This window comes from Chungangia koreensis, assembly GCF_042651785.1.
Taxonomy (GTDB): domain Bacteria; phylum Bacillota; class Bacilli; order Bacillales_A; family Planococcaceae; genus Chungangia; species Chungangia koreensis.
On sequence record NZ_JBHSEC010000006.1, the window covers coordinates 1 to 57,671 of the forward strand.

The 57,671-nt window shown below is 39.9% G+C and carries 44 protein-coding genes and 1 riboswitch (1 of these 45 running past the window's edge); of the genes, 3 read left to right on the forward strand and 41 right to left on the reverse strand.

What is annotated here, in order from left to right; all coding sequences use genetic code 11:
- Positions 1-114 precede the first annotated feature (114 nt).
- The 7 genes from ACFOZY_RS05675 to ACFOZY_RS05705 form a co-directional block, all read right to left on the reverse strand.
- The gene (locus tag ACFOZY_RS05675) at positions 115-423 is read right to left on the reverse strand and encodes a hypothetical protein (protein WP_378153211.1); all 309 of its coding nucleotides are present in this window, start codon (positions 421-423) and stop codon (positions 115-117) included.
- 121 nt (positions 424-544) lie between these two features.
- Positions 545-2,080 carry a sensor domain-containing diguanylate cyclase gene (locus ACFOZY_RS05680; RefSeq protein WP_378153390.1) on the reverse strand — a complete coding sequence of 512 codons (1,536 nt, stop codon included), beginning with the start codon at positions 2,078-2,080 and terminating at the stop codon, positions 545-547.
- 67 nt (positions 2,081-2,147) lie between these two features.
- Positions 2,148-2,897 carry an EAL domain-containing protein gene (locus ACFOZY_RS05685; protein ID WP_378153213.1) on the reverse strand — a complete coding sequence of 250 codons (750 nt, stop codon included), beginning with the start codon at positions 2,895-2,897 and terminating at the stop codon, positions 2,148-2,150.
- A gap of 84 nt (positions 2,898-2,981) precedes the next feature.
- On the reverse strand, positions 2,982-5,054 hold the full coding sequence (locus tag ACFOZY_RS05690; RefSeq protein ID WP_378153215.1) for a methyl-accepting chemotaxis protein: 2,073 nt from the start codon (positions 5,052-5,054) through the stop codon (positions 2,982-2,984).
- A 102-nt stretch (positions 5,055-5,156) separates the two neighbouring features.
- Complete coding sequence (locus ACFOZY_RS05695; protein WP_378153217.1) at positions 5,157-5,621, reverse strand: chemotaxis protein CheW; 465 nt, start codon at positions 5,619-5,621, stop codon at positions 5,157-5,159.
- A gap of 516 nt (positions 5,622-6,137) precedes the next feature.
- Complete coding sequence (locus ACFOZY_RS05700) at positions 6,138-6,416, reverse strand: group II intron maturase-specific domain-containing protein (RefSeq protein WP_378153219.1); 279 nt, start codon at positions 6,414-6,416, stop codon at positions 6,138-6,140.
- An 827-nt stretch (positions 6,417-7,243) separates the two neighbouring features.
- The gene (locus ACFOZY_RS05705; RefSeq protein WP_378153221.1) at positions 7,244-7,417 is read right to left on the reverse strand and encodes a methyl-accepting chemotaxis protein; all 174 of its coding nucleotides are present in this window, start codon (positions 7,415-7,417) and stop codon (positions 7,244-7,246) included.
- An 86-nt stretch (positions 7,418-7,503) separates the two neighbouring features.
- On the opposite strand from ACFOZY_RS05705, the gene ACFOZY_RS05710 reads away from it, so the two are divergent.
- Both ACFOZY_RS05710 and ACFOZY_RS05715 read left to right on the forward strand, forming a co-directional pair.
- Positions 7,504-7,875, forward strand: coding sequence for a hypothetical protein (locus tag ACFOZY_RS05710; RefSeq protein WP_378153223.1), 372 nt, complete (start codon positions 7,504-7,506; stop codon positions 7,873-7,875).
- Positions 7,876-7,937: 62 nt separating this feature from the next.
- Entirely contained in the window at positions 7,938-8,261 is a 324-nt protein-coding gene (locus ACFOZY_RS05715) for a DUF5658 family protein (RefSeq protein WP_378153225.1), read from the forward strand.
- 215 nt (positions 8,262-8,476) lie between these two features.
- On the opposite strand, the gene ACFOZY_RS05720 is transcribed toward ACFOZY_RS05715, so the two are convergent.
- The 24 genes from ACFOZY_RS05720 to ACFOZY_RS05835 form a co-directional block, all read right to left on the reverse strand.
- Positions 8,477-9,283, reverse strand: coding sequence for an enoyl-CoA hydratase/isomerase family protein (locus tag ACFOZY_RS05720; RefSeq protein ID WP_378153227.1), 807 nt, complete (start codon positions 9,281-9,283; stop codon positions 8,477-8,479).
- 62 nt (positions 9,284-9,345) lie between these two features.
- Positions 9,346-10,503 (reverse strand): CaiB/BaiF CoA transferase family protein, encoded by a 1,158-nt coding sequence (locus tag ACFOZY_RS05725; protein WP_378153229.1) that lies wholly within the window; start codon positions 10,501-10,503, stop codon positions 9,346-9,348.
- A 23-nt stretch (positions 10,504-10,526) separates the two neighbouring features.
- Positions 10,527-10,997: a MaoC family dehydratase gene (locus ACFOZY_RS05730; protein WP_378153231.1), complete on the reverse strand. Its 471-nt coding sequence runs from the start codon at positions 10,995-10,997 to the stop codon at positions 10,527-10,529.
- A gap of 16 nt (positions 10,998-11,013) precedes the next feature.
- Positions 11,014-11,892, reverse strand: a complete 879-nt coding sequence (locus ACFOZY_RS05735) for an HpcH/HpaI aldolase/citrate lyase family protein (protein WP_378153233.1) — start codon at positions 11,890-11,892, stop codon at positions 11,014-11,016.
- Position 11,893: 1 nt separating this feature from the next.
- Entirely contained in the window at positions 11,894-12,649 is a 756-nt protein-coding gene (locus ACFOZY_RS05740; protein ID WP_378153235.1) for an IclR family transcriptional regulator, read from the reverse strand.
- Between the two features lie 19 nt (positions 12,650-12,668).
- The gene (locus ACFOZY_RS05745; RefSeq protein WP_378153237.1) at positions 12,669-13,961 is read right to left on the reverse strand and encodes a TRAP transporter large permease; all 1,293 of its coding nucleotides are present in this window, start codon (positions 13,959-13,961) and stop codon (positions 12,669-12,671) included.
- On the reverse strand, positions 13,958-14,491 hold the full coding sequence (locus ACFOZY_RS05750) for a TRAP transporter small permease (RefSeq protein WP_378153239.1): 534 nt from the start codon (positions 14,489-14,491) through the stop codon (positions 13,958-13,960). The genes ACFOZY_RS05745 and ACFOZY_RS05750 overlap by 4 nt, the downstream gene beginning before the upstream one ends.
- Positions 14,492-14,556: 65 nt before the next feature.
- Positions 14,557-15,585 (reverse strand): TRAP transporter substrate-binding protein, encoded by a 1,029-nt coding sequence (locus tag ACFOZY_RS05755; RefSeq protein WP_378153241.1) that lies wholly within the window; start codon positions 15,583-15,585, stop codon positions 14,557-14,559.
- Positions 15,585-15,965, reverse strand: coding sequence for a cupin domain-containing protein (locus ACFOZY_RS05760; RefSeq protein ID WP_378153243.1), 381 nt, complete (start codon positions 15,963-15,965; stop codon positions 15,585-15,587). The genes ACFOZY_RS05755 and ACFOZY_RS05760 overlap by 1 nt, the downstream gene beginning before the upstream one ends.
- Before the next feature lie 264 nt (positions 15,966-16,229).
- Positions 16,230-17,204, reverse strand: coding sequence for a bile acid:sodium symporter family protein (locus tag ACFOZY_RS05765; protein WP_378153245.1), 975 nt, complete (start codon positions 17,202-17,204; stop codon positions 16,230-16,232).
- Positions 17,205-17,324: 120 nt separating this feature from the next.
- Positions 17,325-18,602, reverse strand: coding sequence for a TRAP transporter large permease (locus tag ACFOZY_RS05770; RefSeq protein ID WP_378153246.1), 1,278 nt, complete (start codon positions 18,600-18,602; stop codon positions 17,325-17,327).
- Positions 18,590-19,057: a TRAP transporter small permease gene (locus tag ACFOZY_RS05775; RefSeq protein WP_378153248.1), complete on the reverse strand. Its 468-nt coding sequence runs from the start codon at positions 19,055-19,057 to the stop codon at positions 18,590-18,592. Before ACFOZY_RS05775 ends, ACFOZY_RS05770 begins: the two co-directional genes overlap by 13 nt.
- A 22-nt stretch (positions 19,058-19,079) precedes the next feature.
- The gene (locus tag ACFOZY_RS05780; protein ID WP_378153250.1) at positions 19,080-20,075 is read right to left on the reverse strand and encodes a TRAP transporter substrate-binding protein; all 996 of its coding nucleotides are present in this window, start codon (positions 20,073-20,075) and stop codon (positions 19,080-19,082) included.
- Positions 20,076-20,087: 12 nt separating this feature from the next.
- Positions 20,088-20,882 carry a carbon-nitrogen family hydrolase gene (locus tag ACFOZY_RS05785; RefSeq protein ID WP_378153252.1) on the reverse strand — a complete coding sequence of 265 codons (795 nt, stop codon included), beginning with the start codon at positions 20,880-20,882 and terminating at the stop codon, positions 20,088-20,090.
- A gap of 5 nt (positions 20,883-20,887) precedes the next feature.
- Entirely contained in the window at positions 20,888-21,574 is a 687-nt protein-coding gene (locus ACFOZY_RS05790; protein WP_378153254.1) for a DUF2848 family protein, read from the reverse strand.
- 37 nt (positions 21,575-21,611) lie between these two features.
- Positions 21,612-22,286 (reverse strand): GntR family transcriptional regulator, encoded by a 675-nt coding sequence (locus ACFOZY_RS05795; RefSeq protein ID WP_378153256.1) that lies wholly within the window; start codon positions 22,284-22,286, stop codon positions 21,612-21,614.
- A gap of 229 nt (positions 22,287-22,515) precedes the next feature.
- Positions 22,516-23,445: a polysaccharide deacetylase family protein gene (locus tag ACFOZY_RS05800; protein WP_378153258.1), complete on the reverse strand. Its 930-nt coding sequence runs from the start codon at positions 23,443-23,445 to the stop codon at positions 22,516-22,518.
- A 4-nt stretch (positions 23,446-23,449) separates the two neighbouring features.
- Positions 23,450-24,820 (reverse strand): glycosyltransferase family 2 protein, encoded by a 1,371-nt coding sequence (locus ACFOZY_RS05805; protein WP_378153261.1) that lies wholly within the window; start codon positions 24,818-24,820, stop codon positions 23,450-23,452.
- Positions 24,821-24,880: 60 nt separating this feature from the next.
- Positions 24,881-25,759, reverse strand: coding sequence for a glycoside hydrolase family 16 protein (locus tag ACFOZY_RS05810; RefSeq protein WP_378153263.1), 879 nt, complete (start codon positions 25,757-25,759; stop codon positions 24,881-24,883).
- 311 nt (positions 25,760-26,070) lie between these two features.
- Positions 26,071-26,703, reverse strand: a complete 633-nt coding sequence (locus ACFOZY_RS05815; RefSeq protein ID WP_378153265.1) for a response regulator — start codon at positions 26,701-26,703, stop codon at positions 26,071-26,073.
- Positions 26,700-27,980, reverse strand: a complete 1,281-nt coding sequence (locus ACFOZY_RS05820; protein ID WP_378153267.1) for a sensor histidine kinase — start codon at positions 27,978-27,980, stop codon at positions 26,700-26,702. The genes ACFOZY_RS05815 and ACFOZY_RS05820 overlap by 4 nt, the downstream gene beginning before the upstream one ends.
- A gap of 102 nt (positions 27,981-28,082) precedes the next feature.
- A riboswitch (cyclic di-GMP riboswitch) is annotated at positions 28,083-28,165 on the reverse strand.
- Between the two features lie 204 nt (positions 28,166-28,369).
- The gene (locus ACFOZY_RS05825) at positions 28,370-32,059 is read right to left on the reverse strand and encodes a S8 family serine peptidase (RefSeq protein ID WP_378153392.1); all 3,690 of its coding nucleotides are present in this window, start codon (positions 32,057-32,059) and stop codon (positions 28,370-28,372) included.
- 248 nt (positions 32,060-32,307) lie between these two features.
- Entirely contained in the window at positions 32,308-36,183 is a 3,876-nt protein-coding gene (locus tag ACFOZY_RS05830) for a S8 family serine peptidase (RefSeq protein ID WP_378153394.1), read from the reverse strand.
- A gap of 148 nt (positions 36,184-36,331) precedes the next feature.
- Entirely contained in the window at positions 36,332-41,638 is a 5,307-nt protein-coding gene (locus tag ACFOZY_RS05835; protein WP_378153269.1) for a S8 family serine peptidase, read from the reverse strand.
- A gap of 429 nt (positions 41,639-42,067) precedes the next feature.
- Between ACFOZY_RS05835 and ACFOZY_RS05840 the strand changes: the two genes are divergently transcribed.
- Positions 42,068-42,550, forward strand: coding sequence for a sigma-70 family RNA polymerase sigma factor (locus ACFOZY_RS05840; protein ID WP_378153271.1), 483 nt, complete (start codon positions 42,068-42,070; stop codon positions 42,548-42,550).
- A 57-nt stretch (positions 42,551-42,607) separates the two neighbouring features.
- On the opposite strand, the gene ACFOZY_RS05845 is transcribed toward ACFOZY_RS05840, so the two are convergent.
- The 10 genes from ACFOZY_RS05845 to ACFOZY_RS05890 all read right to left on the reverse strand — a co-directional run.
- Complete coding sequence (locus ACFOZY_RS05845; RefSeq protein WP_378153273.1) at positions 42,608-45,139, reverse strand: EAL domain-containing protein; 2,532 nt, start codon at positions 45,137-45,139, stop codon at positions 42,608-42,610.
- A 224-nt stretch (positions 45,140-45,363) separates the two neighbouring features.
- Positions 45,364-45,948, reverse strand: coding sequence for a competence protein ComK (locus ACFOZY_RS05850; protein WP_378153275.1), 585 nt, complete (start codon positions 45,946-45,948; stop codon positions 45,364-45,366).
- 183 nt (positions 45,949-46,131) lie between these two features.
- The gene (locus ACFOZY_RS05855; protein WP_378153277.1) at positions 46,132-48,336 is read right to left on the reverse strand and encodes a hypothetical protein; all 2,205 of its coding nucleotides are present in this window, start codon (positions 48,334-48,336) and stop codon (positions 46,132-46,134) included.
- A gap of 299 nt (positions 48,337-48,635) precedes the next feature.
- Entirely contained in the window at positions 48,636-50,063 is a 1,428-nt protein-coding gene (locus tag ACFOZY_RS05860) for an S-layer homology domain-containing protein (RefSeq protein WP_378153279.1), read from the reverse strand.
- A gap of 27 nt (positions 50,064-50,090) precedes the next feature.
- Positions 50,091-51,704, reverse strand: a complete 1,614-nt coding sequence (locus ACFOZY_RS05865) for a hypothetical protein (protein ID WP_378153282.1) — start codon at positions 51,702-51,704, stop codon at positions 50,091-50,093.
- A gap of 277 nt (positions 51,705-51,981) precedes the next feature.
- On the reverse strand, positions 51,982-54,336 hold the full coding sequence (locus tag ACFOZY_RS05870; RefSeq protein ID WP_378153285.1) for a bifunctional 2',3'-cyclic-nucleotide 2'-phosphodiesterase/3'-nucleotidase: 2,355 nt from the start codon (positions 54,334-54,336) through the stop codon (positions 51,982-51,984).
- Positions 54,337-54,498: 162 nt separating this feature from the next.
- Entirely contained in the window at positions 54,499-55,137 is a 639-nt protein-coding gene (locus ACFOZY_RS05875; RefSeq protein ID WP_378153287.1) for an S-layer homology domain-containing protein, read from the reverse strand.
- 154 nt (positions 55,138-55,291) lie between these two features.
- On the reverse strand, positions 55,292-56,224 hold the full coding sequence (locus ACFOZY_RS05880) for an AEC family transporter (protein WP_378153289.1): 933 nt from the start codon (positions 56,222-56,224) through the stop codon (positions 55,292-55,294).
- 119 nt (positions 56,225-56,343) lie between these two features.
- Positions 56,344-56,979, reverse strand: a complete 636-nt coding sequence (locus tag ACFOZY_RS05885; protein WP_378153291.1) for a GntR family transcriptional regulator — start codon at positions 56,977-56,979, stop codon at positions 56,344-56,346.
- Between the two features lie 16 nt (positions 56,980-56,995).
- Positions 56,996-57,671, reverse strand: the 3' portion of a protein-coding gene (locus ACFOZY_RS05890; protein WP_378153293.1) for a carbon-nitrogen hydrolase family protein. It continues 131 nt past the right edge of the window; the window shows 676 of its 807 coding nt (coding positions 132-807); the start codon falls outside the window, past its right edge — the gene reads right to left on this strand; it ends in the stop codon at positions 56,996-56,998.

The window sequence follows — 57,671 nt, forward strand, 5'->3', positions numbered from 1 at the left end:
TTAAAAAAGATGACTCCGGTACAATACCGAAGCCATCTTTTGGCTGCCTAATTGGCAGGTTGCTTTTATTTAATTGTCCATTTTACAGGGCGCAGTTCAACTTTAGAGAATAGCTTAATTTTCTATGAATGGCTTCTTTATCCACATTACTTTAACGAATAAAGAGAAACTGTGTAAATATCCACCATTTTCTGTACGAATCATCTCTTCTCCAAGGAATTCACTTTCCGTATTTCTTTCAATTCGATAAATCTTTCCCGGTATTAGGTTGCATTTTTCATAATGCTTATGTTGATCGCGTATAATTTTGACGTGAGTTGCCTCTATTTCCGGACATTCATTGAAACTAAAATTTGATTTCTTATGAGTAATTGGTTTCTTTGCGTTACTCTCTAAGAACAAGATATTACTTGTTAGTGCCATCTGTTTCACCCAATCTTAACCTAATCCCAGTATTATTGTCTTAGGCATCTCAACTATAATTACCCGATGCTTTCAAATTTACATTTTACAAAGGTCAATAAAGATATTTGAGGTAGATCATTTAATTCTGTATTACCTTATTTCTTCCACTAGTTTTTGCTCGATAAAGAGCTGTGTCTACTCTACTGTAGAGGTCATCTATTGAGTCGCCTTTATGGTATTCTGTAGCACCTGCTGATATCGTAATCGTCGCATTAGTTGGCCCTACTACTGATGCAACGTTTTCACGAAGACGTTCAGCAATATTCATCGCAGATTGCAGTTCTGTTTGGAATAACAACACGATAAATTCTTCACCTCCCAACCGAATACATAGATCCCTCTCTCGAACAACATCCTGCATTATATTAGAGATAAATTTTAAGACTTCATCTCCTTTTTGATGACCATATGTGTCATTCACTTCTTTGAAGTGGTCAATATCAATCATAATCACGGAAAACGATTGCTCATTTCGTACCCATTTCTTTGTAACCTCTTCAAAATATCTTCTGTTCTTCAGTTGAGTAAGTGTGTCGGTATAGGACTGGTTTTTATAACCTTCAACGCGTTTTTGCTGTTTTTCAGAGTAAGTTTGTATCGTCTTTTTAAGTTGCCTTGCCTCAAAATACCACATTGGCAACTCATCAAGTTTTTTTCGATCCCAATTATTATCTTCCAAGTACTTAGAAAACAGGGCTAATTTTTGTAAAGGTGCTGATAGTTTTTGGGCTAAATACAACGTCAATATAAAAAGGAGTACAATAAATGGAAGTGCAGTGAGAAACATATTTAACACAATGCCACTTAATGGGTGAATACTTACTTCATAAGGTGTTTGGGAAACAACTCCCCATTTTCTTTCAGGCATAAACGAATATCCAGCAATGAATTCTTCTCCTTCTATATTCATTACCTTTCCAGTCCCACTTTTATGTTTTATTATTTTTTTCGCTATGTCAGATTCTTTTGAATTCTCCCCGATTTTTTGTTTATCAGGGTGATAAATCGTATTTCCTTGATCATCTACAACAAATACATACGAGCCATTATTCGCGAAATGATCCCCTAATATTTCTTCCAAAAAATTCTCTTCCTCTAAATAGATGGCACCGCTTAAGTACCCTTGATATCTATTGTCTGCATCCCAAATTGGAGTAGAAATAAGGATAATAGTACGTCCTGTAGCAGACGTAAATGGGCGTGAAATTATAGTTTTCCTCTTTGTTAGCGCTTCTTGCGCCCCCGGTGTATCTAACTTCTTGCCCACTATTGTCGAGTAGGGTGCTGAATCAAGAACAAATCCTTCCTTCGTTACGACAGAAATAGAGTCAAAGCTCTCTTTTAATAAGATATTATTCAGTTTCTCTTTCAACAACACTTTGTTCTCTTTCAGGGCGCTTACCTCAACCGACATTAATTCTAAATCACTTTGTATGGAATTAAGTCTGACTCCTAATTCTTTTGAAAGACTTTCGGCATAATTCTTGTTGATAGTTAATGAATCATTGATTAAGTTTTTTTTCGTAATGAAATAACTTGAAAGAAATGTGATGCTGAAAATTCCAACAATTGCGGTTGATAGTAGAAGTATTATCCAAAAGCGTAAGGTCTTGATGTGTTTATCCTCCTAATTATTTTTGTCATATTAGTCAAAGGTTTAGATTCAAAAAGTCCTACTACCTCTAATATAATTCAAAGAGTTTCTCCGACAAGCGCTTGGGCTTCGAAATATAGTAGCCCTGAAACAAAGGAACACCTAATTCCTTTGCCGTTTTCAAATCTGCTTCTGTTTCTATTCCCTCTAATATTAATTCAGCATTCTCTTTTGTATAATCCAAAACAATTGAAATTAGTTGTTGTTTATCTGAAGATACTGCTAAGTCCTTCGATCTTGTATGGTCTAATTTCACAAAGTTCGGTAGGAACTTCTCCATTCGTTCAAAGGAAGTCTTTGAAATTGCAATATCATCTAAAGCAATTTGAAACCCGGTGATTTTTAGAATAGATAATTTCTCAACAAAAATCGGAAGACTTATTAAGTCGTCCTCAGCCCGATCTTCATTGATTTCCAAAACTACTCGATGTCTTATCCATGGATATTTACTAAATAAACTACTAATAAATTGTCTAAAGTCTGGATGAAGTATCGTTGATGGAAATACATTAATAAATAAATAGTATTTACCAAAAAACGAGTTAGGAAATTCCGAAATCGCATTAATTATACATTGTGTATCTAATTCATATAAGAGCCCTGTCGTTCTTGCCTCTTTAATAACCGTAAGCGGGTTAATTCTTGGAGTGCTTCTCATAAGTGCTTCAAACGCAAAAGTCATATCTTCTAAATTGGTCAGTGGTTGATATTCACAGTATAGTAATCTTTCTTCTATTAACCTTGATACGTTTAGCGACATCCGATCCTCTACTTTCAAATAATAAACTAATAATGACAGGCACTTCATAACGTTTTTGTGTAAGTACTTACTTTGAAACCGCATCATTTTTGTTTATTACTTCTATAATTTAAATTGTTTAACCACATCATTAAGTTCTTCCGCTAATACAGAAAGTTGGTCAGCACTTCCTGCTACTTCTTCCATTGAACTACTTACTTGTTGAACAGTTGCGGCTGTTTCTTCTACGCCTGCTGCGGATTCTTCGGAAATCGAAGCGATTTCTTCAATCGATGCATTCATTTGTTGACTGTTGGCTGCAATCTCAGACAAGTTATTTGTAATGAACTGTACGTTTTGTACCATATGCGAAACCGATTCTGTGATTTTGTTTATTACTTCTCCAGTTGCAGCGATTTGTTCAGTACCATCTTCCATTTCACGGAACCCATTTTGTAATGAATTTTTTACAAGAACGAATTCTTTTTGGGTGTTATCGACAATCACAGTAATATCCTTAACTGACAAATTAACTTGCTCTGCCAATTTTCTTACTTCATCCGCAACTACAGCAAAACCTTTTCCATGTTCCCCTGCTCTTGCCGCTTCGATGGAAGCATTCAAGGCTAATAAATTGGTTTGGCCAGCAATACCGCTTATAACTGAAACCAAATTAGCGATTTCATTTGTACGTTCCTCAAACCCTTCAAATTGTTGAACAGAGTCACGAATGATCCGGTTAACGTTTTCTATTTGTCTATTGGATAATTCCATGGATTGTTTTCCTTCTTTAGTCATAACCATAACGTCTTGCGTTGAATGCTGTACTTGTTCGCCGTTTTCACTTGCTTCCATTACACGAGCAACAAATGTATCCATAATCGCGGAGAGTTCACCCGCACCGTTAGCTTGAGTTTCTGCGCCAGAAGCGATTTCAGACATGGTAGTAGCCACTTGCGTAGTACCTTCTTTTACCTCATTTGCAGATTGAGTCAATTCTTCACTTTGACTACTAACGGTGCCAGAAACTATATTAATTTTACTTATTATATCTCGTAAATTCTGATTCAATCGGTTTGTAGATGTTATTAATTGTCCTATTTCATCTTTTGATTTTGTTTTTAATTCTTCCTGACTTAAATCACCTAACGCTATCTTCGCCATGACATTCGTAACATGAGGAATTTCCCTTAACATACGTTTTAACAGGAGGAATACTATCGCAATAAGGATGAAACATGCTATAACAAAATATAAACTCAACTTGAAGGTAAAAGTATTAAGACTGCTTAATGCTTCCTTTTGAGTTATTGATGTTCCAACTGACCAATTCGTTGTTGGAACTGACGAATACCCGATATATTCTAAACGATCATTTACATGCGTTAACTCAAGACCTTTTTCTCCCTTAACCATTTTTCTACCCACATTTCCGATGTCACCAGAAAGTGATTGAAGTTTTTGATCCAGAATCAAATCGCTATTTGGATGATATAGTATGGTTCCATCGTTAGAAAGTAAAAATGAATATCCACTTTCACCCATTTTATAAGATTCCATTAATTGCGGTAATTGATCTAAAAATATGTCTATCGCAACGATACCTACAGTATTATTGCCCTCTTTAATTGGTTTCATAGCACTTAAAATCATTTTCCCAAACACTTCATCCATATATGGCTCAGTGAAATATACATCCTCTTCCTCTACTGCTTGTTTGTACCAAGGTCTACTATATATATCGAAGTCTGAATCCGAAACTACGTTATTACTTCCAACTAAAAAATTGGATTTATTGCTGGCAACCCAAGCCATTGCAATCGCATCATCTGTTTTAACAATCGCATCAAGTGATCTTAAAACACCATCGTAATATGAATTTGTCGTTGCTTCATCCTTTGAATTGGCTGTATTCAAGTATTTTAGTATCTCCTGGTTTGTAGCAATTTGCCTAACGACTGTGCCTTTCTCTGCAAACATACCATTAACTTGATCAGCAACTGCCTTACTATTCGTCGACACATTTACTTCTACACTTTGAACTAATATTGATTTTGTATATGAGTAAATCAGAAACCCTGTAAATGAAAATACAATGATGATAGCTATAAAAAGAACAAGAGCAACTTTTGTTGAAATACTATTTTTTACCCATGAAAACAAACCAGACTTCTTATCATTTTTTCTTTTTGTCATTATTTACTTACTTCCTTCCAATTATATGTGGATTATTATTTTCGCCATTATGAAGTTTAAAAATCAATAGCATCAATAGAAAATGCAAAAATTTGTAGAAAATTAATTTGCAAGTTCAGATAAGTCTTTTGCTTTCATAATTTCATCCCGTTCAAGGATGGCTGGGAGGTTCAACATGACGATCATTTTGTCTTCCAAATTCAAAATGCCTTCTATGTATTTTTCAGTGATGATGGATGGGGTTTCATTTATTAAAGATGAATCAATATCTAAAACGTCTGTCGCGACATCCACCATCAGCCCAACTACCAAGTCATCATGTTGGGTAATTATTACGAAGTTCTCCTCCGAGAAAGATATTTTCCCTAAATTGAAATACTCGGCTAAATCAATAATTGAGATAATCTCACCTCTCATATTGATGATACCCCTGAAAAAAACAGGTGTTTGCGGTAGTTCTCTGATTTCCCTGACCTTTTCGATGGAGCGAATATATTGAAGTTCAACTCCATAATTTTTTCCTTTCAGTTGAAACACAACAATCTTCATCGTTACTTCCTCTCCCACGTTTTACATTTTAATTAAAACTTTTTTCCTATATCCATCATTTAAAATTAGGCATTTTGTATGACTTAACAAGAATACACTCTATTTAGCAGGGAGTGGTAAAAAAAAACATTTATTTTATGTCGAAATTGTGTCTATTTGGAATTGAAAGCACTTTCAAATTTTTGAAAATATAAATACTTTTTTCAACACAAATGATATAATATTAGTCTTTTACCTTCCTCATAACCGTTCACAAATAAAAAGAGTACTACTCTTGAAGCATTCTTCAGGTGTTTTATCAAAGTTAAAACCTTTAAATGATAGAATCCTAAGTTTTTGATTCTCTGTTTTCTCCAGGTATTGTACCTTACAGCATTACAATCGAGTAGAGGGAGTGATTAACTCCCGTCCTCTTACACCTCCGTACGTACCATTGGTATGCGGTGGTTCGAAAGTTTTTTGAAATCAATTAGTAGGCTTTTGATTCTTGTTTTCCCAGTACTGATTGTTTAGTGTCTGGTCTATAATTGTTTGTTAGGACAGTCGCCAGTAACCCTTTCGGGGTTTCGCACATCTCCATGCGTCAACTGGCTTAATTCCACACTTCTTAAGCTCTCGGTATTTCGTCGAGGGCTTTTTCCATTCTTTCCACTTACACGCTCTTGATCTTCGTCTTACGTGACTATCTATCTTTAATGCATATTTCTTGATGTTACCAATCTTAAAATAGTTAAAACCATCCCCTGAACCTATTGGTTCAGTTTGTGGATTCGATACTCCATACTGATTCTCCAGCTGCAGTTGGTTAACCATCTAAGCTTGGCCTAAAACTTCGCCTTGCTCTTCTTTTACACGTACACTAGTGTCTGTTTCCTGTCTAGATCGAAAGTTACGCCTAAGAATGTAAGTGCGCTCGGCTTTCCCAGCGCACTTTTCTCTCGTTTACTTTTTTAGTTTCAGCTTTTACTCGCTGAAGTCGGTAATCCCTTGTTTGATACGTTTTTCAAGTAGATGTTACTGTCATGCGCTTATCGGACAAACATATGTCCCCGTTTACTCTAACTCCCAATCCAGCTCGGTTATAGAAACGGATTTAACGGTCCGCCTTGCGAAGTCACTTCCCGAGTGATTGGAGACAATACCGTTTTCCATCACATCGGCTAGAAGGAAAAGAAAGCTTAAAATCGACTAGTATTTTGGTTGTAAGGAAATAAGCACTCCCTTTCTTATTTACACTATAAAATATGTATTTGCTTCTCTAAAAAAAGATTTCTAAGAAGCTCCTCTCGCCTCTTAGAAATCCTATTAATTCAATATTTTTAGACAAAATCTATATTTTAAACTTTCTCACCAATCCACTCAACGTCTCAGACAATCTTGTCAATTCTCCAGAACGTCCAGCAACTTTTCCATCCAACTCAGAATTAGTTGGGTGGATGCAGAAGTCTCTTCGATTCCAGCTGATTATTTCTTCCGTGACAGAAGCGATTTATGAAATGGAAGTATTAAACTTCTCACTGTTTTCGGATATCAACGCCAGGTTTTCTGAGATGTGTTTAATGTTCTGTACCATTTGCGAAACTGACTCATCAATCTGCCTAAAGGTCTCAGATGTTGTCCGGATTTCTTCCGTGCCTTTTCTACTCGTCGTAGCTGCCTTTTAATGATTCTGCAACAGAAGAACTTTCACTTTGTATGCTTTCAACGATATGCATGATGTCTTGTATAGAATGATCCACTTTCTCAGCAAGTTTCTTCACTTCATCCGCTACAACCGCAAAACCGTTAACTTTTGTGAAATAAAGTGCTTCCATATATCTTGAATTAATTAATTTCTATAAACATAAGAACGAACAATCCGATAAGTATATTATATATATAATTTGTAGAGGTGCTTACTTTGGACATAGCTGAAATAATTGATAAAATTAATCATTCAATAGATGAAGTGGATTTTGTAACTGCAAGAAAGCTTATCGAGAATAACTTTGAATTAATTAGCAAAAAGAGACAACTTTTAAATCGAAATGCGAGAGAGTTGTTTGAAATACTCAAAAACAATCTAAATGCCGGTATTAAAACTTTGAGTCGTAGTGAAATGACCACAATTTACGCGATCAACTCTTACGCAACTAATTTCGATATAAATGGCTTGAAATTATCTGTTAAAAATAATCTCGATCTATTAATGAGACAAGATATTACACACTATTTAAATCAGGATGCAAAAGCTATACTTACAGGAATGAAAATGATTAGTGGAGAAAATTAAGGTATAAATTCAATCCCCTTCCCCAAGAATAATGATAACTCCAACGGAAGGGAGAGTTATCATTGGAAAACGGTCAAATAAGCTACAAAGCTGTCTATGCTGTTTTTCTTCTATTCTTATTGTCCATTTTAGATGCTTTTTACACCGATCTTGGAATCCGCCATCAATTCATTACAGAAGCAAATCCACTTATGAATATGATTTACGAGAAAACAGTCATCGGATTCTATGGGATCAAACTGATTCTACCTTTGCTCATGCTGTTCATTGTTCTGAACATAAAAGTGAAGAGACATCTATGGTTCCTCATCAATGGATCACTCATCTTATACGGTGTCATTTTATATCTGCACCTTCAGTGGATTACAAAAGTCTCAATAGGATAGCTCCTGGTGCTGCCAGAAGCTATTTTTTTATGAAGTGAGGTGCAAATGTCGACTATCGATTGGTTCTTTATCTTTTATACTACTTTTATTTGTCGTCTATCAACCTATCCCTTGTCATGTATCATTTCTAAAAACGAATCAGAACCCTTCTTGTTCGATCCATCCCATCCCAAAATGAAAAAGAGCAAGCCCTTACAGCTCGCTCTCATTCGTACCTATTTTACAAACTTACTCTTTAACTCGGTAAGTGCATCCTCGTGCCCTTGATGAAATACACTAATAGCCATTTGACTCGACACATAATCTAAAGATTGGCGCAACGTCATCGTTTGCGATTCTTTAACAATTCGTTTCATCATTTGCACAACTTCCTGAGGCTTCTTAAGAATTTCCTTGCAGTACTTAGTAACAAAGTTATCTAACTCGTCATGTGGCACTACATGACTTACTATTTTCATATCCAATGCTTCGTGAGCATTCAACACTTTGCCTGTCCAAAACATTTCAAGAGCCGCATCAAGGCCAATGATTCTTGGTAAGTAATAACCGCCACCATCTCCAGGCACAATTCCTGCATTTATATATGTTTCACCCATTTTCGCTCGTTCCGACGCAATCCTGATGTCACACATCAATGCCATGTCGAGACCAGCACCCATTGCATGACCATTTACCACAGCAATCATTGGCTTATCGATTTCATCCATTAATAAAGGAATTCGTTGAATCATTTTCCATAAACTATTTTTTACCGCCAATGGTGTACTACGGAGATCCGTATCATCTGAATTCTTCGAAAGGAAACCTTCTCTATTTATCATTGCCTTCACATCTCCGCCGGCGCAGAACGCCCGCCCATTACCTGTCACGATTCCCATATGGATTTCAGGATTGTCTCGAATTTCCACCAACGCTTCAATCCACAAATCCATCATTTCTTTACTGAATGCATTCATCTGATCAGGTCGGTTCAACACAATTTTAGCGACATGCCCTTCCACCGTGAAAAGTAAATCTCCCATTTCTCCCTCTCCTTTATAGGAAAAGCCGGCATTCAAATCTGAATCCGAATCACCCAAAATAATTATTCCTTCTCTACAGGAAAATTTAATTCACTTAAAATCTCTTGATTATGCTCCCCTAAATTGGGAGCCAATCGGCTAACCGAGACAGGGGTCTCCGAAAATGAAATAGGGAACTTAATATTTCGGATCTCCCCTTCGGTAGGATGCACAACCTTTTCAAAAAATCCAATTTCATTTAAATGAGGGTCTTCAAATAAATCCTCTGGTGTATTGATGTTCGTACAAGGAATGTCAGCAGCTTCCAAAACTTCAAGCCACTCTCCCGTTGTTTTCTCAGCCATAACCTCCTCGACTGTACGATAGACAAAATCGATGTGTTCAGTCCGTGAGGCCATATCCAAAAATCTTTCATCCACTGCTAAGTCTTTGCGTCCTGCTACTTCAAAAAACGCCTTCCAGTGTTTGTCATTATAAATCATGACACCGATATATCCATCTTTCGTTTTATACGGTTTACGATAAGGCGAAGTGACGCGGGAGTAATACATCGGACCAATTGGAGGAGTAAATGTCTCGCCATACATATGCTCCATCATCATGTACGACACCATCGTTTCAAACATCGGCACTTCAATTTCCTGTCCGGCTCCGCTCCGTTCACGTTGGTACAGAGCAGAAAGAATTGCACTCAAACCGACTAATCCAGCTGTCTTATCAGCCAAAACGGTTGCTAAATATTGAGGCGTTCCTGTAATTTGTCCCTGTGCAGCCGCTACTCCGGATGCTGCTTGAATAATATCGTCATATGCAGGCTTATCTCCATAAGGCCCATCCTTGCTGAATCCATACATTCCACAATAGATCAGCCGGGAATTCAATGGCTTCAAGTCTTCATATGATAAACCTAATTTCGCCATTGTCTTCGGCCTCATCGTATGGACAAAGACGTCTGCTTCTTTCACTAACGCAAGCATCGCCTCTTTACCTTCCTCACTTTTCAAATCCAAGGCGATACTGCGTTTATTCCTATTCAAATGAAGGAAGAGGCTTCCCATTCCATGATGCTTTGACGGACCCAAATAACGGGTCGTATCACCCGATGGATTTTCAATTTTTATGACGTCTGCTCCCATATCCGCTAACATGACCGTACAATACGGCCCCATTACGACGGAAGTCAGATCGAGTACTCGGATTCCATCCAACGGTCCACTCATCCTGATCTCCTCCTCCCATTTCTTTAATTATTAATAATAGCCGCCGACTTCTTCAACATCATGCCTGCACGTTTGGACTTGCAAACCAAATCCCCATGCTGGTTATATACACGGTGTTCAAACCACACTACCCCTCGGTCTGAGCGGGACTTCGATTCTCGTTTATCTACAATTTCTGTTTCCGCGCGTAATGTATCACCGATTCTTACCGAGTGCGGAAAGGTTGTTTCATCGAACCCTAAGTTCCCTAATGTTGTTCCCTCCGTCAACTCTCCAACGCCTACTCCAACGGCATAAGAAAGAGTGAACAAGCTGTTGACAATCCTGCCACCATGTACTGTGCCCTTTGAGTATTCTTCATCCAGATGAAGCGACTGCGTGTTATGCGTTAATGTTGTAAATAACAGATTGTCAGTTTCAGTCACAGTTCTTCCCGGTCGATGCTGATACACATCACCAACATTCAATTCTTCATAATATTTACCAATAGCCATGTTTCGCACTCCTCACTTACTTTTTCACTATATAGTGTTCAGCAACAGCTAAGATTTCCCTCGCTGTCTTCACATGTGCATAATCGATATGTTCGCCCCGATACAAAATCGCTGATTCACCGTTTTGCTCGGCTGCCTCAAACGCTTGAACCATGCCCGAGTAGTATTCAATATCTTCATCTGAAGGCGCATAGATTTCATTTACTACCGGAGCATTAGAAGGATGAAGAATTAGTTCCCCTACAAATCCTAATTGACGATTGAATGATGCACTTCTCCGCAACCCTTCAATGTTATGCACATCCTGCCAGAGACCGCCGATCGGCTGTACTCCTGCTGCTCTTGCTGCCATAACAACCTTCGACCGCATAAATAATGTTTCTAATCCTTCCATCGTCCATTGGTAGCCGAGAGCACGTGCTACATCGCCGTTTTTTGCACTTAAGCCGGCAATACCCATCACGCGATCACAGCACGCAATTTCATAAGATAACTGCATCGACTTGGCCGTCTCCAGTATCGGGAGCAGCTTTACGACTCCTCGGTCAAGCCCCTTCTCCACTTCCAAGCTGTCTAAAATACAAGACAACTCTTCAATCTCTTCTGGTCCATCCAACTTCGGCAGTACAATTCCAGTTAACCCCGGTTGAACTACCGCCTTCAGATCCTCATGGTCGAATTCTTCCAATCTATTGATTCGGACAAATACATGGACCCCTTCAACAGCCAAATCAGGTATGGCTTTTTCCACATTTCTTCGTGCTTCCTCTTTCAGCTGAAGTGGTACACTATCTTCTAAATCTAGTATCACACCATCTGTTCCATAAGCCGGGATTTTTTTAAACCAGTCTCTCTTAATAGCTGGGACGAATAGTAAAGTACGATAATTTCTCATGTCATTTCCCCCCCTTTTCTAAATAGCCTAATGTATAGGAAATATCTTGTGCTGCTTCTTTTACTTTTTTGATATACAATGATTCATTCTCTTCTTTATAATCAGCGATTGGGACTACACAGATGATACTTCCTATCACTCGCTTCCTTGCATCAAAGATCGGGGCACCTACACTTAAAGCACCCTGTTTCCTCTCATTGGATGTGATCGCATATCCCAATTGAATAATCCGTTTTATTTCTTCCTTTGTTTTTTTCTTTTCGGAATTTGAAAGCCCTTCTGCGTCTAATATTTCTTCCACCTCTGATTCGGGTAGATATGCCAAAATGGTTTTTCCACTAGCAGCAATTGATACTGGTTCCAAAACCCCGATGTCCAGTACATATTGCAATGCAAAACTACTCTTTACACTATCAACAAATGAAAGCTTCTTATGTTGTGGATAGTAAAGTGCAAAGTAGACGGAATGATGGAGTACGGAAGCCAAATTCTCTAAATACGGCCTTGCTACTTTCTTCACATCTACATTGGTCGATATGATTGATGCCATCCGTATAAAATCTGTTCCCACCCTGTATTTGTTCGTTACTTCCGAGTACTCTAAAATGTGCTCTTCCTTTAGCATAGATAACATACGGTGTGTACTGCTTACCGGCATCTTTAAATATCTTGATAATTCATTTACGCCCCATTCGCTTTTTGAATCTGTAAAAGCTCGTAAGATTGTAAATGTCTTAGAAATGACATTAGAATTCATTCGTAAAATATCCCTTCGATTATTTAATCATCATACCTGGCAACCATAGGGTCAGGAATGGCAGTAAAATGAGCAATAGAAGAATTAGTAGATCCATGATGACAAACCATGTAACCCCCTTAAAGCCTTCCGAAGTCTTGACACCAGCAGCACCGGTGGCCACGAAAACATTCATGCCGACTGGTGGTGTTACAAGTCCGATTTCTACTGTTTTAGTGATGATAATACCGAACCAAACCGGATTGAATCCAAGTGCCATGATAATCGGAAAAGTGAGTGGCAATGTCAAAATTAGAATTGCAATCTGGTCCATAAAGAATCCTAAGATTAGGTAAACCAAAATAATGATTGCTAAGATCCAATACCGGGAAATATCTAATTCATTAATCATCATTACAACTTTTTGGGTCGATTGTGTCATTGTTAAAAAGTAACTGAAAATATGTGCACCTACAATAATTGTCATAATCATCGTAGTTGATTTGATCGTATCATTTAAAGCTACTCCGAATTTCTTCATATTCATTCGGCCCATTAGAAGGACAACGACTAATGTAATGAAAGCGCCCATTGCACCAGCTTCAGTAGCTGTAACAATACCACTGTAAATTCCACCGATTACAGCAATAATGATGACAAGCATTGGCCATACATTCTTCAGTGATGCAAAACGTTCACTTAGCGTAGGCTTAATTTCTATTTTCGGTGCTATTTCAGGCTTTAGTTTAACCCAGATAAAAATAGTAATTATGTATCCGAGAGCAGTTAAGATTCCCGGCACAACTCCTGCTATAAGTAAGGAACCAACACCTGTTTCAGTGAGAATCCCGTACAGGATCAAAATAATACTTGGTGGAATCATGACAGCAAGTGTGCCTGCCATACTAATTACACCCATTGTAAATGCAGTGTTGTACTTGAATTTCCTCATTTGTGGAGCAACAGCTTTTGACATCGCCGCAGCGGAAGCTTGACTTGAACCTGATACAGCAGCCATCATTGCTCCGGCAAAGATCGTTGCAATCCCTAATCCACCCGGGAGTCTTCCGAGCCACTTGTAGGCTGCTTCAAACAAGTCCTTCATGATGCCACTGACAGTCATAAAAGCAGCCATTAAAATAAACATTGGAATCGCACTCAATAGGAAACTTTTCACACTATCATAAGGTGCAGTTGATAAAATACCTAAAAATGAATCCCAACCACTGAACAGTAATAATCCGATTGAACCTGAAATTCCTAATGCAAAAGCAATTGGCATACCAATCGCCAAGAAGAGAGCAAGCAGTATTAATGGAATCGCGACAGTCATTCAAAATCATCCTCCTCGATTAAAATTTCCTTTACGGGATGCGCTTCCCTTCCAATTAGTAGAAGGATGACTTGAATTACTAAGCGAACCATAATCAGAAAAGCTCCGATTGGTATCCAAATATAAGAAATCCACAAGGGCAAGTTAATTAGTCCTGAAGCGACCAAATTATTTTGTAATGCGTTAATAGTCATCTCTAATCCTTTCAAACCAATGAAGAACATCATTCCTGCCGCAAGCACGTAGAATACTGAATTAACAATTGCTTGAACTCTTTTAGGGAACCGTTCGAACAGTATATCTAATCGGATATGTCCGTCTACTTTTTGAACGTAACTCATACTTAAGAAGACCAGGGCAACCATTAAGTACATCTCCGTCACTTCATATGCGCCGACAATAGAATTACTAAATAAGTACCTACTAAACGCATCAAATGTTGTTAAAATCATCATTATGACAAGTGCAACCTGTGACAGAATTAAAAAGATATTCTCCAACTTTGAAAACAATTTTTCCAACTTTTCCATTTCTCTCACCTTCCTTGAATTGGATAACGGCCGTTTTTTCTTACAAACGGCCGTTTCCAAAAGAATTATTGTAAACTTTCCTGTATCTCACGGTATTTTTGAACCGTTTCTTTTGCTTTGAATCCTCGCTTTTCTAAATCCTCTGCCCAACGATCCCAAACTGGTTCAAGCGCCTGATCCCACTCAGCCGATTCTTCATCATTTAACTCGTAAATTTCGATTTCGCTTGCAAATTTTTCTGCAAGTTCCTCATTCTTCTTATCTAAGAATTTTGATAGGTGTTCAACAGTTTCATCACCAGCTTGCGCAAGTGCTTCTTTTACATCCTCAGGGAGTGACTTATATACATCCTCATTGATTGAGTACACAACTGTAAAACTTCCAAGATTCGCACCTTTTGTTGAGTAGTTTGCAATCGATTCAATTTGATAGGCTTCGAAACTTGTGAACGGGAATGTAACGCCGTCTACTGTTCCACGTTCCATAGCAGTATAAGCCTCAGTTGCCGGCATAAATACCGGTGATGCACCAAGTGCATCGAATCCTAACTCCATAGTTCCTGTAACACGGGCTTTTGTACCTTTAATATCTTTCATGCTCTTTATTGGTTTTTTAGCTGTTACATATTGATATTGTGGTAATGCGACTGCATAAAGAGGACGAACTCCATTTTTTAAATATTCTTCTTCAGTCAAGTAATCTTTCATCAATTGCCAGATGATTTTGGAACCCTCTTCTGCTGAACTATAAGCACCTGGTAAAGTAGCTACCTCTGTAAGAGGAAGACGATCGGTTGAATATGATGTATAACCGATATCAATTGTTTTCGATAATGTGAGATCCAAATAACTATTTGCTTTCCCGATTTGTTCAGCCGGATAGTGTTCAAATTCTACTTTTCCATCTGTCAATTCCTCCACACGTTCCATAAAGAACACTGTGCCTTCAGAAGATAAATAGTTTGTTGTTGGAAGAGAGTCCGCAATTTTCAACTTTATTGTTTCACTCTTTCCATTTGCATTATCCGAATCTCCGCAACCAGACACAATAAGAAGTATAGCTGCAAGAAATATAAATAAATTCACCTTTTTCATTATTTCATTTCCTCCATTTCTTTTAATCCCTCATTGGATACCTTTTGAGGAGAATACATAAGTACAAAACGTAAATTTTCGTCCCCTGCATTTCGTATATCGTGCATCGACTTTTTTGGAATCCAGACAATATCTCCTACGGTTAGTACAGACTCTTCTCCATTAATGATAGCGTGCATTTTTCCAGATAATATGTACATAATCTGTTCCATGTCATCGTGGAGATGAGGATCAGCTAATCCACCTGGCTCCATTTCACCAATAATTACTTCCATATTTTCTATTCCCTCCGCAGGCCCTACAAGCCTACGATTGAATGTCCCCTCATGTCCTGGTGGTGAATAAACTTCTACGTCATTCTCGTTTTTCCAATAAGCCATCTTCACAAAACCCCTTCCACTGTATCCGCTTACATTACTTTTTTAATAATTTGCTATTCCATTATCCGGAATAGCATTCCATTAGATGAATTGAATTTATCACATAATTATTATTAATTCAATAACTTTAATCTAAATATTTCTCATTTACACAATCTTTTTAATAGGTTTAGGCAGAAATCTTCTGTCTTAGAAAGTAGAGTTTGCATTTACTGCATTTCTAAACGAAAAACCCCCTCCAGCCAAAGCCAAAGAGGGAATCCATCATCCTGAATATTTTTCTGTTCCAATTACAACCTCTTCTTTACCATAAAACCTATCGATAAACGCGCCAAACACGGATGCCAAAACTTGCTGGAAGAGCATGGCCAATACAACAGGGATTGCAACTGGCGCCGGGAAGTACGCTGTTGCGATAACTACCCCAGTGCTGATATTCCGCATGCCGCCGGTAAAAATCATAGCCACGGTATTTTCTTGATCGAATTTGAACCATCGGGCAGCCAAAAATGAAATGACGTAACCTAAGAATGCGATGAATAAAACCGTTATGCCAATACCAATAAGCTTCCAACTTACGTCCACTAAGTAAGGTGCAACAACCGCTCCGTTTAAAGCTACCACGACTCCCATGAAAATCTTCGAAACGGGTGCGAGCTGTTTACTCAACTTTACGGCTTTCTCCTTTGAAAATTGATTGAACACCATACCGAGTACCGATGGCAACACAATCATCAAAAGAAGTCCTTTCATGATACCGACCGCATCAATTTCAATATTTCCTCCAACGAAGAATGACATCGTCGCCGGGACAATAATCGGCGATAACAATGTACAGATCAAAATGATCGCTAACACGAGTGCCGAGTTTCCCCGGTACATGGAAACCCATACAAAACTCGTAATGCCTGTCGGAATGGCCATCCCTAAAATCAGCCCGGTAATTGTGTAGATATCCCCTGGGAATAAAATATGACCTACTCCCCATGCAAATATAGGCATAACAATATGTAAAATCACTAAAATGAGAACTAATGGCAGCGGGTGTGTCACTGCATGCTTCAGCGAAATGAAATTCGAATTCAAACTTCCGACCAACGTCATAACAGCAAATAACCACGGCACTAAATACTCATAACCCTTAATATAATCCGATAACAAAATCCCGACAATGACACTTGCAGGAATGAAGAACGGCATTGCTTTCTCTAAAATCCGATTAATCTTGGCTGTAGTCAATCCAGACATCTCCTCATACTTTATCCATTTAATAGTATAAAGCAGTGGTGAATATTTTCAATGGCTTCATACAAAAATGCCCAGCCCCCGAAGGAACCGGACATTCTACAAATCTACTCATCACCCATTAAAGAACTCTACCGGGAACATAATGACATCCGGTAAATAAGTAACAATTAGAAGCACAACTATCAATATAATAATCTGTGGCACTAAGTACTTGAACATCTTCGGTACGCTGATCTTTCCGATACCCGCTGTGACAAACAGGCAGACTCCAAGAGGCGGAGTGACCATACCGACTGTCAAGTTGACTGCCATGACAATCCCAAAGTGTACAGGGTCAATGCCAGCAGCCAAGATTAAAGGTAAGAACAACGGTGTGAAGATGGATACGGCACTGATCGTGTCAATGAATGTACCCGCGATTAACAACACGATATTGATCACCAATAACAATAGGAACTGATTTTCCGCTACAGGACCCATCAGTTCAACTAACTGGTTCGGAATGCTGTTGAACGATAGGAACCAAATGAAGAGCGAGGCGCTTCCGATTAAGAACACAATCGTCGCTGTCGTCTTTGCTGTGTTCAACACAATTTGCCATAGGTCCTTGAATTTCAATTCTCTATAAACAAACATACCGATAATGAAGGCATACAGTACTGCGATTACCCCGGATTCGGTAGCTGTAAAATAACCGGACACAATTCCGCCGATGATGATGAGAGGCATGAGCAACGCCAGTACGGCATCCTTTGCACCAACGATAATTTCTTTAAATGACGCACGCTCAGCACGCGAACGATAGTTATTTTTCTTCCCTACGTAGTAGCTGTAAATCATCAGGGCTGCACCCATCAAAATACCTGGTATAACCCCCGCTATAAAGAGGTCTCCAATCGATTCACTCGCAATGACTCCGTACAGGATCAGGACGATACTCGGCGGAATGATCGGACCGATTGTAGAAGAGGATGCGACTAAACTGGTCGAGAACCGGATGTCATATCCTTCCTTCGTCATGGCCGGGATCATCATCCCACCGATTGCTGCAGCTGCGGCAATCGCAGTTCCCGTAAGTGCCGAGAAGAACATGCTGGCCAATACAACTACGAGTGCAAGACCCCCATACATATGTCCGACAAGCGTTTGCGAGAAACTGATTAATCGTTTGGAAATCCCGCCTTGCGTCATCAATTCCCCAGCCAGGATGAACAACGGTACGGCAATGAGCGTAAAGCTATCGATCCCGTTGAAAATCCGACGTGGAACATTTATCAATAACCCCGGATCCGTCATCATAATCCCTAAGAACGAAACAAAACTCAACCCGAAAGCGATCGGCACCCTTAGCAAAATTAAGACAAATAGTAATAAAATCAGCCACGCCATGGAATCACCCTCTTCACATGGTAATAGAGCATGAATATGGCGCTTAATGGCAATGCCAAATACACATAACCCTTTTTGATAGGCAAGAATCCGACGATTTGTCCGGATGCCAAGTTATCCGCAACTAACTGAAACCCATAAACGATCAGTACAACAATCATGATGGCCACTGCAGTAAACGAAATGACATTAAATATCTTTTGTACAATCGGCTTGGCGTTTTCAAATATATCGACCGTTAAATGCTCACTATTTTTAAAGGCAAGTGCCGCTCCGAAGAGAACACTGTACACGAAGCTGATCATGACGACTTCCTGTGACCAGCTTAGTGACATCTTCAAAACAAAGCGGAAAATGACTTGCACAAGCGTCAAAATGACGGTAACGGATAGGCAGACTGTAATAATGAACTCTAATAGTTTGGTAATCCAATGGTCAGCTTTTTCTAAGATCATACCCGATCCCCCTTCAGCAGAATTACTTCGCTTGCATCTCCTCAATCAATTCTGCTGGCACTTGTTCTTTCAATGCTTCTTTTACATCCTTTGTCGCTTCTTTGAATGCTTCACGATCAGGCTCAGTAAATTCAACGCCTTCACCTTTCAGCTCATTAATGATTTCTTCTTCTTTCCCAGCTAAGTAATCACGTTGATAAGTTGCAGTTTCTTTTACTGCTTCTTCAATGATCGATTTCTGTTCATCAGTCAGCTTGTCCCAAGCATTTTGACTCGCAATGACGACAGCCGGTGTATACGTATGGCCAGTCAACGCAATATATTTTTGAACTTCATAGAATTTCATCGAATAGATAGAAGAAATCGGGTTTTCTTGTCCATCAACCAATCCTTGATCCAAAGCAGAATACAATTCATTGAATGCTACCGGTGTCGCACTTGCACCCAATGCATTCATATGTGCTTCCCAAACTGGTGCAGGCTGCACACGGATCTTCATTCCTTTTACATCTTCCGGAACGTTGATCGGTTTCTTATTGTTCGTCAAATGACGGAAGCCGACTTCCCAGAATCCAAGACCTTTCATGTTGGCATCATCGACTAACCCCAACAACTCTTGACCAGGCTCGCCATCTAATTTGCTATATACGTGCTCGCGGTCTTCAAATATATACGGAAGTCCAAATAGGTTCATTTCAGGAACTGTATTAGCCAATGAACTATCAGCCGCAACAACTGTCATATCCAATGTACCGTCGATCACTTGCTCGATTGCTTCCGCTTCACTGCCAAGTGTTGCGTTACCATGGATTTCGATCTTGATATCCCCATCAGACTTCTCTTCTACTAATTTAGCAAACTCAGCTGCACCGATTTGATATTGGTGCGTGTCTGAACCAGTGTGGGCCAACTTCAATGTAACGGCTCCACCGTCAGCATTTCCTCCATCTCCGGAACATCCTGCTAAAACCATTGCCAAACCTGCTGCTGCAGCCATTGCTTTAATCGTTTTCTTCATTTTCCATTCCCCCTAAGAATGTGATTTGTATAAATGAGGTACCCGGCTTGTAAAGACAGGTACTTTTTCCCGTACTTCCATTGTTAATTTCACATCGAACTCAGCTTCCAGTACGCCTTCGTCCATTCCACCTTCAGCCAGCACTTCTCCCCAAGGATCGATGATCAGCGAAGTGCCGCCATAAGTGACGCCGTCATATGTTCCGACACTATTGGCGGATACGACGAACATTTGGTTCTCGATCGCCCGAGCGATTTGCAGTGTCTTCCAATGATTAATCCTCGCCTCTGGCCATTCAGCTACGATGAATAAAACCTCCGCATCTTCTAAAGCAAGCGGACGGATTAATTCCGGGAAGCGCAAATCGTAACAAATAATGACTCCCGCTTTCACTCCATCCAGCTCAAACACTTCCGGCACTGCTTGTCCGCCTTCTAAGAAATCCGGCTCCTGAAGCATCGGCACTAAGTGGACCTTATCGTATTTATAGACGACTGTCCCTTTACGGTCGACGACCACAGCTGTGTTATACACCTTGCCTCCAACCTTATTTGCAAATGAGCCTCCGACAATGTTGACATCATAAGACTTTGCAAGCGTTTGCAAGAAAGGGACAACCTGCTTCCCGTCCTCATCCGCATGGAGATGAATCTCCTTCAGCGTATAGGATGTTGTCCACATTTCGGGAAGAACCACGACATCCGGCTTATCCGACTCGCAAGCCAAACGGACAAATTCACTGATCTTCAGCATATTCTCTTCCGGTTTCCCCGGAACGACTTGCATCTGATAGATTGCTGTTTTCAACACCCTCACTCCCTTTCAAGGTTACGAACTTTGTAGTAGCCATGGATCTCATCTTTTCGAACTGGATCCACGAATGTCATTCTGAAGCCTGTCCCATATTTGAACCCTTCAAGCAATGGCACGGTTCCAGAGAACACGACACTGTTTGTTAAAGGAACACCTTTTTTCTTTAAATAAGCTTTAATGTCTTCAAGTGAAATGATTGAACTGATTGGCGCGTTTTGATAGTTAACCCACTCGCCACCTTCTGTTATTTCAACCTCTGCTTTTAAAACCAGCTCATCCCAATGACCGATGACGTCTTGCAGTTTCCAAGCTTTTTTTCCAATCGGCTTATCACATACTTGCTTTGATTTGTTTATATCAACCGTCTCAAGTCCACGGTCTGTATGATCACTACCGATTGTAATGTACGCTTCATCCTCACTGTCACCGAATACCAAAACGATTTCGGCTTCTCCACTCGTTTCATTGCCTAAAACCTCAATCTCTTCGATCTGGTTCAAGCTATTCGTACGAACCGGGTAGAGCATCGGGATTTCCGGTGGTCTTGGAACTCCGATTTCTTCAAGCTCGATGACATGCTCCATCGTCTTTTCAACATCTCGGCCAGCATATCCGATGCAGTAAACGCCACCTACATGTACACTCTTTTTCTCGTCATTCACGATTATTTCCAATAAATTCTTCATAGCTTCCTCCACTCTGACAACGCTTACAAATCATCCATTAAGAATTCCCTTGTGCCTTTGTAATTGACTCTTTCGTCTTCAGGAGATGATCCTCCAACTTTTGAAGAACAAACGCTTCATCTTTACTTTCCAAAGCATCCACGATTTCCGTATGTTCCTCGATGACCTCTTCCATCCGACCTGTCTTACCTAAAGCTGCATGTCCTACAAGACGTGTTAAATTATAAATATCGGATAGGACGCTCCCTAAAATGTTCTGGCCAGAGAATGTGATGAACAATCTGTGGAACTTCTGATCCAATTCGATGTTGGCAATCCGATCGTTCTTCTGAATCGTCTCCCTCATCTCATCGATGATGTCCCGCATCTCCTGGATTTGATCCGGGGTGACTTGATGAACCAGTCTTCTCAAAACCTCTTTTTCAATTGAAATCCGTAAATAGAAAATCTGCTCCTTTTCTTCATCACTGATCTCACGCACTTTCAACCCTTTGCGTGGTACAGCCTCGAGCAACCCATCCTTCACCAAATCACTGACCGCTTCACGAACCGGGGTACGAGAAGTATTCAATGACTGGGCTAAAATTGTCTCCGTCAAATACTCATCAGGTCTGAGATCGCCTCTGAAAATAGCAGTTTTCAATTCTTCGTACACAATCTCTTTCGCTGTTTTTGCCTTTTCGATAGGGGTGATCTTTAAAACGTTTTTCAATCCTTATCCCCTCCATTTTTTGTTATGTATACATTACACAGAGTACAGGATTCATTTTGAATAGTCAAATAGTTTTGTAGAATTAAATAAAAAAATGTTGAAATAATAACACCTTGAGCTTGTTAGCCCAAGGCGTTCGCATTTTGTATTCGTAAATCCACCATCGATGCGGATGACTTCCCCATTAATATATTCAGCCTTTGAAGTCAGCAAGAACGTTACCCAAATTTCAATCCTTTAAAGATTGTTCAAGAATATATTTAAAATCCTCCATCGTATAAAATGGGTAAACACCATATCTGGGAATTTCTAAAATGTGATTAGATGGTTCAGCGTAACCGGGTGAGACAGTAAATGCCATTTTCATACCCAGATCTCTTAAGATATCCAAAGTAGCGGGGCTATATTCTCCGTATGGTGCGGCAAACAGTTCCGAATGCCCTAACCACTCAATTGCTTTTTCCAAATCCTCTTTTACAATTTCCTCCCCTAATGTCGTGAGAAACGCTGAACCTTCCTCTGTTTTTCGATGGAATGAGTGTGTATGGTTTCCGTAATCGAAGACATCCGATGATTCTATTAATTCTTCAATGCTGGCATACTGAAGTTTGGATGCAGTAAATGGATGTGTCCGCTCTGTAATTAAACCCGTAATGAGAAAATGAACTGCGTGAAAGCCACGCTCTTTCAAGACAGGATAGGCAAATTCAAATACATTTTTATAACCATCATCGAATGTAATTAACACACTTTTTTCCGGTACCTTTTTATGCTTGATCATAAACTCTTCAAATTCCTTAAGGCTTAAGACCGTATAGTCTTGATTCGTTAAATAATCCATCTGCTCCGTAAATTGTTCGAGCGTTACAATCGAGTCAATCAATTCATTTGCTTCTGTAAAATGGTGTTCCATTAGCTTTTTCTCAGGAATAATTTGATGGTACATCAATACTGTTACCCGTTCTGCATAATCCTTCGCTTCGGAAAAATCCCGGTTAGTGGAATTCTGAGCAATACCAGCTTGACTAAGCGGTTCACTTGCTGCGACAGGACCAGTTATAGAACTAAATACATAATGTAGGAGCAAATAAGAAAGTGGTACGATCACAACTAAAAAAATGAGGGTGAACAATAGGTTTGATGCAAAATACTTTCTCATCTCATTACCCTCCAAAAGGATCGCGTATGTGCACATTTATTTGGTTTTGAATCATAATAGGTTTCCCAATTCGTTCCGATCGGCTCCAACCATGTCTATTGAAGAAGTAAATAATGGTTCCGAAAGTGACGAAAATCACTTCTGTAATCCTAAAAAACATCACTTCCATAGGAAGAAAGAGGAGCAATAAAAATGAGTCTTTTACACCGTACACATGGCCGTATCTTTTTGAGACAATTACCGTTGCAAAATTCAACAGCATAGCTAAACTTCCGGATATCGCAAATAATAATATAAATAGTTTGATATGATTCAAAGAAAGTAGAAGAATCATGGGGATGAAAAGGATAGGATAGGCAGATAAAGTACCGAGGAGGAGAGAGTCTATCAGTATAAATGTAGATACGCTAAAATTCATTTTTCGATAGAAAGATTTCCGATACGTAATGATACAGTCGACAAATGCTTTTTGCCAACGAATCCGCTGTTTAAAGAGGTTTTTTAATGTTGTGGGGCATTCTGTATAGCAAATTGCTTCAGGAACAAATGTTACTCGTTTTCCTTTTAGTACGGTACCGATCAATTCTTGGATCCTTAGTGTAATGTCCATATCTTCACCGACAGTTTGCCGGTAGCCACTTGCCAGGATCAGTATTTCTCTTCGAAAAGTACCGAAAGCTCCGGATATAACGGTTAATGATCCGAGCTTGGCTTGGGTGATCTTATTCATATAAAAGCCGGTCAAGTATCGAACTACTTGAAAGCTGATTAAATTAGGAGTCTTAAAGTGCGGGATAAATTTGGAACCGTCATAAGTAAAACCTTGTACGATATTGACTAAACCGCCTGCTGCAATAATATTTTCGTCTGAAAATGTCCGATTCATCTCATTTATTGAGTTAGGTTCAAGTATACAGTCTGCATCTAACGTGACGATCAGCTCATTTTGCGCATAATCGATTCCTACATTAAGCGAATCTGCCTTACCTCCATTTTCTTTATTGATCACCCAAATGTTCGGGTATATTTCCGATCGATATATATCGGCTATCCTTGCTTGTGTAAGTGTCCCATTTATGGGTCGGTCAGATTTAACAAGATTAAGGTGATTACAAAGAGTTTCAAACGTATCATCGGTCGATCCGTCATTAATAAACAGGACTTCAACGTTTTTGTATTGGAGATTGAATATCCCTTTCAAACAATTTTCAACTACAAGCATTTCATTAAACATCGGTATTAATATGCTAAACCCTTTCTCTTTTCTTGGATATAACTTCACTTTCTTTTTACTTGTATAAAGAGGGACAAAGATGTATAACGTTTGAAAGAAAGCGAAAACAGTAAAGAGAAACAGAGTAATGAATAACACCATTGATTCTTACCTCCGTATTTCTAAAACTCTCAATAAAACGGTTTTATATGAAGGGAGATCTTATTCTCCTCGGTTTTTATAGACTCTTACATAATCGATTTCAAATACTGCTGGAAATTCAGTGGTTTGATCCGGTGATCCCGGCCAATTCCCTCCGATAGCGGTATTTAAATATAGATACATATTTTCTCTCGGCACATAGGCATCTGTACTATATCTTGCTATGCCGTCAATAAACCATGTGATTGATCCAGACGTCCATTCGATACTGAATGTATGAAAGTCTTTGGAATAATCCGGACCTGTGAATGAACTGCTATCACTCGTTAATTCACCTTCTTCATTCAGCCAATGAACGACCATCCAAATTTCGTTCGTTTTATGACCAAGCATTTCCATGATATCTATCTCGGGTAGCCATGTTTTTTCCTTATTTGTCATCATCCAAAAAGCAGGAAAAAGTCCTTGGCCTGCAGGAAGTTTAGCTCTCATCTCAACCTTGCCATGAGAAAACTCAAATTTATCTTTCGTATGAATGGCTCCGGAAGTATAGCTTTTACCTCTGTACTGCTCTTTTCTGCTAACTAATTTTAAAACGCCATCTTCAACTTGGACGTTATTTGGAGAATAGTACTGTAATTCATTGTTTTTTAAAGCAGCCCAATCCTCCATGTTCCATTTTTCCATGTCTAAACAATCGCTATTAAACTCATCACTCCAAAGTAATACCCAGTCGCTTTTACTTCCCGTTAAAACCTCTTCATCACTCACACATGAATCCTCGACTTGGTTAAACTTGTTTATATCCCCTTCTGTTTGTAGAGCTGCATCTATCTCTGTCATATGTCGTGGCTTTATTGAACCTTCTTTAATAGGTGATTGATCAATAACAATGAACAAAATTAGTAAAACCATTAGAAACAAAAGAATCCTTTTCATATGGCCGTCCCCCAAGATTTGCTTTAGAAAGTTTATATGTATCTTGTATGTGAAATAATCGGCCAACATGAAAGGAATTCATCAATAATAAGTTCCAAGGAAATATATATTGAAATGATTCAACCAAAAGGAATTAATACCCATTTCGTCATTGGGACTTAAGTAGGGATTCTTCATTCATCATGATTATGCAAGTTCAGTACGAAACATGATTACTTTTCTTCTTTTTTTCTAACAGTGCAATGTGATCTTGTTCCTTAGGTAGTCAAAAACATTAAAAAAGACTTAGGGATTCACCCTAAGTCACTAAATCAGTTAATGGCGTATGAAACTAATCCTTTTGCATTTGCGTACAATGCTGCCTGAGTCCGATCTGTGAGCTCCAATTTCGCTAAGATCTGGCTCACATGTTTCTTTACAGTGTATTCTGTGACAAATAACCGTTCGGAAATGTCACGGTTAGACATGCCCTTTCCGAGCTCAATAAGTACTTCCTTTTCCTTTGGTGTAAGATGTTCGATGAATTCATCCTCTTCCACTTCATTTGTCATTAATTCAAGTACACCTGGATCGAAATACTTCCTTCCTTTACCAATCACTTTTAATGCATGCAATAGTTCTTCCGGCAGAGCTTCCTTCAATATATAACCGTCTACTCCTACCTGTTTAGCCTGGTTGAAATCCTGTTGGTTTGAAGAAGAGGTTAAAATAGTAAACTTAGAATTGACACCCTTTTCCCTGCATTCCTTCACTAAAGCCAAGCCGGATTTACCAGCCAATCGCAGATCAACAATCGCAAGATCCGGCTTAAGTTCAATGATTCTATTTAGTCCTTCAGTGTAATCCGAGGCCTCACCTACTACTTCCATAGAATCTTCTATTGTAACTAATTCAGCTATCCCTTTCCGAATTAATGGGTGATCATCCACTATTACTACCTTCATATCCCTACCACCTTTTGCATGTTTCGATTTGGTATTTCAATCTGTAGACTGGTACCTTTGCCAATTTCACTATCGATCGCAACTACTCCACCAAATGAACCGACAATCTTTTTAATATTATGAAGACCAATGCCTTCTTCTTCCCTATTCGGCTTTATAACCATGCCTGATCCATTATCATGAATTTCCAAGACCGTTGCATCCTCGGTAACTGTCATAGAAACATAAATACGTTCACATTTCCCATGACGTACTGCATTGCCGCATGCTTCGTTTAGAATTCGAATAAGTGATTCTTTAAGCTTATAACTTAATGCAGACTCGACACCTGAAACTTGATGAATCACTTTAACACCATGTAAGGTTGAAAATTCATCCAAGAAAAGACGGAACTGATTTAAAACTGGTTGCTCACCTTTCTTCACGGAACTAAGTCGATATATCGCTGCCCTGATCTCCTTCATTGCCTCATTGGCAATACGGCCTAAAAAGTGGAGGTCATGACTCAACTCCACATTTTTATACTTATGTTGGAGATTGTGTAGTGAATAGACTAGACCAAAGAGTTTTTGAGAAACATTGTCGTGGATTTCATTTGCAATTCGGTTTTGTTCCTCTAATATGGCCATCTTCGTTGAATAACGATTCATCTCATTATTTAACGAAACCACTTGTTCAATTGCCGCCTCATGCTTTCTGTTCAACTCCAATAATTGTTCATTTGCCTCTTTTAATTCCTCCATTTTCAAATCAAGCTCTCTTGTTAAACGGGAAAAGAGGTTCGCCAGTAAAACCCCCAGCAAGCAAGCCAAATATATAAATGCACTTTCTTCCATAATTAAAAGAACATCAGAAAAGGAAATGTTTGTTCCTGATAAAAATGTAATCGAAGCTAAGTAACTAAACAAAAGTCCCCAGCTGAAAATGGGTGATAAAAAGCTTATTGCTACTAATATAGGATTCAAAGAATACCAAATAAATGGACTCTCGATTCCCCCTGTATATAAGACAAAAAATAGTAGGAAAATTAGTTCAATAAGTACAAATAATTTTAGGAAAGTATGTTTCAGTTCAAATTTGTTATAAAGATGTGTCGAGGCAATTGCTAATAGACTAATGGCAACTACTGAACTTAATTTGATATGGAAGGGTTGACCGTAGCTTCCGATTAGATAGAATAACGATGTTAAGAATAAAGAAAGAGTTCGATAGACCAAACCTAAGTGCAATTGACTGGAAGGGGACTTTTGAATCACAGTACTCAAGTAATTGATCACGACCATAATTGTTCAAAACCCCACTTTTCTTTAACACAACACATCCCTCGCGTCCCCCTTTGACATAATAAATAGCCTCATTACCTTGAATATCAGTTCAAGTCAAATCAGGCCGGTTGCACCAACAGCTCCATACTTTCCAGGTGCCCACATACAGAAAGTATTTCAACGCATCCATTATTTTTATTACTTTATATATGTCATTATAACCAGTACGAAAGGAATATTTTCTCAAAACCTGTTGATGAATCCCTTCTATTTTTGTCGAATTCCATATAATTACCACTATTTCATTTAGTTCCTATAAGACTTTAGAATTAAATAAGAAAAAACCCCATAGAAAATGCCATGAAGCAAAATTTGCTTCATGGCATTTATACTTACTTTTCTTACTTACCTGGTTTTCCAGGCTTTTCTGGCTTTCCAGGCTTGTCACCTTTGGCTGGTTGTTTCTTGATAGTAATTGTTTGAGTAGCTTTTTGACCAACCAAGTCTTCTACGACAAATTCGAATACATTGTCACCATCAACTAAGTTCAATTCCACTTCAAACGTTTGGTCAAATCCTTTCATACCGTACGGTTCTGACAATTCCTTATTGAATTTTTCATCACCATTCACAGTCAGTCGTACTTGGTCGAAGTTATCTTGGACACGGACTTTAACTTTAATAGTATCTTCCTTCACATTCTTTGGATACTTCTTATCTACTGTCACTTTCGGTCCAAATGTATCAACGAAGATGATGCGACGGATCGACATTTCGTTACCGTGCTCATCGACAGCCGCAACTTTGACGTCTTTCACGCCATCTTCCAAGTTCAAGACGTGTGAGAAGTTGACACCGTCAAAGTCTTCAACCACTTCTCCGTTCACTGTCAATGAAGTTACAGCAGATTCATCTTCCACTTTACCTTTTACCAATACTTCATTCGTATTATAAGCTGCGAAGAATCCTGGTTCTTCAATGTAAATCACTGGTGGATTTGTTTCAGCTTGTGATCCGCCATCCATGTTCACTTCAACCTCACTGTAGTTACGAGCAGCATCCCATACAACGACTGTTACAGTATCTCCTTCAGCTAATTCGGATTCAAATGCATATTCCGCTTCAGCTGCAGTCAATTCAGCAACCGTTTCACCGTTCACAAGAACTTCCCAATACTCTACGCCAACACCTTCATCAGCCAAGTCACTGACTGAAACAGAGTTCAATTCTGCATCGTAAGCTGCTTTCGCAGATGGAGCTACTGTATCAACCTTCACTGGGAATTGAATCGATTGCCATTCAGCACCTGCAAAGTCTATAACCCCACTAAGTTTGATGAAATACTGTCCGTCTGGAGCAGGTTTGCCATTAAGCAATCCGTCCCATCCGTAGTTCGTGTTGTAAGTGTAGTACTCAGGGCTTGTATAATGCTTACGTAATTCTTTCGCAGTACGGATTGTACGTAGAACGTTTCCGTCTGCATCTACAACTTCCACCTTAAAGTCTTTAGCATTTCTCATAAGTGAGAATACAGGAATCGCCAAGTCACGAATACCGTCTCCATTCGGTGAGAATCCGAAACGTTCCAAGTCGAATGCTTCTGAACCACCGTCAATGAAATTACCTTGTTCGTCAGCCAAAGCTGTCAATCCCCATTGAGATTTCGCGTCCCAAGCGAAATAATCGAAGATTGGTGCATCATCCCAGCTTCCGTTAAATCCGAAGAATGGAACCGTCAATGGAACGTTGCCAGACACTTCTTCATTTGGATCTACTAAAGTGACAAATCCATCCACGAAGTAACCATTCGTGAAGTACGTACGAAGGTCTTCCAATCCGCTCAAATCAACTGATACATCCACTGTCACTTTTCCATTTGCAGGAACCGTAACTGCATCAGGTGCATCGATTGCAACGTCATCAGTCACAACTTCTGAACCGATAATATTCGGTGCCGTAACAACTTGTCCACCGACAGAAGCCAATGCGTCCACTTGTACCGCCACTTCTACATTGTAAGTCTTCTCTTCATCTGAGAAGTTTTCTGCTTCCAAACTGAATGTAGCTGAGTTGCCACTGATTTCTTTCAATGCAACCTTCGCTTCACCAGTTGCTTTATTCGTAACCACTACATCTGTGTTTAACGCATTAGCCAATTGCATTAGACCTGCACCTTGACGACGTGGTGATACATATTCGCCAGCAGCCATCTCGATTGGCTTCGCAGTGTTCATCAATAAGTTCTTCGCGAACTGAACTCGTTCTGCGCCTTCCAATCCGAACTCAGTATCGACACGTTCAAATACTAATGCCGCTCCGCCTGCTACGTGAGGCGCCGCCATGGACGTACCGCTCATGATCCCGTATTGATCATTATTCAATGTAGAGAAGATATTACCACCTGGAGCTGTAATTTCAGGTTTGAAGTCAAGATTTGGAGTTGGCCCCCAAGAAGTGAAGTCACTCATTAGACCTGCTTTCGGGTTAGCTGTATTCGTGAATTCCCCATTGAATTCAACCGCAACCGTTTGGCCTGCGCGCAAAGCCGCTGCCAACACATCCCCATCTGCCTTCAAGGAGAACAAGTAAGGGATTTGAATCGCTGGATCAGATGCCATGTTGACTGTACCTTCTTGGTTGTTGTAAATGATGACACCCACTGCGCCAGCAGCTTGTGCATTCAATCCTTTATCAACAAATCCATAAGTACCACGTTGTATCAACGCAATCTTTCCTGTAAAGTCCTTGCCTTCAAAGTCCTCAGGCCCACCAAGACCTGCGTCCATCAATTCAACTGGACCGTTAAATGTAGAAACTGGATCTACATTATTTGCCGCTAAGTAAAGCGCATTCCCTGCAGCTTCGCCGTCAATCGTATAGTCATAGCTATACGCTGTAAGCGTGCTGTTTTCAAATGACGCAACACCTAATGATTCATTCGCAACGCTTGGAGAACCCGTCAAACCATAGTCTTGGTTTTCTGCATATGGATAGTAGAATCCATCTCCCGCCAACGCTGAGTTACCTGCAGAAATCGCTACAAGGACACCGTTGTCTACAGCACGTTTAACTGCTTGTTGCTCTGGATTATCCGCATCTACATAACCTGCAGTAGATCCGAGAGACATGTTGATGACGTCAGCGCCTAATTTAATCGCGTCGTCGATCGCTTCAATGTAAATATCACCATAAGTAGACGGGAATAAAGGATCGTTACCGAATACTTTCAACGCAAGAAGCTGTGCTTCTGGAGCAACACCTTTTACGCCGCCATTTTCTTCATCACCATTTGCACCTACTGTTCCAGCTACGTGCATTCCATGCATGGAAGCGTCAGGTCCCAAATCTAAGATAATATGATTATCATCCATATAGTTGTAGCCGAAAGGAACTTTCGGAGTATAGTATTTACCTGCTTCGATACTACCGTCAGCCAATAGAACTGCGACATCGTTCGCCTTGATTTCACCAGTCGAATCGTCTGTCAGAACCATGTCCTTATGAGAAGGGTCGATTCCTGTATCAATGACACCAACAACCATGCCTTCACCTTTGAAACCATAATCATTCCAAGCTTGTTGCGCTTGTACTAATTCCTTGGAATAAATCATTTCCGGCTTTTCTACTGGGCGCTCATACTCAGTAGATTCGTAGACAGCTTTAACGCCCTCTACTTTAGAAATTTCCTCTACGGAGCCCGCTTCCACTTCAGCAGAGAATCCGTTGAACACTGTAACAAACTCACCTTTAAATTTAATAGAAGGTGCAGTGCGTCTTACGGAAGCTTTTACTTTCCCCTGATTATCCTTCGCTGCTTTTTCTAAGTTTTTACGTTCTGCACTACCTAATTCTTTATAAAGCTTGCCTCGTTTCGTCGCATTTTCAATCGTTGGAGCTTGTTCCATCTCCACGATTATACGGACATTCTCATCCGGATTCTTCGGATCCACTAAACGATCCGGTACTTTCTTATTAGATTGAGCCGCAGCTGGCAAGTTCTTTTGTGGACCAAATTCCGGGCCAGTTGCACCGAATACCGCTGAGCTGAATGAAAGAACCAAAATAACTGTTAGTAATAAAACCTTTTTCATCTTACTCAAGTCATTTCCTCCCCTAATCTATCATTTTATCCAGAAAATATTACTGAATATTTATAATTTAATAGATTAAGATGACGAAAAATACAGAAATGTATCAATTAATAAAAAAATGAATCAAAGGGAGTGCACATTATTTCTATATACATATCTAAACTCCTAAACAAATACAAAGATAATAGGTCTATTTTACTGAACAGAAAAAACCCCTACGATTTCTCATAGGGGCTACAAAAGCTCTATTAAATTTCTGTTAAAACAGGTTTTACTGGTGCTGGCAAGACCGGTACTGGCTTACCAGGTAGTTCTGGTGTTACTCCAGGAGTTCCTGGTAATTGCGGAACTACTACCGGATCAGTAATAATTGGTTTACCTGGTAATTGTGGAACTACCGGATCTGTTGTAATTGGTTTTCCAGGCAATTGTGGTGTTACAGGTTTCGCGGTAACTGGCGGTTCCACGTTGTTATTACCTTTTTTACCTTCCCGTTTAATCACAATCGTTTGTGTTGTTTTATGACCAACTAAATCCTCGACTTCGAATACAAACTCATTGTCTCCTTCAACTAAAGCTAACTCAACAGTGATTGTTTTATTAAAGCCTTTCATTGTGTATGGTTCAGACAATTCTTGGTTGAATTTTTCGTCACCATTTACCGTCAAACGCATTTGATCAAAGTTGTCTTTAAAATTAACCTTCACTTTAACTGTTTCTTTTTTTACGTTTGAAGGTGCATTTTCAACTGTAAGTTCTGGGGCAGCAGTATCGACGAAGATGATTCTTCGGATCTCCATGAAATTATCATAGATATCTGTTGCTGCAACTTTTACGTCCTTCACGCCATCCGTTAATGTCAATACGTGAGAGAAGTTTAATCCGTCAAACTCATCCACTTCTTCACCATTAATGGTTAAAGACTTAATGTCAGATTCATCTTCAACTCGTCCTTCAACTAATACTTCCCCAGTGCCATACGCGGAGAAGAAGCCCGGTTCGTTAATGTAAATGACTGGCTCATTCTTTTCGCCTCCAACTTTAGCTACCCCATAGTTAGAAGCTGAGTCAGCAAAAGCGACTTCCACTTTAGCCTTTTCAGGTACTTCTTGCGTAATGACATACTCAATTGCATCAGCAGCCAATTTGCCTGAAACAACCTCACCATTGACAAGCACTTGCCAGTACTCGATTCCAGTTCCATCACCATCTGAAACATTAGATAGTTTAACTGTTTTAGTTGTTGAGTCGTATGCCACTTTTGCAGTCGGTACTTTTGTATCCACTTTTACTGGGTAAGAGATGGATTGCCATTCGGCACCAGCAAAGTCGATTACACCGCTAAGTTTAATGAAGTATTGACCATCAGCAGCTACTTTGCCATTGATCTTTCCATCCCAAGCGTAGTTCGGGCTATAAGTGTACGGTGGCTGACCAGCTGCACTAATATAATGCTTTCGCAATTCTTTTGCTGTTCTCAGAGTACGAACAACATTACCTTTAGCATCTACTACTTCCACCTTGAACTCTTTAGCATTTCGCATTAAAGAGAATACAGGGACTGCCTGATCACGTACTCCATCATTGTTAGGAGAGAATCCGAATCGATTTGTATCAAACGCTCCCCCTCCAGTAATGAAGGACCCTTGCTCGTCAGCCAATGCTGTGTAGCCCCAATATGTCATTGGATTCCAAGCGAAATAGTCAAATAGAGGTGCGTCATCCCATCCGCCATTGAAACCGAAGAACGGAACTGTCAATTGGGGATTGCCCGTAATTTCTTCGTTTGGATCAGTCAATGTAACGAATCCATCGACAAAGAAACCATTTGTAAAGAATGAACGTAAACCTTCCAAGGAACCTAAGTCAATAGATACATCAAACACAGCTTTTCCTTTCTTCGGAACTGTGATTTGGTTAACTGCATCTATGTCTACATCTTCTGTTACAACTAAAGAACCAACTTGATTTTGCGGAGTAATATAAACCCCACCAGCATCAACTGGATAGTCTGTTTGTACAGCAACATCAACATTGTAAGTAGCGTCTCTATTCGAGAAGTTTTCAGCTTCTAACGTGAATGTTGCCACGTTTCCTGTAATTTCTTTTAATGCAACTTTCGCTTCACCTGTTGCTTTGTTTGTCACTACAACGTTTGTGTTCAAAGCGTTAGCCAGTTGCATCAATCCAGCACCTTGACGGCGTGGAGATACATATTCACCTTCAGCGAATTCAACCGGTTTGGCAGTGTTCATCATTAAGTTTTTCGCCATTTGAATGCGTTTAGACTTCTTCAGTTTGAACTCTTTGTCGACTCGTTCCATTACCAATGCTGTACCACCAGCTACGTGTGGCGCAGCCATTGAAGTACCGCTCATGATTCCGTATTTATTATCATTCAATGTCGAGAAGATATTTCCACCCGGAGCTGTAATTTCAGGTTTGAAATCCAGGTTTGGAGTTGGTCCCCAAGACGTGAATGCGCTCATTTGTCCAGCTAATGGATTCGCCGTGTTTGTAAACTGTCCATCAAACTGTACGGTTACCGTTTGTCCTGCATCCAGTGCAGACTTTAATGCATCCCCATCTGCTTTTAATGAGAACATGTAAGGGATTGTGATTGCCGGATCGGACGCCATGTTGACAGTTCCTTCAGCATTATTGTAGATAATGATTCCAACAGCTCCTGCAGCTTGGGCATTTAATCCTTTTTCTGTAAATGGAAGTTCACCACGTTGAACTAATGCAACCTTGCCATTAAAATCTTTTCCAGCAAAGTCTGCAGGTTTCCCAAGACCAGCAGCCATAATTTCAACTGGCCCGCTGAATGTCTCTGATGGATCCGCAGTATTAGCCAATAAATAAAGTGCTCGTCCAGCATCTGCTCCATCAAACGCATATTTATAGCTATATGCTGTTAATGTACTATTTTCAAAAGAAGCGACACCAAAAGACTCATAGGATACACTTGGTGAACCCGTCAATCCATAGTCTTGGTTTTCAGCATACGGATAGAAATAGCCATCACCGAATAATGCTGAGTTACCTGCTGAAATTGCAACAAGCACGCCATTGTTCACTGCTCGTTTTACAGCTTGCTGTTCCGGATTCTTAGAATCTACAAATCCTGCAGTCGAGCCGAGTGACATATTAATGACGTCTGCACCCAATTTAATCGCATCATCAATTGCTTCAATATAAATGTCTCCATAGGTAGATGGGAATAAAGGATCGTTACCGAATACTTTCAAAGCAAGTAATTGAGCTTCAGGAGCAACCCCTTTAATACCACCATTTTCTTCATTACCATTTGCACCTACTGTACCAGCTACGTGCATCCCGTGCATGGAAGCATCCGGACCAATATCACGAATAATATCGTTATTATCCATATAGTTGTAACCAAATGGAACTTTGGCAGTGTAGTATTTACCATCTTCAATACTACCGTTTTCAAGCAATGCTTCTACTTCTGCAGATGTGATTTCGCCTGATGCATCATCAGTCAACACCATATCTTTATGGTCAGGATCGATACCAGTATCAATGACTCCTACAACCATTCCTTCCCCTTTGAAACCATATTCGTTCCAAGCTTGTTGGGCTTGTACTAGTTCTTTCGAATAAACCATTTCTGGTTTTTCTACAGGACGTTCGTATTCAGTAGATTCATAAACTGCTTTTACTCCAGGCGTATTTGCAATCTTTTCTACTAATCCTGCCTTTACTTCTGCAGAGAATCCATTAAATACAGTCGTAAAATCGGCTTTAAATTTAATGGTTGGTGCTGCCTTTTGTATGCTTGCTTTTACATTTTGCTGTTTGCCTTCAACTGCTCTCTCTAAATTTTGGCGTTCTGTACGGCTCAATTCTTTGTATAGAACCCCTTGTTGAGTTGCCTTTTCTATTGTGGGAGCATCCGTTAATTCAACGATGATCCTCACATTCTCTTCCGGATTTTCCGGATTTGCCAAGCGTTCCGGAAGACTAATATCCGGCTTGCTTAGAGTTAACGGACTTGTCCCACTCTTTGGTGTGAGTGCAGGACCTGTTGCAGCAATGGCTGCACTGCTGAACGATAAGATGAAGATAGTCATTAGCAGAAGAACACGTTTTAACTTCACCAACTCTTTTTCCTCCCTACTATAAAATGAATTTCGGCCATACAATAGATTATATGAAGTAGGTTAGTAAAATATGACTAAATATTTAAAATATTAATAGAATAAAAATAGAGTGACCCGTGTATTTTGGATCACTCTATTTATTCACTTATATTTCTCCTAATTGTTTCAACAAACGGTATAATACGACGGAAGTTTGTGCCCTGGTCGAAAAATCCCTTGGTCTAAATGTCCCATCATAAAAACCGGTTAATAGTCCAAGAGAAGCTGCAGCTTCAATAGATTTAAGAGAGTTAGGATTCACACCGCCGATATCATTAAATTCATTAACTACATTTAAACCCTTCAACTGATCAGGATTTTGATACTCAATAGCCCGGATCATCATTAAAGCCATTTGCTCCCGTGTAATAGGCAAATTCGGTTCAAAAATCCCTGCAGATTTCCCCTTAATGATTCCTGCACGATAAGCAGCTTCAATTTCAACATTTCCCCACTCCATATGTTCAGGAATGTCTTTGAATATTCCCTCAAAACTCTTATTCGGCAGATTCAGTGCTCTTGCCAACAAGACGGCAAATTGTGCCCGTGTCATTTCATCATCTGGAGAGAAAACATTCTCTGCCGTACCAGATGTAATCTTTCTGGACGCTAATACTTCGATTTCGTTTTTCGCCCAATGGTTATGAATATCAGCAAAAGTACTATACGATTCAACTGCAACAAATTTAGAGAAATGTCTCGTCTTAAAGCGTATAGCGTGGTCCGAGTAAATTCCACCAGAGTAATCCAGTCTTCCTGTTTCCTCGTTTAAATAGTATGCCGCCACTTTTTCATGATCTTCTGGAAAAGATTTTATTGGCATGATAACAGTAATCGGCTCTGCAAAGTTTGATACTCCCCGTGTTCCTTGATTTCCTGTAATTGAAATTGAAAAGTCAAACACATCTGATACTAAAATACCTAAAGTATTCACTTTCGCATCATTCACCAATTCAATTTGAAATGAAACTTTTTCATTCGCACCAAGGTTAATACTTTTAATTACTGACGATGGAACATCCACTTCAATATTCCCAGCTTTAACTATTAATGATTTACCGGAATCAGCTAATGCTTTCATCGACTTAGACGTAAGCTCTGTTTTTACTGTCGGTTGACTGATAGTAGGGGCAGGTGCTTCAACTTTTACCTCTTGTGTATTAGGAATTTTCACCTGTTCATCTACTAGTTGATCACTTGTCGGTGGCGTGGGCGGTTTTGGATCCGGAGCTGGATTTGGGCGTGGCCTTCTCTGAACCGCAACAATCACCGTAGCTTCTAAATTGTCATAATAAGCAGTTACCGCAGTCTTTCCAACAGCTTTACCAATTACATCATTGTCTTCGATCTCTATAATTTGATCATCAAAATCTTTAAATTTAAGTTGGCTTGATATGTCTTGAATATCAATCTGATTTCCATCGGAATCAATAGTGATTAAATTTGCCTTAATCGTTATTCTATTACCTACCAGCATTGAGAAAGTGCTATCCTGAAGAACCAGTACTTGTTCAGTTTGCGGCTCTTCACTTTCCATTACATTTACCGTGAATCTCTCTTCCAAATTGGAGTATTTCACAGTTACTTCAGCTGTTCCCGGAGCTTTAGCCTTAATTGTACCTTTCACGCTATTTAGCACAATTACCGGGTTATCAATTGAATATTCAGCTACTTTAGTAACGTCTTCACTCGTTGTTCCTTCTGCTGTTGTGGTAGTGTAAGTGATTGTAAAATCTACTTCCTGGTTTTCAACCATATTGATGGTAGATGGAACTAATAACTCCTCATATTTACCCTCGCCAAAAACAACACGTTGGTTTGTAATATTGCCTGCAATGTCCTCTACTTCGAAGAGATACACACCGGATTCGGTAACAGGTACATTTATAGGTAGTTCTTCTTCAAATCCTCCTATTTCATCAGGCGTTGCATCATTGGTATAGACTTGATCTCCATTAACTCTTAAAACAATGTATTTATAATTATCTTTTATTCGAATTAAAAAGTTAATGGACTCTTCATCACTTTCGAGAGTATTAATCTCTAATAATGGTGCAGTAGTATCGACATAGACGGTTCTTTCAGCATTGCCTATATTGCCATACCGGTCTGTTGCCTGCACTGAAATTTGTGCAGGTCCATCTTCCAGTTTTAGTGTATGAGTGAAAGTAGCATTAGTAACTTCGGCTTCATTTTCATTTACTAATACATGTTCTATAGTCGATTCATCCTCAATACTACCTGTTACCGTTATTTCACTAATATTATGAATGGAACCTTCTACGGGACTATCAATTGTGATGATTGGCCCATCCGTTTCCACTTCATCATCATTTATAGTCACTTCTACTTCTGCTGTATTCTTTGCATGTTCTGTCAGTGCTACACTAATCGTATCTTCCGGCATTAAATCTTGGTCTAAAACAAATATTTCTTCTCCCGGATCCAATTCACCTGAAACTATTTCACCATTCACTAATACTTCCCAGTATTCAATTCCGGTTCCGTCTCCATCATCTATATTCACCAATTCTACCGTTTGTGTAATAGAATTAAATATAGCACTTGCAATCGGTGCAATTGTGTCGATTTTAACAGGGACTATGATTGATTGCCATTCAGCACCTGGATAGTCAATAACACCACTAAGCTTTATAAAATATTGATCATCTACGGCAGGAATGTTATTAACCATCCCATCCCATCCGTAATTTAAATTGAACGAATATGGGAGAGCATCAGTTGTATTACTATAATGTTTCCTCAATTCTTTCGCTGTCCGGAGAGTACGGAGCACTTGTCCGTCATGATCGGTCACTTCAACCCTAAATTCCTTGGCATTCCTCAGAAGGGAGAAGACCGGAATCACTTCATCAAGTAAGCCGTCATTATTTGGTGAGAATCCAAATCGATCAAGATTGAATTCTTTTCCACCTACGATATAATTGCCATCTCTATCCACCAACGCTGTGTAACCCCAAAAGGACATCGGATCCCAAGCAAAGTGATCAAATAGAGGTGCATCATCCCATCCACCATTGAAACCAAAAAACGGAACAACTAATGGTACATTTCCGCTTACTTCTTCATTTAAGTCAGTTAGAATAACAAATCCATCTACAAAATATCCATTTGTAAAATACTCCCGAAGATATTCAATTCCACTAAACTCAATGGACACATTTAGAGTTATCGAGCCATTTGCTGGCACCGTGAGAAATTCTAACGTATCAATATTCACTTCGTCTGTTACCACATTTGAACCGAATTCATTCGGTGAAGTAACGAGGTAGCCTAACGCTTCTCCCCATTGATCGACTTGTACACCTACATCGACATGATAAGTAATTTCCTTATCGGAGTAATTCTTAGCATCCAAAGTAAAAGTAGCTGTATTGCCAAAAATCTCTTTCAACGCTACCTTCGCTTCTCCGGTTGCCTCGTTCGTCACAACTACTTCTGTGCTTAATGCGTTAGCCAGTTGTATCAATCCGGCTCCTTGCCGACGAGGAGAAATAAATTCTCCTTCTTCAAATTCAATTGGCTTTGCCGTGTTCATCAATAGATTTTTCACCAATTCCACTCGTTCCGAACCAGTTAATCCAAACTCATTGTCAACACGTTCAAATACTAATGCGGCCCCTCCTGCTACATGCGGGGCTGCCATCGAAGTACCGCTCATCATTCCATACTGATTATTATTTAAAGTTGAAAAGATGCTACCACCAGGCGCCGTAATTTCCGGTTTAAAATCTAAATTCGGAGTTGGGCCCCATGAAGTGAAATCGCTCATCTTTCCATCTAATGGATTTGGCTTATGAATGAACTGTCCATCAAATTCAACGGTTACATTTTGACCCAAGTCCAAATGTTCCTTCATTGCCAAACCATCTGACATAAGGATTGACATATATGGAATCTGAATCACAGAGCTTGAGATCATATTGACGGTTCCTTCAGTGTTGTTGTAGATCATTACACCTGCCGCACCTGCTGCCTGGGCGTTCAGTCCCTTCTCTACAAAAGGAATCTCCCCTCTGGATATCAAAGCAATTTTATCCTTGACGTCCTTGTCTTTAAAATCTTCTACCGTACCGAATCCAGTATCGACAACTTCCATAGGCCCCGTTAACAACTTATCGGGGAATGAGCTGTTTGCTAATAAATACAGTGCACGATTCACTTCCTCACCGTTTACAAAATAGTTAAAACTATAAGCTGTCAACATGCTATTTTCAAAAGAGGCTACACTTAAAGAATGCTCCGAAATGCCAGGTGATCCGGTTAAACCATAATCTTGGTTTTCAGTATATGGAAAGAAATAGCCGTCCCCAAACAATGCAGAGTTACCAGTAGAAATAGCTACCAACACTCCATTATCAACTGCACGCTTGACTGCCTGTTGTTCAGGATGGTTAGCATCCACAAAGCCAGCAGTAGAACCGAGGGACATATTAATAACGTCCGCCCCTAATTTAATCGCATCATCAATTGCTTCGATGTAAATATCTCCAAAGGTGGATTGAAATTCAGGATCATTCCCGAAAACCTTTAACGCCAATAACTGCGCTTCAGGCGCAACCCCTTGAATCCCACCATTTTCTTCATTTCCATTTGCCCCTACAATTCCGGCAACATGCATCCCGTGCATCGAAGCATCCGGGATCGAATCTATAATGATGTCGTTATCATCCATATAGTTATAACCAAACGGAATTTTTGGAGTATAGTATTTACCTGCTTCGATTGAGCCTTTTGCAAGTAGAGAGTTTACCTGTTCAGCAGTGATTTCTCCTGATTTTTCGTCTGTAAGGACCATATCTTTATGCGTTATATCGATTCCAGTATCGATAATTCCTACAACCATGCCTTCCCCTTTGAAAGCATAGTCGTTCCATGCTTGTTGAGTTTGTATAAGCTCTTTGGAATACACCATTTCCGGTTTCTCTACCGGACGACTATATTCTGTTGCTTCGTATACCGCCTTAATCCCTTCTATTTTAGCAATTTTCTCAACATGTTCAGCCTCAACTTCAGCAGAAAAACCGTTAAAAACAGTTGTAAAATTGCTTAAGTATTCAATGGATGGGGCTTCGCTTTGAATCTTTTCTTGAACTGTTTCTTGTTGTGAAAGGACTCCTTTTTCAAGTGCCACACGTTCAGTCGGTTTAAGTTCTTTATACAGAACACCTTTCTTTGTCGCTTTTTTAATTGTCGGCTCTTGCTCCAACTCAACAATGATTCGTACCAACTCATGTGGATCTTCGGGTGTTAGCAACCGGCTCGGAACTGGTTTTTGAATTGAAAGTGATTCCTCTACAGTTACCCTACTCCCGTTCATGGCGGAAGCTATTGAATTTAACATTAATACAAATAGAACAGTCATTAGAAGAGTGCGATAATAAGTACGCAAAAAAGCCACCCCCTTTGTATGTCATTAAGAATTTAGCATACTCAAAAGAGGTTCATAACATTAAAAATCGGTTGCAAATGTTTCACGAATATTACCATTGAACTAATCCAACAAACAACGATATGGTTCGATAGAGGGAGATAAATTGTCGTTTCCTTATCAGTAAAGACCTAACAAGTCATCCAGCAAATAAATAGATTTTGCTTGTCGAATAGGTTGTTCCCCGAAAACCGACAAAACTTCTCATTTATCAATTAGTCGTACCATTATTCATATAATCTTGCGAAATATTATCAAAATTCATCATGATATGACCTATATCACTTTTAATAAGCGACTTGGCCCAGGTCGCTGCGTCTGATTTTTTGCTATACGATGTAGTCACCCGGGAATAATCAATGTGTCGTGCACGGCCGGAAAGGTCGGAAGATGAAAAGGTTTGAGGAAGTATTACTGCAGTTTGAGCCGATGATTTCGGCAGCGATGTGGAGTTTGAACATTTACCGTGACCATGATCAGTACCGACAGGCAGCAAGGATCGCCCTTTGGCGAGCATGGTCCAAATATGAAGAAGAGCGTGGCGACTTTGCCCCGTTTGCGTACATGAGTATACGCGGTGCCATTTTGGATGAGTTGAAGCGGGAGAACCGTTATGAAGAACGAGAAGCCCCGTTGGAAGATGAGATATTGAATGTACTGGCCAATGAAGTGACTGCTGCAGAAGATGTGTGGAGTGATCGAATCCAGATAGCCATCTCCGAGTTGTCAATCGCAGAACGTCAACTTCTAAGTTGGATTTTCATCGAAAGTTGTTCCCTAAAATTTTGTGCCGAAAGAGCAGGAATTTCAGTTTCGGGTATTAAGAAAAGAAGAGAACGGGTCATGCGAAAACTCAAAGAAAAACTACAATAATAATGAAGGACAGTTCCTATAGTTCTTTAGAGGACTGTCCTTTTTAATATTCCTAATTTACTTTCGTAAGTTCCTGATGAACTCATAACGATTGTCAGATACAAAGCTGCAATCAGGAACTAATGGAGCATTTCGAAGCTTAATTGCCAGATTGTTTAATATGGGGGTGATTTCTGCTCTTTCGCTTTCGTCAATTACATATTGAACGCCATATTGATAAATTTCCGGCTTTACTTCATTCATCCATACAATGGAGCCCAGTAATTTAATGGATTCTCCGAAGAGATAGGTTTCAAATTCAAGAATAATATTTGGATTCACAGTTAGCTTTAAGTCGGTTAAGAATCGAAGACCTCCTATTCCTATATCTTCGATCAAAACAACCGTCTTTCCAACATCAACCGTTCGACCATTGATCCGAGTTAGCGTCATTGAACCGCTTAACGGAAAATGCAATGGTACTCTGAAAAACTTCCTTTTTTCCACCATCTCGTTTCGATCAGAGTTAGAAACAACCATTTTATCGATTGTCCCTTTCTTTAGTAGTTCTTCAAATTCCGAGGCTGGGACAGGCTTAGCAAACAGGTAGCCTTGAACTACGCTACACCCCATCTGTTTCAGAATTTGGCATTGTTCAATCGTTTCAACACCTTCAGCAACCACATCCATTTTTAAGTTTTCAGCCAACTGAATCATCGTTTTTATTATAAATTCAGACTCATTATCTTTATCTTGATTCATCTCCATGATGAATGAACGATCAATTTTCAAGGTTTTTATATATTTTTTAAATCGGTTTAAATAAGAAAGGGATGAGAATCCGGTTCCAAAGTCATCTAAGGAAATGGAGATTCCTGTTTGTACTAATCCTTCTATAGTAGCTAATACAATTCTCTCGTTCTCTAACATGGACGTTTCTGTAATCTCTATTTCTAAGAATTCAGGATCAAGAATTGATTCATCAAGTATTTGTTGAAAGTTTGTTACTAAATTTTTATCAAAAAACCGTTTGGCAGATAAATTTACTGAAATAGGGATCTGTGGTAATCCGGAATCATGCCACTTTTTGAGTTGCTTGCATGCGATCAAGTTCATCTTTTTGCCAACTTCTTCATTGAGCCCGTTTTCTTCTATTATCGGAATGAAATCATTTGGATACAATAATCCCCATTCCGGATGATTCCATCTAAGCAATGCCTCTGCACCAACGATTTTGTTAGTTTCTATATCGACTTTTGGCTGATAGTAATATTCAAATTGGCATTCCTCAAGGGCCAATCTTATGTCAGATCCTAACTTGAAAGTCTTATATGTTTGAATATCCATTGTCGAAGAATATACCTTATAGGTATTCTTCCCATCACCTTTTGCCATATGAAGAGCTGCATCCGCCTTCTTCATGAGAGTTACTAAATCCTCTCCATCTGTTGGAAAAATGCTTGCCCCAATACTTGTAGTCATAGAAAGGCGATAGTGGTCGATGATAAACTGCTCTTCCATTGAACTTACGATTTGTCTCGCTAAATGAATTATATGTTCTATATTTTTGCAATCAGGTGAAATAATTGCAAACTCATCTCCACTTATTCTAAAAAGAAAATGTTTTTCTCCTAATACTATTTGTAATCGATTTGATACAGATTTTAACAATTCATCACCAATATTGTGACCAATTGTATCATTGATATATTTAAAGCGGTCTAAATCGAGATACATAACCGCCAATCTTTGGTCTATTGTTTTTGCTATAACTAATTCTTTTTCTAATGCTTCTTCAAAAGATTTCCGATTAGGCAATTTCGTCAATGGATCATAATACGCAAGAAAATTAATTTGTTCCCACGCTTTTTTCCGATCTGTAATATCAATAATTGTACCTAATATTATTGGTTTTCCATTTAAAGATATTAGCTTGGAATGAGCTTCAATTTGAATTTCCGATTCATCTTTGCGAATAACACGTACATTATGATTTATACCCGTATCCCCTTCTCTTAATGAGTCAAAGTTTACTTGTAAAAGTTCTCGATCATCAGGATGAACAAAATCAAATATATCAAAATTGTTTTCTGGATATTTAGTGCCAAGTATTTGGTGGTATTGCGGATTTCCATATAAGAGCTGATGTCCTCTAATTATATAGACACCAACCAAAGCTTCCTCTACAATTCCCCTAAACTTTGCCTCGGACTCCAAAAGGTCACTCTCTATTTGTTTGAAGCGAGTTAAATCTTTGATAATAGCAAAAACTCCTACGATATTCCCTTCAACCTTTGCAGGAATCAACGTTGTATAAGTTGGGATTAACTTACCATTTTCATGTAATAAATGAATCTCCATTTCCCTTGCTTCCCCATTTAGTACAGGCAATAAATTCTTCTCATATTCAGCTTGGTCAATTTTTGAAATATAATTTAAAATCGGAGTAATTGTAAACTCTTCTATTGAATATCCGAAAATATTAGTTAGATTCTTGCTTGTTTTTGCAATAATCCCATCCAAGTCCATATAGATTACTAAATCAGGATTAAAATCAAATAACGATCTATAAAATACATCCATAATATCTAATGGATGAAAGTTATTCACTGCAAAAACCTCCTATACTTTGAAATTATTGTAGCAATAACATTTTACCATAATTATGAAAGACTTAGAATAAAACTTTCATAATTATGGTAAAATGTAACCGTTTTTGTAAACAAACTATGGGTACCAAGTTCCCAATTGAAGTTGTATCAATTTCAAAAATTAAATAGGCTGCTTGCAAAATCGTTTAACGACTTCGCAAACAGCCCACTTGAGGCAAAATATTATTTATCTTTATTGTCTCTTTTATTTTGTATAACCATTTCAAAATTTAGTTTTCCATTATTTCGCTGGTAATGATATCGTTTGCCCGGGTCGAGGATGTAGTGGCTCTGGAGATGCTGGAGATTCTGTCGCTCCTCCAGTTTCGTCCTGAGTATGTATCCTCTATCTACGCGACTTTTGAATTGCTTATAGCTGTTTTCTACTCGGATGGTGTCGCCGTTTGAGAGGAAGACAAGAATTTCTCTCTTGCCAAGAGCTTGAAAGTCTATGATGTGTTCAAGATTAAACCAGATTCCATCCTTGCTCATCGGAGATTTCGTCGGAATTAGAATGATTGACTCAGGGCCGTTTAAAGCAATAGGATTGATCTTTGTCTTCAAGATAGAATTCGCTCCTTCAATTTTGCCTCGCAGAGCTGACCCATAATAGAGACAATGATCATCAATCGTGTCATATGGGTTACGCTCATTAACAAATGAATAATTCACTTCCAAAATGTTTGAATATAGTTCGCCATATTTCGAGTACTCTGGCAAAATCGCAATCAATCTTGATGGAATCAAATACACACTTTTCGCTTGCAAAAAGATATCCCCCTCAAAATGTCATTGTAAGTTCATCATGTTTAAACCAAATAAAACCCACAATTCAGCAACCCTCCCACCCCTTTTAAAATGGAAAAAAGATGAGTCTATGGACTCATCTCCATTATACCTAATAATCTTGTAATTTGTGTTAATATTTACTATTTTCTAAATAATTTTGAATTAAGATGCCAGTATTTCTAAACTCATTTGTTCTGGAAGTACTGGTCTTGCCTTCAAAACTGCCTCAATATAAGGATCCATCAACTCTCCAATGTGTTCCTTTTTATCTGGCGCTGCATAAATCATCTTTAATGTTTTGGACATCTTCTCTTGATCGAAAACATAATCCATTACAAAATTCAGCTCTTCCCGGTTCATTTCTAACTCTTCGATATTGGATACAAATTCATCTTTCAACAAATTGAATGTTCCAACCGAATCATCTTCAATTGCATGATCCATTACCTTTTTAGATGCTTTCCCTCCAAGCCATCCACCGACCATGCCGCCTACAATCGTTCCGACGACCGGTACAGCGGAGCCGAAAAATGCTCCTGCTGCCGCACCACCGACACTTCCTCCTGTAGTACCGATGTTTTTCACTAATTGCTTACCTGAGATCCGTCCTTTAATCGCATCATAAATAGAACCGCTGGACATAATGGCTGTTGTGACAGCTAATGTTACGACGTTTCCACGCATGAACTTGGACAGTTGGTTCATCGCAGCCGCTCCGTGGATCGCTTTTTCACCTGATTTACGAACAAAAGCATTTACAATTTTCGCAGAAGCCTTAGATCCGATCAGTTTCTTCGTCACGAAATCCGTTGCAGGACGAAGACTCTTTTCGACTGCAGTACGTCCAATCTGTTTCGTTGCAATATGGTTGAACATCGAGATGCCGAATACTTTGCCCCCGGTGTTCATCGCCTTCTTTGCTGCCTCGTCCAAATCATCGCCTTGCCATACACTTTGAGCGAATGAGATCGCTACAGACATACCGAAAGCCTGGCTGGCATGCACGATTCCCGTTGCGGCATCATACACAACCCCTTCGACTGTTCCAGCTTTAGCAATTCGTTGGGCAGTTTTATAGGAGATGCTTCCTTTCTTCACGATGTCTTTTGCCTGTTCAGGATCCGTGATGCCATAATCCTTCATGTCACCGCGGCGAATTCTTTCCTGCATAGAACGAATCGCATCGTCATACTTGTCCTTCGGAACTTCGATCGACATCGGCTTTCCATTATGTTCATACCGGAACTTGCCATTGTCAAAGCACTCGCTAATACATTTCCCGCCAGTATTACAGTACTTCGTTTGGATAAACTCCCCGTCTACAATCCGGTCCGCACCATTCAGCTTATTATCTTGCCCTTCTAAAACCGCATCTTTACCTTTGAATTGATCAATCAGGTTGTTCGCATGTTCAGCAGCCACGCCATGACCCCTTGAACCTAATATCCGGACATCATCTGCGTAAGCCATTGCTGTGTGATACATGGATGCCCCTACAAACGCAGCGTTCATATAATCTGACCGCAATTTTTGTTCGACTTGAATATTCTCGACCGGCTCCATCGAACCCCCGTCAATTCCAATCATATAATTGGATACTGCATTGATGGCGAAAACAAGATTCGGAATATCGAATTCATTATGGTTCAAATGAGATTCACGTAAATCATTCCGCAACTTAGACAATAGGTCTTCCAAGATCACTTTCATTTCCCAATAGGAAAATTCCCGAGGCTGCGGGAAAGTCCAATCCTTGTTGGAATAAAGAGAAATCTCCCATAACAATGAATTAATTTTCATGAAGGCAAAATATCTTTTATTGTCTTCGAACGTCACTTCCACCTCTTGTTCGAAGTACTCAACCAAGTTCATCGCTTCCTTCGGATGAGTATACTGTTCCCACGCTTCAGGGCGAAGCGTCTCCAACTCAAAATCGACCTTGAAATAACCATCATAACCTGGGTAGTTTTCGGCTTTCGTCATGAAGTAATCTTCTACTGTCATGTTACGATCATATAAACCGAAAGGATATCGGTACAAACAGGCGATTTTTAAAATCGCTGCGTATAGTTGGACCGTCTCCCGATCCTCTGCCAATGTGTAAAGTTGAAGATCCCGTTCCATATCCTGAACAATATCAACCAATACTTTTATGTATAACGTAAACCGTTGATGCTGAAGGCTTACTGAGAAATCCTTCTCATCAATTTTGAATCGTTCAAAATTGTCCTCTACTCTTTTCTTAAACTGGAGGAATGCCTCCCTCTCGATAGGCGACAACTCTTCCTGCCGCTCCTCAAAATCGATCGAATCAATTAATAAGCGTGTTTCTAAATCTAAACTGTAAATCGGTATTCCTTCTTCCAATGCTGTCACTCCTAAACGACAAAAGTCATAGATGATACCTAATTATAGACCTTTTTTACTATATTAATAAATAGTGTAGAGTGAAAATTTGTTGAGGTGTTGTAGTTAGTTAGTCGACATGAACGTTGTAGGTGGTCGACAGGTATAAGTTGTACGTAGCCGACATGTATGTGGTAAGTAGTCGACACGTATGTGGTAGGTAGTCGACAAACACGTTGTATATAGTCGACATTTCATTCAATGGAATGAAAAAACGGAAATTGCCTGAGTACTTACTCAAACAATTTCCGTCCAATCAATTAATAGAAGAAAATATCTTCCCGATAGTTTTGCTTTAAGTCGTTTTCCAAGAAGTTCAGGAATCTCACCATGATAATGGAAGCTTCTGCGCGGGTGATCGGCTGATCCGGATTGAAGCGGCCGTTACGGTCACCTTGGATGAGTCCGATTTCAGTGGAAACATAGACTGCATCCTTACCCCATGCTGGAATCTTTCCGTTGTCCGTAAAGTTCAATTTATAACCTGGTGTCGGTGCACGGCCTTCCATTCCCAATGAACGCATCATGATGGCAACCGCCTGCATGCGGGTAATAGGTCCGTCCGGTACGAATTTGTCCGGTGTGACACCGTTGATAACCCCTTTTTCCACCGCACTCTGGATGTATCGGTAATTCGGGTCTTTTATACTGACATCTTTGAAGATCGACTTCGTTGCAGTCTTCTTCGGTTCTTCCAATACGCGAAGGTCCACTCCTCTTAACACTCCGACTGCAAATTGATAGCGGGTCATCGGTGTGTTCGGAGAGAAAAACTGGGAGGACTCATCGTAAATCCCCAAGGAGTACAGCTTTTCGATATCCTCTCTCGCACTGGAGTATGTTAAATCACGGAACTTCGGTACAATTAGTCGTTCAATCTTTGGCGTCATTTCTTGGGATAGCTTGATCTTCCCTTTTGACCCGTATTGTAAATCATACGTGTACTCACTCACCATATTGGAAGTGCTGATCACTGCATGGCCTCCCTTAAAACTTGAAAGGTCCGGCTCATTCGGCTCATATTCCAACACACGCGATTTGCTGTCGGATACTTTGCTCGTCACAAAGCCTTCTCGGCCGCTCGCTGTCACGATGTGGTGTTCCATGATTTGAGTTTCTGTCGCACCCCAGAAGTTTTCATAGCCCATCGTGCGGCCAGTCAAATTCACCGTTAACAGCTCTTCAGACTTCGTGGCACGATTGGCGACTTTATAAATCTTCCGCGCGATGACATTTCCAGAATAATAATCGGAAGCTGGACGATGATCGCTGACTACCCCTTTTGAAAATTGATAATCATCGAGGGTGTAAGTCCAGTCTTTGCCGATCGTCACTTTCTCGGTATAACTTTTCACGGACGTTTGGGAAGTGGATTGTCCTTTATCCGCATGGTCATCCACTTCAGTCGTATAAACTACGCTGCGTGTCAGCTTATCACCAGCTGCACTCGAGAGAGTAAACTTATACGTCGTCGTGATCGTGCCCCTGCTTTCCCTCTCTGTCACGGTTGCCTTTCCCTTGAAATTAATAGGATACCCCGTTAAGAAGAACACTTCCTCATATTCATATTCATTCGCCACGCCGCCGTAGTAATCCAAAGGCTTCGCTTCAGCTTTGGGTGAAACTAAAAACAATGCTATTACCATTAATCCAACTAAAACTACTTTATTACCTATTCGATTCATCATGCTGTCTCATATCATCCTTTCATCCAATCAGTCCACTAACAGGAAGCGTCCTGTTCCATACGATTCATGCAAGAGATACACACGGTCGCCTTCTTCAATGTCATCTACCGTTATTACTTTGCCATCCTTGATGATCATGGCATCTCCGATATTCATATAAGTCAACATTGATGCGTTGCTCCATGCGCTGTTCTTCCATTCGCTCACATTTCGCACGTCAATGTAGTCCGTGTAATAGTTCCAGTATGTAGAATCGACGACACCAACTGACACACGGGAAGCGGATGGAATACTCCAGCCAGTCAGCTGAGCAGCAATTAATTGCCCTTCAGCAACGTAGAAGTAGCCCCATTGGTTGTTATAATTCTTCAAATCCACTGCTTGCATCGGGGCATTATAGTAATTCCGTACGGCTGACGTGTCGTTACTATAGGAGAAACTCCGGTCTGTCACGTTTTGCCACTTATTGTAAGATAGCTGTTTAACACCTTTTAACTTTACTGTATATGGATCAGCCGAACTGATTTGTCCGTAATAGAGTGAATGTGCAGCCAAATTCGGACTTTGGAATCCGTCGTTCGTGTAGTCGATCACCATAGCTGTTTCACTGTAACGGGCACCATCGGTTACAACGAATGAAGTACCAAGACCCAACAGACTATCCGGACTGATTAACCGTCCATTCCGAATTAAGATGGTTCCATCATGAAATGGCACATACCCAACATTTCGTACATACACCGATTGATAGCTCGTGAATGGCAGCACCCCATAATACGACCGCTCATTCGCTTTTTTGATGACCATCTTTTCGATAACTTCATTCCCGAACTTTTCTACCGTTACATAGTAGACTTCGTGTCCCTTATATTTTCGTAGCTGTTCATGATTGATTTTCAGATTCCCGTAGTAGATTGGAATATCTTTTGAATAGGCATAGCTGTTGTTAGTCGAATACGTACTAAACCATCCCCAATTCCGATACACCTTTTCGTCCTTCACGACGAGTTTATTCGTGGTAGGCTCAATCTGCTGAATCGTTCCCTTATACAGATTCGTGATTTTGACTCCGTCTTCTTGAATATCCAGCCTGCTAATCGTCGTGGAGTTCGTACCCGTGACGGAGAATTTCACTCTATCCCCTTCGAAAAGGGCACCTAAAGTCACTTTTGAGTTTCCTTTATAAATCAAACTCTTTGATGATAAAACATATGTACTCGTCTTGCCATTCGATAATTTAACTGAAATCGATTGTCCATAACGGTCAACCTTGCTAACTAATCCGTCGATTTTCGTCCCTTGAGTAATGGATCCGCCTGGTTGAGTAGCTGAAAATCCGCGTAATGCCTTCACACGGTTTTTCTCCACATCCGCTTCAAGCTTCATCCCCAACTTGAACGCATCAAGTTTCGTAGAAATGCCATCGACCGAAAGCTTTGTATATTTGTCGATCGCATATTTCACATTCTTGCCTTGGGAATTCTTAATCGTAACCGTGTTTTTATCCACTTGGATATCCTTGTACTGAACACTGACAAACGTACCTTTTACAGTAGTACTTGCCAACACAGCACTATGGCCGAAGAAGATTAATAAAATGGATAAAAACATAATCAGACCAATGAATCGTCTCTGTCTCACTCATCCTGCCCCCCAACTATTTCAAAACCGTTACTACTTATATCGGCTTCAATCGGGCTCGATGAAGGGAAATGTGGAAATTCATTAGGAAAAAGGAGCTACCGATTTTGTTATCATGTTCCAAAGGTCGCCTCTATTCAAAAAATGAATCAAGAAGTTTTCAGGTAATCGACACGTATGTAGTAGTAGTCCACAAAATTCCCAGACATCCACCCTTCCCAACAAAAAAACAGCCGGGTAGTCTCAATGACTCCCGGCCGTTTTCAATTCCACTCTCTTATTTCAATGAGTACTTGCCAAATCCATCTGTACCTTCACCGATGAATTTGATGTTGCTGTCTGCCGGCAAGACGTCGACTGCTTTCTTCGATGATTCGAAGACTACGTTTGTGCCTGCAGGAAGTTTTGCAAATTTCCAGTTGCCGTCAGCGGATGGGTCGATTGTTTTCTCTTCTAAGATGTAATCGATGATTGCTTGACGGTTTTCATCCGGATACACTTCAACATATGTGTTGTTACGTACGCCTGGGAATGTTCCGTTTGCACGGTAGTTGTTTGTTGCCACGATGAATTCTTGCTTCGGATTAATCGGCTTGCCATCAAATTGCAAGTTCACGATACGGGAAGCTTTTTCATTTACCAAGTTACCATCTGGATCATACTTCGCCGGCTGTGTTACATCGATTTCGTACGTGACGCCATCAATGACGTCGTAGTTATATGAACGGAAATCTGTGTTGATCAATTGTTGTTCGCCTGTTTTTGCCGGGTCGATCTGATTGAATTGACCAGCTGACATTTCAAGCCATTCTTTCACGTCAGCGCCTGTTACTTTCAGAATTGCAAGCGTGTTGTCATACAAATAAAGGTCAGCTACGTTTTTAATTGCCAATTCGCCTTTCGGAACGAATGTGTAGTAATCAGGATCGCTGCGTGTACCTGCTTTAAACGGTGCGCCTGCTGAAAGGACTGCAAGGTTTTCATTCGCAGTTCCTTTGATTTTATTTTGAACATATGCTTTTTGTGCATCTGTTACGATTTGGATTGATGGGTCATCTTGAACTTGTGAGAAGTAGCTATGGATATCAGCAGTTGTTTCACCGACTGCCTGACGAACATATTTGATCGTCCCTTCATGTGCATCCTTCACTGCCTTAACAATTGAAGCATCCACATCAGAAGCATCCTTCGCTATTGCACGAACTTCTGCTTGAGAGCTTACAACATCCCACTCTTTGCCTTTTTGCTTCAACTTCAAGTCAATAACTCCTAAGTGGCTGCCATATTTACCAGGCATAACAATCGGAACACCATTCATTGTGCCTTTTTCAACATCGACGTTAGTCAATGCAGCGTTGACTTTACCTGGGAATACGCTGTGCGCATGTCCGGTAATAATCGCGTCAACACCTTTTACTTTAGACAGTAAGTATGTTACATCCTCTTCGCCCTCTTCGTGAGTCGCATCGCCGAATCCGGAGTGAGAAAGAACGACAATGACATCAGCACCTGCTTTTTCCATTTGAGCAACTGCAGATTCTACCGCCTTCACGGAGTCATCAACTGTCACTTTACCTTCCAAGTGAGACTTGTCCCACTTCAAGATTTGAGGAGGAACGATTCCTGTAACACCTACTTGGATTGTCGATTTCTTCCCTTTGGAATCCACTACATCCTTCTCGATCATGACAAATGGATCATACTTAAAGTTACCAGTCTTCGCATCACGGATGTTAGCATTTACGTAAGGGAAGTCTGCATCATCCATCACTTCGTCCAAATAGTCGAGACCATAGTTGAACTCATGGTTACCAAGAGTCGCACCATCATATCCTAACAATTCCATTACTGTTACAGAAGGATGTTCTTCCCCATCTTCCAATTTATCTACTGCTTGTTTGTAAGAACCGAGTGGAGTACCTTGGATGGAATCTCCGTTATCAAACAGCAATGTGTTTGAAACTTCTTTACGTGCTTGTTTGATCAATGTTGCGGTCTTAGCTAATCCAAGCCCTTGTGTTTCCACATCTTTATAATAGTCATAGTTTACGATATTCGTATGGATATCCGAAGTTCCCAAAATCCGTAGAGACACTAATGGTTGGGAATTCTTGAACTCTTGCAAGAAACGTTCCAATACTTTTTGCATTTCGTGCTTGCTGATGATGTTTTGAGGATTAATCGTTTTGTTCGTGTGGCCTTTCAATAGACCTAAGCCGACTGCCTTAGATAACTCATCGCGGCTCGACTTGCCGATTTTGTTGCTGTCCTTGAATTGCTTCAACACGTCTTCAGAGAACGACTTGTCCGACTCGATACCGCGAGTTGTAATAACAAATGCATGTTCACGGGTAATCTTGTCATTTGGTGCAAACTTCGTCGGCGTCTTCCCTTCGATTAACTTCAGTTCAATCGCCTTTTCGATGTACGGCTTAAGTGAAGCCGGCACATCTGTGAACTTCACTGACTTTCCAGTGCCAAGTTCAACCCCCATTTGTTCAATTAATTCTTTAACAAACTCTCCGCGCGTTACACCTGAATCTTTCGGTGCAGCTAAACCAGCGCCAGCGACACCACTCGTCGCTAAGGATAGCGCCAAAACAGATGCCGAAACCTTCTTCCACATATGCATGTGTTAGAACCCCCAATAATTGAAATTTTAAATCATTTATATTATAGCAAATGGTTGTTTAATAGATAGTAGGACTTTGTAAACGTTTTCTTTCATTTTCGTAAAAATTTCTTACATAAAAAAGCCAGCTTGTTTATCTTAAACGAACTGACTTTCATTAACTTATTGATTCTTCCCTCTCGACATCTCGGCACGATATAAGAACATCGCCATTTGGCCACGATCGACAAAGTTATTAGGAGAGTATTGATCTTCTGATGTTCCCGAAGCGATATTTCGATCAATGAGTCCTTGAAGATAAGGAGCATAATATGCGTTTGCATCTACATCTTTAAACTTTCCTGATTTCCAAGGTTGCCTTTCAATCTGGTATGCATGAGCGATCAGTTTCGCCATTTGTCCTCGTTGGAGTTTGTCAGTCACGCCAAATGTACCATCACCATAACCATCCATTAGTCCGTGATACTTCAATACAGCAATATACGGATAAAATTCATGATCGGTAGGTACATCACTGAAGTTGGGATTTGGAACTTTTTCACCGGGATCCAAATTGATAGCACGGACCACCATCTTGGCAGCTTGTCCGCGTGTCACTTCATCATACGGTCGAAATGTCCCATCGTTAAAACCATGGATGACTTCTGATTCATGGAGCCCCATTACTGCTTCATAAGACTTCATACTTGGGTTCATATCACTATAAGGAGATTCTTGCGCTAAAACATTTGACCCCAAAAATGTACTAATTATTAATCCGAAAACTGCGACAACAGACAAAAGTCTTACTCTCTTACCCATTTCAACTTCCTCCATTCATTTAAGTAGGTATCCACTACTATAAATAGACAGAGTCAGCTATGCCAAAACCTATAAAACTATAAAATACGACAAAGGTAGTATGCACTAAGAACAGACTACCCGTTTCAATCACATTGCGGCACCTCTCAACCCCTTAAACCCATCCAACAACAAAAATCATCACAGGTATTGTCACTAATCCTAATAAAATGGAGATAGCCGTCATCAACGCGCCACTTTCAGCATCTGCAGAATACTTAGCAAAAAGAACAGATGTTAACGTCAACGTTGGCATCATCGCCTGAATGATGATTGTTTGAGACATCGTTCCATCCATAGCCGTAAAACCTAACATTAATGCGACAATCAAAGGCAAGATAATGAGTTTGATGGTAAGTGGAAGCCAGAGCGTTTTCTTGACCTTTTCAAAATTGGTGACCTTCAGATTCATGATTAAGAAGCCGATGTAGAACATAGCCAACGGGGCAGCGAGCGCAGCCAATCGGTCAAAAAGGTCGATGAAAAGTACTGGCGGTCGTAATTGAAAGTAGGAGAGCAACAACCCTACTACTATGGCAATGATCGGTAGATTGATCATCGCTTTGAGTGTACCTATTCCAGACTGTTTTCCCCGTTGCAAGAGCATGACAGCAACGGTCCAAATGGTGAAATCGACTCCAGCGTCGAAGATTGCCGCATATAACGCTCCTTCTGGACCTAATAACACAGCACATAGCGGTATGCCGATAAAAGCAGTATTCCCCAGCCCTGCTACAATTCCGATTTCTGCTCGACGTAACCGATCTTCGATGAAAAATGAAGAGCCAAACCAGCCAAGAAAAATACCCACTACATTAATAATTACGGATAGAGCAAATACAACCATCATATTCTTGAACAATCGATCATCCATTTCAACATGGAAAATACTTGAAAGAATGATGCACGGCATAGCTACATTGAAGATTAGACTTATGAACATCCGCTGAGTATCGCCAGTTAAAGGTGTCCATCTTGAGAGAATCGCTCCGATGGCGATCATAATAGCGATTAATGAAATTGAGCTAACAACAGCCATTTGTTCCATTTGCCACTCACCTCCCTCTCTTTCTCCTTCAAAAAAGAACCTGTGCCTTTTCATTGGTTAAGGGGGACTACCAAACTAAACCCTTTTTCCTCAGAAACTACACAGATTCTCTCACTCAACTATCTAAAATAGAAATCTCGGCCACCTAAAACATGTCGCTCCAATGCTTTTACAGCTCCATTGAAATCTTTTTGTACCAACAAAGCATTAATTTCCTCATGCTCTTGTATAGATTTCTTGAGCCGGAATGTTTCACGATTGAACACTTTCATCCCGTGCTGAATCAGCCTGTCGCTAATATTATTCAGTGTTCGGACAAAGTGATGATTATCATAAATCTTTAAAAAGGATTCATGATACTCTAAATCGAGCTTCAAAAACTCGTATACATCCAATCGTTCAACTGCATCCTTCTGCAGCTCCACATTCGCCTTCAAATCAGCTATGTGCCGATCAGTCAATAATTCAGCAATCCGCTCCATCGAATAGACCTCAATTGCCACTCGGACATGCATGAGGTCACTCGCTTCCTTTAACGTAATTTCCTTAATATACACTCCACGCTTCGGGATAATTTCAAGGAATTCCTCATTTTGAAGACGTTGAAGTGCTTCACGGATCGGCGTCCTGCTCATCTGGAGAGTATCGACAAGTTCATTCTCAGAAATGACCCTTCCCTCGAGTTCACCCATAATGAGCAACTTTTTTATTTTTTCATATGCAATTTCTTTCAAGTACATCTTCGTTGTGGTCATTTAAACACCAACTATCTTAATAATACTGAGGTTTGCGGTGAGTAAGGCAAGGAATACTCTCCCTTGCACTCTTTACCCGTTCTTCCTCCAGTTCCGCATAGATGACGCCTTCTTTTTCGGGTGCTCTTGCTACGACCGTTCCCCATGGATCGATGATCATACTGTTTCCGTAGCAAACTTTACCCGGCAAATGGCTGCCAATCTGTCCTGCTGCTATAACATAGCATTGGTTCTCGATTGCACGAGCTCGTAATAGTGTTTCCCAGTGAAGCATTCCCGTATATTGAGTAAACGCCGCCGGAAGAAATAGAATATTACAGCCTTCCAATGCATACTTCCTAAACAATTCCGGGAATCTCAAATCATAGCAGATGGCCATTCCAGCCTTACCAAACGGCAGTTCCACCATTTCGGACGAATCCCCGCCTTCGATACTGTTCGATTCCATATAGGAAGAGACTCCATTGATAGCAATGTCAAATAAATGAATTTTATGGTACTTCCCTATTATTTTACCATTTGGAGCGATTACAAGGCTCGTATTATATGATTTTTGCTCCGAATGCTTTTCGATCATACTACCAGCGTGGATATAAATTTCGTTTTGTTTAGCCAAGTCGCTTAATAGCTCTACAGTTTGGCCATTTGCAATTTCTTCTGCGTTCGCCAGTTTCCCCGCCTCTTCGCCCATA

What these genes read in the sequence shown, in the direction of transcription:
- ACFOZY_RS05675 (WP_378153211.1), bottom strand. Translation starts at nt 423, where the DNA reads ATGGCACTAACAAGTAATATCTTGTTCTTAGAGAGTAACGCAAAGAAA.
- ACFOZY_RS05690 (WP_378153215.1), bottom strand. Translation starts at nt 5,054, where the DNA reads ATGACAAAAAGAAAAAATGATAAGAAGTCTGGTTTGTTTTCATGGGTA.
- ACFOZY_RS05700 (WP_378153219.1), bottom strand. Translation starts at nt 6,416, where the DNA reads ATGGTTAACCAACTGCAGCTGGAGAATCAGTATGGAGTATCGAATCCA.
- ACFOZY_RS05705 (WP_378153221.1), bottom strand. Translation starts at nt 7,417, where the DNA reads ATGGAAGCACTTTATTTCACAAAAGTTAACGGTTTTGCGGTTGTAGCG.
- ACFOZY_RS05720 (WP_378153227.1), bottom strand. Translation starts at nt 9,283, where the DNA reads ATGGGAGATTTACTTTTCACGGTGGAAGGGCATGTCGCTAAAATTGTG.
- ACFOZY_RS05725 (WP_378153229.1), bottom strand. Translation starts at nt 10,503, where the DNA reads ATGAGTGGACCGTTGGATGGAATCCGAGTACTCGATCTGACTTCCGTC.
- ACFOZY_RS05730 (WP_378153231.1), bottom strand. Translation starts at nt 10,997, where the DNA reads ATGGCTATTGGTAAATATTATGAAGAATTGAATGTTGGTGATGTGTAT.
- ACFOZY_RS05735 (WP_378153233.1), bottom strand. Translation starts at nt 11,892, where the DNA reads ATGAGAAATTATCGTACTTTACTATTCGTCCCAGCTATTAAGAGAGAC.
- ACFOZY_RS05740 (WP_378153235.1), bottom strand. Translation starts at nt 12,649, where the DNA reads ATGAATTCTAATGTCATTTCTAAGACATTTACAATCTTACGAGCTTTT.
- ACFOZY_RS05745 (WP_378153237.1), bottom strand. Translation starts at nt 13,961, where the DNA reads ATGACTGTCGCGATTCCATTAATACTGCTTGCTCTCTTCTTGGCGATT.
- ACFOZY_RS05750 (WP_378153239.1), bottom strand. Translation starts at nt 14,491, where the DNA reads ATGGAAAAGTTGGAAAAATTGTTTTCAAAGTTGGAGAATATCTTTTTA.
- ACFOZY_RS05755 (WP_378153241.1), bottom strand. Translation starts at nt 15,585, where the DNA reads ATGAAAAAGGTGAATTTATTTATATTTCTTGCAGCTATACTTCTTATT.
- ACFOZY_RS05760 (WP_378153243.1), bottom strand. Translation starts at nt 15,965, where the DNA reads ATGGCTTATTGGAAAAACGAGAATGACGTAGAAGTTTATTCACCACCA.
- ACFOZY_RS05770 (WP_378153246.1), bottom strand. Translation starts at nt 18,602, where the DNA reads ATGGCGTGGCTGATTTTATTACTATTTGTCTTAATTTTGCTAAGGGTG.
- ACFOZY_RS05775 (WP_378153248.1), bottom strand. Translation starts at nt 19,057, where the DNA reads ATGATCTTAGAAAAAGCTGACCATTGGATTACCAAACTATTAGAGTTC.
- ACFOZY_RS05780 (WP_378153250.1), bottom strand. Translation starts at nt 20,075, where the DNA reads ATGAAGAAAACGATTAAAGCAATGGCTGCAGCAGCAGGTTTGGCAATG.
- ACFOZY_RS05790 (WP_378153254.1), bottom strand. Translation starts at nt 21,574, where the DNA reads ATGAAGAATTTATTGGAAATAATCGTGAATGACGAGAAAAAGAGTGTA.
- ACFOZY_RS05800 (WP_378153258.1), bottom strand. Translation starts at nt 23,445, where the DNA reads ATGAGAAAGTATTTTGCATCAAACCTATTGTTCACCCTCATTTTTTTA.
- ACFOZY_RS05805 (WP_378153261.1), bottom strand. Translation starts at nt 24,820, where the DNA reads ATGGTGTTATTCATTACTCTGTTTCTCTTTACTGTTTTCGCTTTCTTT.
- ACFOZY_RS05810 (WP_378153263.1), bottom strand. Translation starts at nt 25,759, where the DNA reads ATGAAAAGGATTCTTTTGTTTCTAATGGTTTTACTAATTTTGTTCATT.
- ACFOZY_RS05815 (WP_378153265.1), bottom strand. Translation starts at nt 26,703, where the DNA reads ATGAAGGTAGTAATAGTGGATGATCACCCATTAATTCGGAAAGGGATA.
- ACFOZY_RS05825 (WP_378153392.1), bottom strand. Translation starts at nt 32,059, where the DNA reads ATGAAAAAGGTTTTATTACTAACAGTTATTTTGGTTCTTTCATTCAGC.
- ACFOZY_RS05840 (WP_378153271.1), top strand. Translation starts at nt 42,068, where the DNA reads ATGAAAAGGTTTGAGGAAGTATTACTGCAGTTTGAGCCGATGATTTCG.
- ACFOZY_RS05860 (WP_378153279.1), bottom strand. Translation starts at nt 50,063, where the DNA reads ATGATGAATCGAATAGGTAATAAAGTAGTTTTAGTTGGATTAATGGTA.
- ACFOZY_RS05870 (WP_378153285.1), bottom strand. Translation starts at nt 54,336, where the DNA reads ATGCATATGTGGAAGAAGGTTTCGGCATCTGTTTTGGCGCTATCCTTA.
- ACFOZY_RS05875 (WP_378153287.1), bottom strand. Translation starts at nt 55,137, where the DNA reads ATGGGTAAGAGAGTAAGACTTTTGTCTGTTGTCGCAGTTTTCGGATTA.
- ACFOZY_RS05880 (WP_378153289.1), bottom strand. Translation starts at nt 56,224, where the DNA reads ATGGAACAAATGGCTGTTGTTAGCTCAATTTCATTAATCGCTATTATG.
- ACFOZY_RS05885 (WP_378153291.1), bottom strand. Translation starts at nt 56,979, where the DNA reads ATGACCACAACGAAGATGTACTTGAAAGAAATTGCATATGAAAAAATA.